The 56,427-nt window shown below is 66.6% G+C and carries 52 protein-coding genes (2 of these 52 running past the window's edge); 28 read left to right on the forward strand and 24 right to left on the reverse strand.

Annotated elements, in window-relative coordinates; all coding sequences use genetic code 11:
• Together CSC70_RS02770 and CSC70_RS02775 are read right to left on the reverse strand one after the other, a co-directional pair.
• Positions 1-232: the start of an META and DUF4377 domain-containing protein gene (locus tag CSC70_RS02770; RefSeq protein ID WP_162455094.1), read on the reverse strand. Its footprint begins 596 nt before the window's first position; 232 of the gene's 828 nt are visible here — the first part of the coding sequence; it begins with the start codon at positions 230-232; its stop codon lies off the left edge, out of view.
• Positions 233-301: 69 nt separating this feature from the next.
• Positions 302-1,108, reverse strand: coding sequence for an undecaprenyl-diphosphate phosphatase (locus CSC70_RS02775; protein ID WP_162455095.1), 807 nt, complete (start codon positions 1,106-1,108; stop codon positions 302-304).
• Between the two features lie 213 nt (positions 1,109-1,321).
• On the opposite strand from CSC70_RS02775, the gene glnA reads away from it, so the two are divergent.
• The 6 genes from glnA (at position 1,322) to CSC70_RS02805 (ending at position 7,934) form a co-directional block, all read left to right on the forward strand.
• A complete protein-coding gene (gene glnA, locus CSC70_RS02780; RefSeq protein ID WP_162455096.1) occupies positions 1,322-2,731 on the forward strand; it encodes a type I glutamate--ammonia ligase in 1,410 nt (469 codons plus the stop codon).
• A 169-nt stretch (positions 2,732-2,900) separates the two neighbouring features.
• Positions 2,901-3,239 carry a P-II family nitrogen regulator gene (locus CSC70_RS02785; protein WP_162455097.1) on the forward strand — a complete coding sequence of 113 codons (339 nt, stop codon included), beginning with the start codon at positions 2,901-2,903 and terminating at the stop codon, positions 3,237-3,239.
• A 176-nt stretch (positions 3,240-3,415) separates the two neighbouring features.
• Positions 3,416-4,723 carry an ammonium transporter gene (locus CSC70_RS02790; RefSeq protein ID WP_425501511.1) on the forward strand — a complete coding sequence of 436 codons (1,308 nt, stop codon included), beginning with the start codon at positions 3,416-3,418 and terminating at the stop codon, positions 4,721-4,723.
• Positions 4,724-4,759: 36 nt separating this feature from the next.
• Complete coding sequence (locus CSC70_RS02795) at positions 4,760-5,860, forward strand: two-component system sensor histidine kinase NtrB (RefSeq protein WP_425501504.1); 1,101 nt, start codon at positions 4,760-4,762, stop codon at positions 5,858-5,860.
• Complete coding sequence (ntrC, locus tag CSC70_RS02800; protein ID WP_162455100.1) at positions 5,850-7,256, forward strand: nitrogen regulation protein NR(I); 1,407 nt, start codon at positions 5,850-5,852, stop codon at positions 7,254-7,256. Before CSC70_RS02795 ends, ntrC begins: the two co-directional genes overlap by 11 nt.
• 81 nt (positions 7,257-7,337) lie before the next feature.
• Positions 7,338-7,934, forward strand: a complete 597-nt coding sequence (locus CSC70_RS02805) for a superoxide dismutase family protein (RefSeq protein ID WP_162455101.1) — start codon at positions 7,338-7,340, stop codon at positions 7,932-7,934.
• Here the strand turns inward: CSC70_RS02805 and CSC70_RS02810 are convergent.
• Complete coding sequence (locus CSC70_RS02810) at positions 7,918-8,796, reverse strand: hypothetical protein (RefSeq protein WP_162455102.1); 879 nt, start codon at positions 8,794-8,796, stop codon at positions 7,918-7,920. The two genes, CSC70_RS02805 and CSC70_RS02810, sit on opposite strands and share 17 nt — an antisense overlap.
• A 121-nt stretch (positions 8,797-8,917) precedes the next feature.
• On the opposite strand from CSC70_RS02810, the gene CSC70_RS02815 reads away from it, so the two are divergent.
• Positions 8,918-10,198 (forward strand): acetyl-CoA C-acetyltransferase, encoded by a 1,281-nt coding sequence (locus CSC70_RS02815; protein WP_162455103.1) that lies wholly within the window; start codon positions 8,918-8,920, stop codon positions 10,196-10,198.
• Positions 10,199-10,217: 19 nt separating this feature from the next.
• On the opposite strand, the gene CSC70_RS02820 is transcribed toward CSC70_RS02815, so the two are convergent.
• Positions 10,218-11,459, reverse strand: coding sequence for an MgtC/SapB family protein (locus CSC70_RS02820; protein WP_162455104.1), 1,242 nt, complete (start codon positions 11,457-11,459; stop codon positions 10,218-10,220).
• 28 nt (positions 11,460-11,487) lie between these two features.
• The gene (locus CSC70_RS02825; RefSeq protein ID WP_162455105.1) at positions 11,488-11,772 is read right to left on the reverse strand and encodes a DUF2782 domain-containing protein; all 285 of its coding nucleotides are present in this window, start codon (positions 11,770-11,772) and stop codon (positions 11,488-11,490) included.
• A gap of 100 nt (positions 11,773-11,872) precedes the next feature.
• Between CSC70_RS02825 and polA the strand changes: the two genes are divergently transcribed.
• Positions 11,873-14,629, forward strand: a complete 2,757-nt coding sequence (polA, locus tag CSC70_RS02830) for a DNA polymerase I (RefSeq protein WP_162455106.1) — start codon at positions 11,873-11,875, stop codon at positions 14,627-14,629.
• 303 nt (positions 14,630-14,932) lie between these two features.
• Here the strand turns inward: polA and hemF are convergent, their stop codons facing one another.
• Genes hemF through CSC70_RS02845 form a run of 3 tightly spaced genes read right to left on the reverse strand, consistent with a single transcriptional unit; the run spans position 14,933 to position 18,834 of the window.
• On the reverse strand, positions 14,933-15,844 hold the full coding sequence (hemF, locus tag CSC70_RS02835) for an oxygen-dependent coproporphyrinogen oxidase (RefSeq protein WP_162455107.1): 912 nt from the start codon (positions 15,842-15,844) through the stop codon (positions 14,933-14,935).
• A gap of 15 nt (positions 15,845-15,859) precedes the next feature.
• Positions 15,860-16,453 (reverse strand): hypothetical protein, encoded by a 594-nt coding sequence (locus tag CSC70_RS02840; protein ID WP_162455108.1) that lies wholly within the window; start codon positions 16,451-16,453, stop codon positions 15,860-15,862.
• A complete protein-coding gene (locus CSC70_RS02845) occupies positions 16,450-18,834 on the reverse strand; it encodes a S9 family peptidase (RefSeq protein WP_162455109.1) in 2,385 nt (794 codons plus the stop codon). The genes CSC70_RS02840 and CSC70_RS02845 overlap by 4 nt, the downstream gene beginning before the upstream one ends.
• A 152-nt stretch (positions 18,835-18,986) precedes the next feature.
• Here CSC70_RS02845 and CSC70_RS02850 point away from each other — a divergent pair, with 152 nt between their 5' ends.
• Together CSC70_RS02850 and CSC70_RS02855 are read left to right on the forward strand one after the other, a co-directional pair.
• Complete coding sequence (locus CSC70_RS02850) at positions 18,987-19,244, forward strand: YcgL domain-containing protein (protein ID WP_162455110.1); 258 nt, start codon at positions 18,987-18,989, stop codon at positions 19,242-19,244.
• Positions 19,237-22,551, forward strand: a complete 3,315-nt coding sequence (locus CSC70_RS02855; protein WP_162455111.1) for an ankyrin repeat domain-containing protein — start codon at positions 19,237-19,239, stop codon at positions 22,549-22,551. The genes CSC70_RS02850 and CSC70_RS02855 overlap by 8 nt, the downstream gene beginning before the upstream one ends.
• 1 nt (position 22,552) lies before the next feature.
• Here the strand turns inward: CSC70_RS02855 and CSC70_RS02860 are convergent, their stop codons facing one another.
• Positions 22,553-24,376, reverse strand: a complete 1,824-nt coding sequence (locus CSC70_RS02860) for a monovalent cation:proton antiporter-2 (CPA2) family protein (protein ID WP_162455112.1) — start codon at positions 24,374-24,376, stop codon at positions 22,553-22,555.
• Positions 24,377-24,586: 210 nt separating this feature from the next.
• Here CSC70_RS02860 and CSC70_RS02865 point away from each other — a divergent pair, with 210 nt between their 5' ends.
• Complete coding sequence (locus CSC70_RS02865) at positions 24,587-25,507, forward strand: hypothetical protein (protein ID WP_162455113.1); 921 nt, start codon at positions 24,587-24,589, stop codon at positions 25,505-25,507.
• Between the two features lie 23 nt (positions 25,508-25,530).
• Positions 25,531-25,998 (forward strand): hypothetical protein, encoded by a 468-nt coding sequence (locus tag CSC70_RS02870; protein ID WP_162455114.1) that lies wholly within the window; start codon positions 25,531-25,533, stop codon positions 25,996-25,998.
• Positions 25,999-26,081: 83 nt separating this feature from the next.
• On the opposite strand, the gene rho is transcribed toward CSC70_RS02870, so the two are convergent.
• Positions 26,082-27,761, reverse strand: a complete 1,680-nt coding sequence (rho, locus tag CSC70_RS02875; RefSeq protein WP_162455115.1) for a transcription termination factor Rho — start codon at positions 27,759-27,761, stop codon at positions 26,082-26,084.
• A gap of 265 nt (positions 27,762-28,026) precedes the next feature.
• A complete protein-coding gene (gene trxA, locus CSC70_RS02880; protein ID WP_162455116.1) occupies positions 28,027-28,359 on the reverse strand; it encodes a thioredoxin TrxA in 333 nt (110 codons plus the stop codon).
• A gap of 268 nt (positions 28,360-28,627) precedes the next feature.
• On the opposite strand from trxA, the gene rhlB reads away from it, so the two are divergent.
• The 5 genes from rhlB to ung all read left to right on the forward strand — a co-directional run bounded on the left by rhlB (position 28,628) and on the right by ung (position 33,568).
• Entirely contained in the window at positions 28,628-30,280 is a 1,653-nt protein-coding gene (rhlB, locus tag CSC70_RS02885; RefSeq protein WP_162455117.1) for an ATP-dependent RNA helicase RhlB, read from the forward strand.
• 62 nt (positions 30,281-30,342) lie between these two features.
• Positions 30,343-31,032: a cell division ATP-binding protein FtsE gene (ftsE, locus tag CSC70_RS02890; RefSeq protein ID WP_162455118.1), complete on the forward strand. Its 690-nt coding sequence runs from the start codon at positions 30,343-30,345 to the stop codon at positions 31,030-31,032.
• A complete protein-coding gene (gene ftsX, locus CSC70_RS02895; RefSeq protein WP_162455119.1) occupies positions 31,029-32,003 on the forward strand; it encodes a permease-like cell division protein FtsX in 975 nt (324 codons plus the stop codon). Before ftsE ends, ftsX begins: the two co-directional genes overlap by 4 nt.
• A gap of 3 nt (positions 32,004-32,006) precedes the next feature.
• A complete protein-coding gene (locus CSC70_RS02900) occupies positions 32,007-32,849 on the forward strand; it encodes a response regulator (RefSeq protein ID WP_162455120.1) in 843 nt (280 codons plus the stop codon).
• On the forward strand, positions 32,846-33,568 hold the full coding sequence (gene ung / locus CSC70_RS02905; RefSeq protein ID WP_162455121.1) for a uracil-DNA glycosylase: 723 nt from the start codon (positions 32,846-32,848) through the stop codon (positions 33,566-33,568). The genes CSC70_RS02900 and ung overlap by 4 nt, the downstream gene beginning before the upstream one ends.
• A 39-nt stretch (positions 33,569-33,607) precedes the next feature.
• Here the strand turns inward: ung and CSC70_RS02910 are convergent, their stop codons facing one another.
• Positions 33,608-34,141, reverse strand: coding sequence for a DUF2059 domain-containing protein (locus CSC70_RS02910; RefSeq protein WP_162455122.1), 534 nt, complete (start codon positions 34,139-34,141; stop codon positions 33,608-33,610).
• Positions 34,142-34,251: 110 nt separating this feature from the next.
• Here CSC70_RS02910 and arfB point away from each other — a divergent pair, with 110 nt between their 5' ends.
• The 3 genes from arfB to lepB all read left to right on the forward strand — a co-directional run bounded on the left by arfB (position 34,252) and on the right by lepB (position 36,012).
• Complete coding sequence (arfB, locus tag CSC70_RS02915) at positions 34,252-34,686, forward strand: alternative ribosome rescue aminoacyl-tRNA hydrolase ArfB (RefSeq protein WP_162455123.1); 435 nt, start codon at positions 34,252-34,254, stop codon at positions 34,684-34,686.
• Positions 34,687-34,747: 61 nt separating this feature from the next.
• On the forward strand, positions 34,748-35,308 hold the full coding sequence (locus tag CSC70_RS02920) for a lysophospholipid acyltransferase family protein (protein WP_162455336.1): 561 nt from the start codon (positions 34,748-34,750) through the stop codon (positions 35,306-35,308).
• 77 nt (positions 35,309-35,385) lie between these two features.
• Complete coding sequence (lepB, locus tag CSC70_RS02925) at positions 35,386-36,012, forward strand: signal peptidase I (protein WP_162455124.1); 627 nt, start codon at positions 35,386-35,388, stop codon at positions 36,010-36,012.
• A 25-nt stretch (positions 36,013-36,037) separates the two neighbouring features.
• On the opposite strand, the gene CSC70_RS02930 is transcribed toward lepB, so the two are convergent.
• Positions 36,038-37,006: a LysR family transcriptional regulator gene (locus CSC70_RS02930; RefSeq protein WP_162455125.1), complete on the reverse strand. Its 969-nt coding sequence runs from the start codon at positions 37,004-37,006 to the stop codon at positions 36,038-36,040.
• 109 nt (positions 37,007-37,115) lie between these two features.
• On the opposite strand from CSC70_RS02930, the gene aceB reads away from it, so the two are divergent.
• Together aceB and aceA are read left to right on the forward strand one after the other, a co-directional pair.
• Positions 37,116-38,747, forward strand: coding sequence for a malate synthase A (gene aceB, locus CSC70_RS02935; RefSeq protein ID WP_162455126.1), 1,632 nt, complete (start codon positions 37,116-37,118; stop codon positions 38,745-38,747).
• A gap of 61 nt (positions 38,748-38,808) precedes the next feature.
• On the forward strand, positions 38,809-40,140 hold the full coding sequence (gene aceA / locus CSC70_RS02940; protein ID WP_162455127.1) for an isocitrate lyase: 1,332 nt from the start codon (positions 38,809-38,811) through the stop codon (positions 40,138-40,140).
• Between the two features lie 78 nt (positions 40,141-40,218).
• Here the strand turns inward: aceA and CSC70_RS02945 are convergent, their stop codons facing one another.
• From CSC70_RS02945 to ubiK, 3 genes are all read right to left on the reverse strand, one after another.
• Positions 40,219-41,835: an anti-phage dCTP deaminase gene (locus tag CSC70_RS02945; protein ID WP_162455128.1), complete on the reverse strand. Its 1,617-nt coding sequence runs from the start codon at positions 41,833-41,835 to the stop codon at positions 40,219-40,221.
• A 563-nt stretch (positions 41,836-42,398) separates the two neighbouring features.
• Positions 42,399-43,913, reverse strand: a complete 1,515-nt coding sequence (locus CSC70_RS02950; protein WP_162455129.1) for a YifB family Mg chelatase-like AAA ATPase — start codon at positions 43,911-43,913, stop codon at positions 42,399-42,401.
• A gap of 11 nt (positions 43,914-43,924) precedes the next feature.
• Positions 43,925-44,185: a ubiquinone biosynthesis accessory factor UbiK gene (ubiK, locus tag CSC70_RS02955; RefSeq protein WP_162455130.1), complete on the reverse strand. Its 261-nt coding sequence runs from the start codon at positions 44,183-44,185 to the stop codon at positions 43,925-43,927.
• Positions 44,186-44,361: 176 nt separating this feature from the next.
• Here ubiK and CSC70_RS02960 point away from each other — a divergent pair, with 176 nt between their 5' ends.
• A complete protein-coding gene (locus CSC70_RS02960) occupies positions 44,362-44,700 on the forward strand; it encodes a P-II family nitrogen regulator (protein ID WP_162455131.1) in 339 nt (112 codons plus the stop codon).
• A gap of 3 nt (positions 44,701-44,703) precedes the next feature.
• Here the strand turns inward: CSC70_RS02960 and CSC70_RS02965 are convergent, their stop codons facing one another.
• A complete protein-coding gene (locus CSC70_RS02965; protein ID WP_162455132.1) occupies positions 44,704-45,369 on the reverse strand; it encodes an AarF/UbiB family protein in 666 nt (221 codons plus the stop codon).
• Between the two features lie 260 nt (positions 45,370-45,629).
• Here CSC70_RS02965 and ppk2 point away from each other — a divergent pair, with 260 nt between their 5' ends.
• Entirely contained in the window at positions 45,630-46,550 is a 921-nt protein-coding gene (ppk2, locus tag CSC70_RS02970; RefSeq protein WP_162455133.1) for a polyphosphate kinase 2, read from the forward strand.
• Between the two features lie 21 nt (positions 46,551-46,571).
• On the opposite strand, the gene speE is transcribed toward ppk2, so the two are convergent.
• Positions 46,572-47,426, reverse strand: a complete 855-nt coding sequence (gene speE, locus CSC70_RS02975) for a polyamine aminopropyltransferase (RefSeq protein WP_162455134.1) — start codon at positions 47,424-47,426, stop codon at positions 46,572-46,574.
• A gap of 104 nt (positions 47,427-47,530) precedes the next feature.
• Here speE and speA point away from each other — a divergent pair, with 104 nt between their 5' ends.
• On the forward strand, positions 47,531-49,417 hold the full coding sequence (gene speA, locus CSC70_RS02980) for an arginine decarboxylase (protein WP_162455135.1): 1,887 nt from the start codon (positions 47,531-47,533) through the stop codon (positions 49,415-49,417).
• Here the strand turns inward: speA and CSC70_RS02985 are convergent.
• The 6 genes from CSC70_RS02985 to radC form a co-directional block, all read right to left on the reverse strand.
• The gene (locus tag CSC70_RS02985) at positions 49,390-49,944 is read right to left on the reverse strand and encodes a DUF1643 domain-containing protein (protein ID WP_162455136.1); all 555 of its coding nucleotides are present in this window, start codon (positions 49,942-49,944) and stop codon (positions 49,390-49,392) included. The genes speA and CSC70_RS02985 overlap by 28 nt on opposite strands.
• 13 nt (positions 49,945-49,957) lie before the next feature.
• Complete coding sequence (locus CSC70_RS02990; protein WP_162455137.1) at positions 49,958-50,707, reverse strand: SDR family NAD(P)-dependent oxidoreductase; 750 nt, start codon at positions 50,705-50,707, stop codon at positions 49,958-49,960.
• A gap of 14 nt (positions 50,708-50,721) precedes the next feature.
• Positions 50,722-51,156 carry an EamA family transporter gene (locus CSC70_RS02995; protein WP_162455138.1) on the reverse strand — a complete coding sequence of 145 codons (435 nt, stop codon included), beginning with the start codon at positions 51,154-51,156 and terminating at the stop codon, positions 50,722-50,724.
• 89 nt (positions 51,157-51,245) lie between these two features.
• Positions 51,246-52,028 (reverse strand): SPOR domain-containing protein, encoded by a 783-nt coding sequence (locus CSC70_RS03000; RefSeq protein WP_162455139.1) that lies wholly within the window; start codon positions 52,026-52,028, stop codon positions 51,246-51,248.
• Between the two features lie 47 nt (positions 52,029-52,075).
• Entirely contained in the window at positions 52,076-53,764 is a 1,689-nt protein-coding gene (gene argS / locus CSC70_RS03005; protein WP_162455140.1) for an arginine--tRNA ligase, read from the reverse strand.
• Positions 53,765-53,833: 69 nt separating this feature from the next.
• The gene (radC, locus tag CSC70_RS03010; RefSeq protein WP_162455337.1) at positions 53,834-54,508 is read right to left on the reverse strand and encodes a RadC family protein; all 675 of its coding nucleotides are present in this window, start codon (positions 54,506-54,508) and stop codon (positions 53,834-53,836) included.
• A gap of 96 nt (positions 54,509-54,604) precedes the next feature.
• Here radC and coaBC point away from each other — a divergent pair, with 96 nt between their 5' ends.
• The 3 genes in view from coaBC to CSC70_RS03025 are tightly spaced (at most 19 nt apart) and all read left to right on the forward strand, a layout consistent with a single transcriptional unit that may run on beyond the window.
• On the forward strand, positions 54,605-55,819 hold the full coding sequence (coaBC, locus tag CSC70_RS03015) for a bifunctional phosphopantothenoylcysteine decarboxylase/phosphopantothenate--cysteine ligase CoaBC (RefSeq protein WP_162455141.1): 1,215 nt from the start codon (positions 54,605-54,607) through the stop codon (positions 55,817-55,819).
• Positions 55,816-56,280, forward strand: coding sequence for a dUTP diphosphatase (dut, locus tag CSC70_RS03020; RefSeq protein ID WP_162455142.1), 465 nt, complete (start codon positions 55,816-55,818; stop codon positions 56,278-56,280). The genes coaBC and dut overlap by 4 nt, the downstream gene beginning before the upstream one ends.
• Before the next feature lie 19 nt (positions 56,281-56,299).
• On the forward strand, positions 56,300-56,427 hold the start of the coding sequence (locus CSC70_RS03025; RefSeq protein WP_425501505.1) for a phosphomannomutase/phosphoglucomutase. Its footprint extends 2,215 nt past the window's final position; only the first 128 of its 2,343 coding nucleotides appear in the window; it begins with the start codon at positions 56,300-56,302; the stop codon falls past the right edge of the window.

The following is a 56,427-nucleotide window of genomic DNA, read 5'->3' on the forward strand; positions in this document are numbered from 1 at the left end:
GCGGGTCGGTGCGCACGAACAAGGTGTCGAGGGATTGACCGGAAGCATCGGAGGCTTCCGACAGTTGCCAGTGGAAGCCTTCCAGTTTCGGCATGGCCGCAGTGTCAGCAGGTTCCGGCGCAGATTCGGTATGCGCAGGGTCCGGAATTTGCGGGCAGCCGGTCAATGTCAGGGTCGTGCCAAGCAAGGCCAGACCGAACAGGGTCAGGCGGGATGGGGTGGATGTCTTCATCGTTGAACCTCGTGTCGTGCCGATTGGGAGTGGAACGTTGCAGGAGGCGAAGCGGGGTTGCGGAGCGGATCAGGCCCCGGCGGGAATCCACAGCAGCAGCAGGGCGCCGAAGGCCATGCGATAGATCGCGAACGGGGTGAAGCGGTGGCTCTGGATGTAGTGCAGCAGCCACTTCACCGACACGAAGGCGGTGACGGCGCTGGCGGCGAAGGCGACCGCAAACGATGCCCAGTCTTCCTCGGCCGCCTGTCCGCTGCCGACCACGTCGATCAGTTCGTAGGCGGTCGCCGCGAACATCGTCGGAATGCCGACCAGGAAGGCGAACTCCGTGGCCGCCGCGCGGCTGGTGGTGCCGGCCAGCAGGGCCACGAAGATGGTCGCGCCGGAACGCGACGTGCCGGGGAACACGCCGGCCACGACCTGGGCGATGCCGACCAGCAGGGCCACGGTCCAGGTGATGGTGGCGCGTTCGCCGAGGGCGGCGGCACGCTTGGCCGCGAAATGTTCGGCCGCCAGCATCCATATGCCGCCCAGCACCAGCGCCCAGGCGACCGGGGTGATTTCGTCGGGCAGCTCGAAGCCCAGCTTCTTGACGACCAGGCCGAGCACGGCGGTGACGCCGAAGGCGGCCGCCAGCTTCAGCGCGTAATCGCGGTTGCCCGGCTGGCCGAAGCCGGTCAGCAGCCGCCACAGCCGCTGCCGGTAGATCAGCACCACGGCGAGGATCGCCCCGGCCTGGATGCCGATGTTGAACAGGTCGCTGCGATGGCCCAGCCAGCGCTCGGCGATCAGCAGGTGACCGGTGCTGGAAATCGGCAGAAATTCGGTCAGGCCTTCGATGATGCCCAGCAACAGGGCGGAGAGCAGGTCGGTCATGGGGCGGGGCGTGCGGAGGGGCGCTCAGGATAGAGGAAAACCTGGTAGCACTATTTTGGTGAATCGCGATTTCGACAACGCACTATTATGGTACTTTCGGTAGTTGTAGCTGCAACTATTGGCAAGAAAATCAATATCTTGTGAGCATCTCGCAGTTGGCATGCCGCTTGCAATATCACGGTCACACTTTCCACACACCCGAGGGATTTCCCAATGTCTGCGGACACCGTTGAAAAGCTGATCAAGGACACCAAGGCCGAGTTCGTCGACCTGCGCTTCGTCGACATGCGTGGCGTGCAGCAGCACGTCACCTTTCCCGTCAGCATTGTCGAGCCATCGTTGTTCGAGGAAGGCAAGATGTTCGACGGCAGCTCGATTTCGGGCTGGAAGGGCATCAACGAGTCCGACATGGTGCTGATGCCGGACGCGGAGACCGCCTATCTGGATCCGTTCTATGCCGATCCGACCATCGTGCTGACCTGCGACGTGCTGGAGCCGGCGACCATGCAGGGCTACTCGCGCGATCCGCGCGGCATCGCCAAGCGCGCCGAGGCCTACCTGAAGTCCAGCGGCATCGCCGACATGGCGTTCTTCGGCCCGGAGCCGGAATTCTTCATCTTCGATTCGGTCCGCTTCGCCAACGAGATGGGTCATACCTTCTTCGAGATCGGCTCGGAAGAAGCGGCCTGGAACAGCGGCGCCAAGCTCGACGGCAGCAACAGCGGCTACCGGCCCGGGGTGAAGGGCGGCTACTTCCCGGTGCCGCCGACCGACTCGCTGCACGACCTGCGCGCGGAGATGGTCAAGACCCTGGAGCAGGTCGGCATCGAGGTCGAGGTGCACCACCACGAGGTTGCCACCGCCGGCCAGTGCGAGATTGGCACCAAGTTCAACTCGCTGGTGAAGAAGGCCGACGAGTTGCTGACCATGAAGTACATCATCAAGAACGTTGCCTACCGCAACGGCAAGACCGCCACCTTCATGCCCAAGCCGGTGGTCGGCGACAACGGCAGCGGCATGCACGTGCACCAGTCGCTGGCCAAGGACGGGACCAACCTGTTCAGCGGCGACGGCTACGGCGGGCTGAGCCAGATGGCGTTGTGGTACATCGGCGGCATTTTCAAGCATGCCAAGGCGATCAACGCCTTCGCCAACTCCGGCACCAACAGCTACAAGCGCCTGGTGCCGGGCTTCGAAGCGCCGGTGATGCTGGCCTATTCGGCGCGCAACCGTTCGGCCTCGTGCCGCATTCCATGGGTGTCCAACCCGAAGGCGCGCCGCATCGAGGTCCGTTTCCCGGATCCGCTGCAGACCGGCTACCTGACCTTCACCGCACTGATGATGGCTGGCCTGGACGGCATCAAGAACCAGATCGACCCGGGTGCGCCGTCGGACAAGGACCTGTACGACCTGCCGCCGGAAGAGGAGAAGCTGATCCCGCAGGTCTGCTCCAGCCTCGACCAGGCGCTGGCCGCGCTCGGCGCCGACCGCGAGTTCCTCAAGGCCGGCGGGGTGATGAGCGACGACTTCATCGACGGTTACATCGACCTGAAGATGCAGGAAGTCACCAAGTTCCGCGCCGCCACCCATCCGCTGGAATACCAGCTGTACTACGCCAACTGAGCAACGCGCGACGGCAGCCGGCAACGGCTGCCGTCATCGCATGCAGCACCACGGAACGCGCAACGCGCACTGCGGCTTCCTCCCCCAACGTCGGGCCGCGGTTCCGTTTTCAGTTCCGAGCCTGTCGCCGGTCGTCCGGACCGGTTCCATCCACCCACGGGGAATGCGCATGAAACTGATCACTGCCATCATCCGGCCGTTCAAGCTCGACGAGGTGCGGGAATCCTTGTCGCAGGCGGGCGTGTCGGGCATCACCGTCACCGAGGTCAAGGGCTTCGGTCGGCAGAAAGGCCATACCGAGTTGTATCGAGGCGCGGAGTACGTCGTCGATTTCCTGCCCAAGATCAAGATCGAAACCGTCGTGACCGACGAAAGCCTGGATGCGGTCGTGGAAGCGATCCAGCAAGCGGCCGGCACCGGCAAGATCGGCGACGGCAAGATCTTCGTCACCTCCATCGACCAGGTCATCCGCATCCGCACCGGCGAAGTCGGCGCGGACGCCCTGTGACCCCAACTCGGAGCCTGCATATGAAGACCGTTCTGTTCTCCGGGTGGAAGACCCGATTGCAAGTGATCTGCCTGGCCGCGCTGTGCAGCATGGCCTTGGGTACCAGTTTCGGCGCGATCGCGCAGGAAGCCGCCGCCGCACCGGCGGTCGAGGAAGTCGCCGCCGATGCCGCCGCGATGGTCGAAGAGGCCGCGCCGGCCGACGTGGCGGTGGTGGAAGAGGCGGTTGCCGAAGAGGCGCCGGCCGTCGAACCGACCGTCGACAAGGGCGACGTGGCGTGGATGCTGACGTCGACCCTGCTGGTGCTGCTGATGACGGTGCCGGGCCTGGCGCTGTTCTACGGCGGCATGGTGCGGTCGAAGAACGTGCTGTCGGTGCTGATCCAGGTCATCACCGTGTTCTCGCTGCTCGGCATCCTGTGGGTGGTGTACGGCTACAGCTACGCCTTCGAAGGTGGCAATGCGTTCATCGGTACGGCCGACAAGCTGTTCCTGAAGGGCGTGACCGGCGACAGCCTGGCCGCGACCTTCACCGACGGGGTGATGCTGCCGGAATACGTGTTCATCGTGTTCCAGCTGACCTTCGCCGGCATCACCGGCGCGCTGATCGTCGGCGCCTTCGCCGAGCGGGTGAAGTTCGCCGCGGTGCTGCTGTTCTCGGTGATCTGGTTCACCTTCGGCTACCTGCCGATCGCGCATATGGTCTGGGGCGGCGGCGGTTACCTGCTGGACAAGGGCGCGCTGGACTTCGCCGGCGGCACCGTGGTCCACATCAATGCGGGCGTGGCTGGTCTGGTCGGTTCGTACTTCGTCGGCAAGCGCTTGGGCTACGGCGTGTCGGCGCTGAAGCCGCACAACGTGACCCTGACCTTCGTCGGCGCTTCGCTGCTGTGGGTGGGCTGGTTCGGCTTCAACGCCGGCTCTAACCTGGAAGCCACCTCGGGCGCCGCGCTGGCGTTCCTGAACACCATGCTGGCGACCGCTGCGGCGATCCTGGCCTGGGCCCTGGTCGAGAAGATCGTCAAGGGCAAGGCGTCGGCGCTGGGTGTGGCCTCCGGTGCGGTCGCCGGTCTGGTCGGCATCACCCCGGCCTGCGGCTCGGTCGGCCCGTTCGGTGCGATCGCGGTCGGCGTCGCCGCCGGGGTGATCTGCGTCTGGGGCGTCAACGGGCTGAAGAAGCTGCTCGGTGCGGACGACAGCCTCGACGTGTTCGGCGTGCACGGCATCGGCGGCATCGTCGGCGCCCTGCTGACCGGCGTGTTCACCGCGCCCAGCCTGGGCGGCACCGGCGGCGAGGACTTCAGCATCGCCCACCAGGTCGGCATCCAGGCCCTGGGCGTGGGCGTGACCATCGTCTGGATCGGCATCGTCTCGGTGGTCGGCTTCCTGATCGCCAAGCTGGTGTTCGGCCTGCGGGTCAGCGAAGACGCCGAACGCGAGGGTCTGGACATCACCTCGCACGGCGAGTCGGCCTACGAGGCCTGAGGGACATCCGGCTCGCCGTTGCACTAAACTGGTGCAATGGCGAGTCCGGCCCCCTTCGACATGCAACAAGAGCCCGGCCCCGGCGTGCTGCATACGCCGGTGGCCTGGGCGAATCCCGAAGGTCTGATTGTCGGCGTCAACCCGGCGTTTGCCCGCTGGATGGGGATCGGTACCCGTCGCCTGCAGGGGCAACCGTTGGCGGCGCTGGAAGTGGAAGGCGAGGCCATGGCCCGGTTCCTGGCAAACAAGGACTCCGAACACGACGCGTTGCGCCTGCACCGGCTGACGCTGGCGGCACCCGGCGAGAAGCCGCGCTTCGCCGAAGCCTGGCTGTCGCGGCATGAACACGGCTGGCTGCTCGAGGCGCATCCGGTCGACGAGTTTCCGGTCATCGACCCCACCCTGACCCTGCCCAGCGCCTTCGCCGCCGCGTTGAAGGGGCTGGCGCACGAATTGCGCAATCCGCTGGCCGGGCTGAAGGGCGCGGCGCAGCTGCTGTCGCGGCGCGCACAGCAGCGCCACGACAACGAAGACGAACGCGAATTGATCGAACTGATCGAATCGGAAACCGACCGCCTCAGCGCGCTGCTGGACCAGTTGCTGTCGCCCAAGCCGCAGCGGCCGCATACCTGGATCAACATCCATCAGGTACTGGAGCGCGTGCTGCGCCTGGCCGAAGCCGAACACGGCTGGGCCATGCGCCTGCAACGCGACTACGACCCCAGCCTGCCGGAATTCTCCGGCGACGCCGACCGTCTGGTGCAGGCGGTGTGGAACCTGGTCCGCAACGCGCTGCAGGCCGGCGCCAGCCATGTGACCCTGCGCACCCGGGTCGAGCGCAACGTGCGCATCAACGAGCACCTGCACGCGATGGTCATGCGGGTGGAAATCGTCGATGACGGCGGCGGCGTGCCGGAGGAACTGGCCGAGCATCTGTTCCTGCCGCTGGTCAGCAGTCGTGCCGAAGGCAGCGGTCTGGGACTGGCGCTGGCGCAGCAGGTTGCGCGCGAGCACGGCGGGTCGCTGAGCTACCGCTCGCGCCCCGGGCATACCGTGTTCACCCTGCTGCTGCCCTTGCCGCTGAGCGAATCCGACGGCGGCGAATTCACCGAGGGAGGCGAAGCCCGTGTCCATTGAGACACAACGCATCTGGGTGGTCGACGACGACCGTTCGGTCCGCTTCGTTCTGGCCACCGCGTTGCGCGACGCGGGCTACGATGTCGACGGTTTCGACAGCGCCGACGCGGCGCTGATGGCACTGGAGGCGCGCGACGCGCCGGACCTGCTGTTCACCGACGTGCGCATGCCCGGCGACAGCGGCCTGGTGCTGCTGGACAAGCTGAAGCAGAGTCATCCGCGGCTGCCGGTGATCGTGATGTCGGCTTTCACCGACGTGGCCAGTACCGCCGGCGCCTTCCGTGGCGGCGCGCACGAATTCCTGTCCAAGCCGTTCGACCTGGACGATGCGGTCGCCCTGGCCGCGCGCAGCCTGCCGGACGAGGAGCAGGCGGGCCTGCCGGCGCTGCCGGACGAGGCGGCCGAAACCGAACTGATCGGCGACACCCCGGCGATGCAGGCGCTGTTCCGCGCCATCGGCCGGCTGGCGCAGGCGCCGCTGTCGGTGCTGATCACCGGCGAAACCGGCACCGGCAAGGAACTGGTCGCGCGCGCGCTGCACCGCGAATCGCCGCGCGCACGCAAACCCTTCGTGGCGTTGAACACCGCCGCCATTCCGGCCGAGCTGCTGGAAAGTGAATTGTTCGGTCACGAGGCCGGCGCGTTCACCGGAGCACAGAAGCGCCATGTCGGTCGTTTCGAACAGGCCGACGGCGGCACCCTGTTCCTCGACGAGATCGGCGACATGCCGCTGTCGCTGCAGACGCGCTTGCTGCGGGTACTGGCTGAGGGCGAATTTTTCCGTGTCGGTGGGCGCGAACTGATCCGGGTCGATGTCCGCGTGATCGCCGCGACCCATCAGGACCTGGATGCGCTGGTCGCGGCCGGCGGCTTCCGCGCCGATCTGCTGCACCGGCTCAACGTGGTGCGGCTGCAGTTGCCGCCCTTGCGCGAACGCCGCGCCGACGTGGCGCAGCTGGCGGGCAATTTCCTCGGCGTGGCCGCGCACCGGCTGGGCGCGCCGGCCAAGCGCTTCGCCCCGGCGGCGCTGGAAGCACTGGCCGGCTACGACTGGCCGGGCAATGTACGCGAACTGGAAAACGTCTGCTGGCGGCTGGCGGCATTGGCGCCGGGCGAGACCATCACCGCCGCCGATCTGCAGGATGCGATTTCGCCGGGTGCCGCCGCGTCAGCGACGTCGGGCGAATGGGACGTAGCGCTGGCGGCGTGGGCGAAGGAGCAGCTGACCGAGGGCGTGGAAGGCCTGCACGCGCAGGCGCGCAAGCGCTTCGACCAGGCCTTGCTGCAGGCCGCGTTGCAACACACCGGCGGCCGCCGCGCCGAAGCGGCGGAGAAGCTGGGCGTGGGTCGCAACACGGTGACCCGCAAGCTGGGCGCCAGCCGCAAGCGGCGCTGAACCGCGGCACGCTCGCTCGCGGATGCGGCAAGCGTGGCAAGGTTACACTGCGAAGCGACATCAGGGACATGGAGTTTCGACATGCGGCGCTCGCTGTTTCTTGCCTGCATCGCCGGCAGCGCGATCGGACTGTCTGCCTGCGGCAGTGCGCCGCCACCCAAGCCCGCCTTGCAGGTCCCCGACACCAGCACCGCCGCCGAGGCGGTGGCCAATCTGGCTTCGGCGTCGGCCAGCTTGGTCAGTGGGCGGGTGACTTTGGTGCCGGAAGCGGGCGGGGTGCATATCACCGGCGTGATCGGTGGATTGCAGCCGCGCGCCGCGCATGGCTTCCACGTGCACGAGATTGGCGACTGCAGTGCGGTGGATGCCAGCAGCGCCGGCCCGCATTTCAATCCGTTCGCCGCCGCGCACGGCCATTCGACCACGCCGATGGACGCGCATCACGCCGGCGACATGGACAACCTGATGGCCGACGAAGAGGGCGTGGCCCGGGTCGACGTGCATCTGCGAGGGGTGACCCTGGGCGGCGGCGCGGTCAACGACATCGCCGGCCGCGCGCTGATCGTGCATGCGCAGGCCGACGACTACCGCGGCCAACCGGCCGGCAACGCCGGCGCGCGGGTGGCCTGCGGTCTCATCAAGGTGACGAAACAGGCCGAACTCAGTCCTGCAGGATGACGCGCGGATCGTCGTTGGCCGCGCAATGCGCGAACACGACCGGAATGCCGTGCGCCTCCAGGATCGCGGCCAGCTGGCGCTGTCGCGCCTGGAAGATCTCGTAGGCCCGTTCCATCCGCGCCGCGTCGCCGCGGACGTGGCCGGCGTGCCGGCGTTGCCAGCAGGGCGGGTCCAGCAAGGCCATTCGCACCTCGCCGCCGGCATAGCGCAGCAAGGGTTCGGGCGGCGCATCCAGCCATTCTTCCGCCTCCGGTTCCAGCAGCGCGGTTTCGATCAGCGGCCACAGGTGCTGTAGGCCCTGCTGCTGGTACTGCATCGACATCAGCGCGGCCAGGTCGTGCACGGTCAGGTAGCGGGCGTGCTCGATGTGCGCACCGAAGGTTTCCTGCGCCAGCAGCGCGGTATCGGCCTGGGCCATGCCGCGGTCCAGCAATACCTCCTCGCAGCGTTCGCGCGCCACGGCCACGTCGGCGGCGCTGCCGCTGAGCAGGAACGGCAGCACCCGCAGGGCGCCGCCGGACAGTTCGGGATCGGCCTGGAACGGCAGCGGCACCTGGCCGTCGGCGTCGGCGCCGAACACGATCACCCGCGGCCCGTCGCCCGGTTGTCGCGGCGCGCGCTGGCGCAACTCATCCAGTCGACGGTGCAGCGGCCAGCCCGGCCGCAGCACTTCGGCCGGGTCGAAATGGGCGGCGGCGAACGTCAGTTCCAGGCCGCGGATGTCGTCGATCAACGCAATTAAGTCGCGCCCCAGCTTGCCGGCCAGTGCGCCGGCCGCTTGCTGCTGCAGCGCGGGCAGGGCCGGGACGGTTCCGGCGGTCAGCTCCAGCGCCATCACTCCTATGACATGAACGCCGGACATGGCGGAACTCCAGAATGCGGATCGCGTGATTGGCCCGCCCGGTCACGGGCGTTAAACTGCAACATTATGCCTGCCCATGCGACAGGCGATCCGTCGAGCAGCCATTCCGGTGAGGTCCTCCATGCCAGTCAGCCGTCCCGTTGCCATTCTCGGCGGCGTCCGCATCCCCTTTTGCCGCCAGAACACCGCCTACGCGGATGTCGGCAACCTGGGCATGTCGGTGCGCACGCTGGGGGCGCTGGTCGAACGGTTCGGCTTGCACGGGCAGCAACTGGGCGAAGTGGCGATGGGCGCGGTGATCAAGCACCCGAGCGACTGGAACCTCGGCCGCGAGGCCGCGCTGTCGTCCGGGCTGTCGCCATTGACCCCGGGCATCACCCTGCAACGCGCCTGCGGGACCAGCCTGGACACCCTCATCCACATCGGCAACAAGATCGCCCTGGGCCAGATCGACTCGGGCATCGGCGGCGGCTCGGACACCACCTCGGACGTGCCGATCGTCTACGGCAAACCGCTGCGCGCGCGCCTGCTGGCGGCCAACCGGGCCAAGAGCACCGTCGACAAGCTGAAGACACTGGTGAAAGGCTTCCGCTTCGCCGAGCTGAAGCCGGAGTTCCCCGGAGTGGCCGAGCCGCGCACCGGCAAGAGCATGGGCGAGCATTGCGAGGACATGGCCAAGGAATGGAACGTCTCCCGCGACTCGCAGGACGAGCTGGCCGTAGCCTCGCACCACAAGCTGGCCGCGGCCTACGAGCGCGGCTTCTTCGACGATCTGGTGGCGCCGTTCCGCGGGGTCAAGCGCGACAACATCCTGCGCGCGGACACCTCGCTGGAAAAGCTGGCCACGCTGAAGCCGGCCTTCGACCGCAGTTCCGGCCGCGGCACGCTGACCGCCGGCAATTCCACTCCGCTGACCGATGGTGCCTCGGCCGTGCTGCTGGCCAGCGACGACTGGGCACAGGCGCATGGACACGAACCGCTGGCCTGGCTGCGCGACGCCCAGGTGGCCGCGGTCGATTTCGTCCACGGCGAGGGCTTGCTGATGGCGCCGACCGTGGCGGTGGCGGAAATGCTCAAGCGCAACGGACTGACCCTGCAGGACTTCGACATCTACGAGATCCACGAAGCGTTCGCCGCGCAGGTGCTGTGCACGCTGCGCGCATGGGAAAGCGAGGACTACTGCCGCAACCGGCTGGGCCTGGACGCGCCGATGGGGCGGATCGACCCGGCGAAGATGAACCCCAACGGCTCCTCGCTGGCCACCGGCCATCCGTTCGCCGCCACCGGCGCGCGCATCATCGCCACCGTGGCCAAAGAGCTGCAGCAGCGCGGCGGCGGCCGCGCGCTGGTCTCCATCTGTACCGCCGGCGGCATGGGCGTGGTGGCGATCGTCGAACGCTGAACCGCCCGCCCGCCTTCGCTCATACCAGCAGGGCAGTTGCCGCGGCCGCCAACACCATCGCCAGCAGACCCACACCGACGCGCAGGCCGTAGGCCCGGCCGCCGCTGCGGAACGCCACCAGGGTTTTCGCCCCGCCGCTGGTCAGCAGCAGGCCGACCACGGCCCAGCGCGCCTGGGCCGCATCCAGCAAGCCGGTCTGGAACAGGTTGGCCACGCCAGCGGCGGCGGCGTGCAGTTCGGCCATCGCCGCCAGCAGGGTGGCGACCAGTGCGCCGCCTGCGCCCAGCCAGCGCCCGAGCAGGGTCGAGACGATGATCACCACGGTGATGGCGATGGCGAAGCCGATGGCATGGCCGAGATGGAACATCCGCGCCTCGGCGGTCGGTGGCATCTGCTCGATGACCGGTTCCCGGCGCAGCTCCAACACCGCCGTCAGCAGCAGTGTGGCACCGGCGGCCAGCAACTCCCAGCGCGCGACCTGCAGCAGCTGTGGCGACACCGCCAGCAGCACCGGCACGAACAGGCTCAGCGAGGAAAAATTCGCCAGCATCGTCGCGCCGACGGTGGGAGCCAGCAGTTCGGGCTGTTCGCGCGCCTGACGGCCGAAACCGGCGGTGGCGGCGGTCGAGGACACATAGCCGGAGAAGAAGCCGGCCACCAGCAGGCCCCAGCGGTTGCCGATCAGGCGCAGGGCGATGTGGCCGATCGCCCCGATCGCCATCACCAGCACCACCAGTTTCCATACCGTGGCCGGGTTCAGCAGGCCCCAGGGGTCGATAGTGCGGTCCGGCAGCAATGGCAGCACAATCAAGAGGAAGGCCAGCAGGATCAGCCCATCGGTCATCTCGCGGTTGCTGATCAGCTCGCGGCTGAGTCGGTGCAGCGGCGTCTTGGCGTAGACCAGGATCGCGCTGGCCACCGCCAGCATGCCGGTCAGCGCCGGTTGCCGCAGCGCCAGCCCGCCAAGCAGGAAGCCGAAGATCAGCGCCAGCTCGGAGGTCAGGCCGGGGTCGGTATTGCGGCTGCGGCGGTAGCCCAGCACCACCAGCAAGCCGATCAGGGCGAAGGCGGTCACGAACACCGGTAGCCCCAGCCACAGCGAAACCGCCCCGCTCAACGCAGCCAGCGTGTGCGAACGCAGGCCGGCGATGATGCTGGGGTCGGCGCGCTTGCGGCGCTCGTATACCAGTCCCAGCAGCAGGCCCGAACCCAGCGCGGTGGTCAGCGGCAGCAGCGAAGCGGCATCGAAGGCGGCGCTCATGGACGGACAGGGGCCCCGGCGGCCGGGGTTACCAGCCGAACAGCTTCCAGTAGGTCATCGGCATCTGCTTGTTTTCGTTGTCCAGCTTGCCGTCGCCGTTGCGGTCGTACAGGTAGTAGGCCGGTCCGCGCAGCGGGGTGATCTTGACCATCCGCAGCAGGCCGCCGACGCGGTATTCCTCGATCACGTCGCCGTTGTCGGCGGTGCGCACGGCAACATCGGCACCGGTCAGGTCCGGCACCGGATCGGGCGCAGTGGTGGCGCAGCCGGCCAGGGCCAGCAGCAGAGCGGAAAGCAGCAGTCGGACAGTCATGGCGGACGCTTCGCGGTCGAACGAATGCGGGAATTATGCGGCCTGCATCCGCGGCCGGGATGAACGGTGGCGGCATCGGGCCGCGGCGTAGAATGCCCGCATGCCCAGATTCGTACTGATCGACGGTTCCAGCTACCTGTTCCGCGCCTTCCATGCATTGCCGCCGCTGACCAATGCCGACGGCGAACCGACCGGCGCGTTGTTCGGCGTGGTCAACATGCTGCGGGCGACGCTGAAGGAGAAGCCCGAGTACGCGGCCTTTGTCGTCGATGCCTCGGGGCCGACCTTCCGCGACGAACTGTATCCGCAATACAAGGCGCAGCGGCCGCCGATGCCCGACGACCTGCGCGCGCAGGTCGAGCCGATGATGGCGATCGTCGAGGCGCTCGGCTTCCCGATCCTGCGCGTGCCCGGGGTCGAGGCCGACGACGTGATCGGCACGCTGGCGGTGCAGGGCGCCGCACAGGGCGTGGACGTGACCATTTCCACCGGCGACAAGGATTTTGCCCAGCTGGTGCGGCCGCACGTGGGCCTGGTCAACACCATGACCGGCAGCCGCATGGACAGCGACGCGGCGGTGATCGACAAGTTCGGCGTGCGCGCCGACCAGATCGTCGATTTCCTCGCGCTGATGGGCGATGCGGTCGACAACGTGCCCGGGGTCGAGAAGTGCGGGCCGAAGACCGCGGCCAAGTGGCTGGGACAATACGACAGCCTGGACGGCGTCATCGCCCATGCCGACGAGATCAAGGGCAAGATCGGCGACAACCTGCGCGCGGCGCTGCCGCGGCTGCCGCTGAACCGGCAGCTGGTCACGATCAAGACCGATGTGGAACTGGAGCAGGGGCCGACCGAACTGGTCCTGCGCGACAGGCACGTCGACGATCTGCGCGCGTTGTACGCGCGTTACGGCTTCAACCAGGCGTTGAAGGAACTCGACGGCGCCGCCGCCGTGCCGGAAGCGGCGGGCAAGCCGGCGCGAACGGCCGGTTTCGTCGCCCCGCCCCGCGACAACGACGCCGCGACCGCGGTGGACCCGGCGCTGTCCGCGCCCGGCAACTACCAGACGCTGCTGACGACCGAACAGCTGCAGGGCTGGATCGATACCCTGCAATGCGCCGGCGAGTTCGCCTTCGATTGCGAAACCGACAGCCTGGACCCGATGCAGGCCAACCTGGTCGGGCTGAGCTTCTGCGCCGAACCGGGCCGTGCGGCCTACCTGCCGCTGGCGCACGATTATCCGGGCGCGCCGGCGCAGCCTGATCGCGATGCCGCGCTGGCGGCGTTGCGACCGCTGCTGTCCGACCCGCACGCGCGCAAGATCGGCCAGCACGGCAAGTACGATTTGCATGTGCTGCGCCGGCACGGCATCGAGGTGGCCGGCTATGCCGACGACACCATGCTGGAAAGCTTCGTCCTTGATTCCAGCCAGCGCCACGACATGGACAGCCTGGCCCGGCGTGTGCTCGGTTACGACACGGTCAAGTACGAGGACGTGGCCGGCAAGGGCAGCAAGCAGATCCCGTTTTCGCAGGTGGCCATCGACGATGCCACCCGCTATGCCGCCGAGGACGCCGACGTCACCCTGCGCCTGCATCGCGCGCTGTCGTCGCAACTGGACGCCGCGCCGTCGCTGCGCAAGGTCTATCGCGACATCGAGATGCCGCTGGTGCCGGTGCTGGAGCGGATCGAGGCCAACGGCGTGCTGGTCGATGCCGCCGAACTGCGTCGACAGTCGGCCGATCTGGGCAAGCGCATGCTGGCCGCGCAGCAGCAGGCGACCGAACTGGCCGGACGCACTTTCAACCTGGATTCGCCAAAGCAGCTGCAGGCGATCCTGTTCGACGAACTCGGCCTGCCGGTGTTGGTCAAGACGCCCAAGGGCCAGCCCAGCACCAACGAGGAAGCGCTGGAGGCGATCGCCGACCAGCACGAGCTGCCGCGGGTGATCCTGGAGTACCGCGGTCTGGCCAAGCTGCGCAGCACCTATACCGACAAGCTGCCGGAGATGATCAACCCGCAGACCGGGCGCGTGCACACCAGCTACCACCAGGCCGGCGCGGCGACCGGACGGCTGGCCTCCAGCGATCCCAACCTGCAGAACATCCCGATCCGCACCGACGACGGCCGCCGCATCCGCCAGGCCTTCGTCGCGCCGCCGGGACGTAAGCTGCTGGCCTGCGACTATTCGCAGATCGAACTGCGGATCATGGCCCACCTGTCGCAGGATGCCGGCCTGTTGCGCGCGTTCGCCTCCGGCGCCGACATCCACAAGGCGACCGCGGCCGAAGTGTTCGGCCGCAAGCTGGAGGACGTCACCGCCGGCGAACGCCGCGCGGCCAAAGCGATCAACTTCGGCCTGATGTACGGCATGAGCGCGTTCGGCCTGGCCCGCAATTTGGGCATCGGCCGCGGTGAGGCGCAGGACTACATCGGGCTGTACTTCAGCCGCTATCCCGGCGTGCGCGATTTCATGGAACGCACGCGCCAGCAGGCGCGCGAACAGGGTTACGTGGAAACGGTGTTCGGCCGCCGCCTGTATCTGGAATACATCCACAAGGGCACCCAGGGCCAGCGCGCCGGCGCCGAACGCGCGGCGATCAACGCGCCGATGCAGGGCACGGCTGCCGACATCATCAAGCGGGCGATGGTCGCGGTGGACGCCTGGCTGGCCCCGCATCGCGAACGCGCGCTGATGATCCTGCAGGTCCACGACGAACTGGTGTTCGAGGCGGACAGCGCATTCGTCGATGAATTGCGACAAGAAGTCACAAAATTGATGTCCGCCGCGGCGCAACTCGACGTACCGCTGGTCGTCGACAGCGGGGTCGGCGACAACTGGGAGCAGGCGCACTGAATCTCGGCTAAATCCGCGACCTTTGACAAATCCGCAAGTTGCGGGGCGCGGCTGAGACCAAAATCAGAACCGGAGAGTTTAGTAATATGAATCTTCGCTAAATTGTCCCGGTTGTTAATGACTTTCTTCACGAACTTTCAATGGGCGGCTGTGGTCTCATAGCCCGTGACAGATGCAAGGTCTGTCGCGGATCTCTCCCAATCCCCTGGAGCGATCATCCGGAACGATGGCCCCTCCCCAGGCCGCGTTCCCTGGCCCCGCCGACCCTCCCCTGGTCTGCGGGGCTTTTTTATGGGCCGGCGCTCAGGCCAGTTCCGTCAGCCAGTCGCGCGGGCGCAGGTAGTCGGCCAGTCGCGCTTCGTCGCTGCCGGCCTGCGGCGCGTAGCCGTATTCCCAGCGCACCCGCGGCGGCAGGCTCATCAGGATCGATTCGGCGCGGCCGCCGCTCTGCAGGCCGAACAGGGTGCCGCGGTCGTAGACCAGGTTGAACTCGACGTAGCGACCGCGACGGTACAGCTGGAACTCGCGTTCGCGTTCGCCGTGGGGCGTGTCCTTGCGGCGCTCGACGATCGGCAGGTAGGCGTCGAGGAAACCGTCGCCGACCGCGCGCAGGTAGGCGAAGTCGCGTTCGAAGTCCCCGTGCAGGTCGTCGAAGAACAGTCCGCCGACGCCGCGGGTTTCGTTGCGATGCTTGAGGAAGAAATAGTCGTCGCACCAGCGCTTGTGCGCGTCGTAGCGTTGCTGGCCGCCGAACGGTTCGCACAGTTCGCGGGCGACGCGGTGCCAGTGCAGCACGTCCTCGTCGAACGGATAGAACGGGGTCAGGTCGAAACCGCCGCCGAACCACCAGGCCACGGTTTCGCCGTCGCGTTCGGCGCGGAAATGGCGCACGTTGGCATGGGTGGTCGGCACGCAGGGATTGCGCGGATGGAATACCAGCGACACCCCGACCGCGCGCCACGAGGCGCCGGCCAGCTCCGGCCGCTGCGCCGACGCCGACGGCGGCAAGCGGTTGCCGGAGACATCGGAGAAGCCGATCCCGGCCTGCTCGAACACCGCGCCCTCGCGCAGCACGCGGGTGCGTCCGCCGCCGCCTTCTTCGCGGCTCCAGTTGTCCTCGCGGAAGCACGCGCCGCCATCGGCTGCCTCGATGGCGGCGCAGATGCGGTCCTGCAGGTCGGTGAGGTAGGCGCGGACGGAATCGAAATCGTTCATGTTGCGGGCCGGAAATCAGTTCGGGCGGGAGGAAAACTCGGCGCGGATCGCCGGCGTGCACAGCTTCCAGACCAGCCAGGCGTGCAGGACGACGAAGACCAGGACCACCAGCGCGCTCATCCACATGACGATGGACAGGAAGCCTTCCAGCTCCGCCGGCACGGCTTGTCCGGGCGAGAGCATGCCGGCCTGCATGGTCAGCATGCCTTCGACCAGCTTCGGCATCAGCCAGACCCAGCTCAGCTGGTACAGCGTGCCCAGCACCAGCAAGGCGATGAAGGCCTTGCGTCCCCATTCGCGCCGTTTCAGCAGCGCCCACGACACCCACAGCAGCAACGACGACACGGCCAGGGAGACCAGGCCGATCATCAGGTTGTGTTCGTAGAACCAGCGCAGGGTCGCCGGCAGTTCCATCGCGCCGCTCGGATCCATCATCCGCGCGTAGAAGTCCGCGGGCAGGAACAGGCCGCTGACGGTCTGCGACACGCCCGACACCAGACCGAGCAGGGCGGCGGCGATGGCGAACCAGGCCAGCACGGTGACGAAACCGCTGCCGGTCGCCGCGGGCCTGGGTGCCGATTGCGGCAACGGCGGCGGTGCGGCGCTCACTTCAGGTTGTCCTCGAACAGCTTCAGCACCCGCTTGTACTCGTCCAGCCAGGAATCGGCGCGCATGAAGCCGTGCCGCTCCAGCGGATACGAAGCCAGTTCCCAGTTGTCCTTGTGCAGTTCGATCAACTTCTGTGTCAGCACCACCGAGTCGCGGTAGAACACGTTGTTGTCCATCATGCCGTGGGCGATCAGCAGGTGGTCCTGCAGGCCGTCGGCGTATTCGATCGGCGAAGAGGTCTTGTAGGCCTCCGGGTCCAGTTCGGGCGTGTTGAGGATGTTGCTGGTATAGCCGTGGTTGTACTGGGTCCAGTCCACCACCGGGCGCAGCGCGGCACCGGCCTTGAAGCTGCCGGGCGAACGGAACAGCGCCATGAAGGTCATGAAGCCGCCGTAGCTGCCGCCGTAGATGCCGGCACGGTCGCGGTCGCCCTGCTTGTGCTCGGCCAGCCAGTCCAGCCCGTCCAGGTAGTCCTCCAGCTCCGGGTGGCCCATGTTGCGGTAGATCGCCGTGCGCCAGTCGCGGCCGTAGCCGGCGCTGCCGCGGTAGTCCAGGTCGAGCACGATGTAGCCCTTCTGCACCAGCAGGTTGTGGAACATCTGCTCGCGGAAATAGTTGGGGTAACGCCGATGCACGTTCTGCAGGTAACCGGCGCCATGCACGAACATCACGATCGGGTAGCGCTTGCCGGATTCCATCTGCGCCGGGCCGTAGTACTTGCCGGCGATGCTGCCGGCGCCATGCTTCGACGGCACCTGCACGAACTCCGGCTCGATCCATTGCCGCGCCTTGAACGCCGGCGTGCGGGTATCGGTCAATTGATGCGCCGGGCCGCCGTCCAGCGGCACCACCGACAGCTGGGTTGGAAGGTAGCTGCGCGAATGCGCGACCAGCAGGCGGGTGCCGTCGGGCGACAGTTCGAAGCCTTCCACGCCACCATCCAGCGCGGTGATTTCCTCGACATTGCCGCCGTCGGCGCCGACCCGGCAGACCTCGTAGCGGCCCGGCGAGGCGCGGTTGCACAGGAACAGGAAAGCGCTGCCGTCGGCGCTCAGTTGCGGCGACGAGGCCTCCCACTTGCCGGCCGTCAACGCGCGTGGCTTGCCGCTGCCGGACTGCAGGTACAGCTGCGACCAGCCGGATTCCTCGGACAGCAGCCACAGCGTGCGGCCGTCGGGCATCCAGCCGAAACTGTTGAAGTCCCAGTTGATCCAGCCCGGATCGTGCAGGCGGTGGCGCGGCTGCAGCTTGCCGGCCGCCAGGTCCACGCTGGCGATCCAGCGGTCCTTGTTGTCGATCGCGCGGATCAGCACGGCTGCGCTGTCGCCATCGGCGCTCCAGTGGATGGCCGGGCCGCTGCGGTCGTCGTCGGTCTCGATGCGTACCGGGCGGTTGCCCTTCAGCGGATCTTTTCCGGCCTGCTTGCGCAGCGCGGCCAGTGGGTCGTTGCCGATGCCGGGCAGCGGGTCGAGCGCCAATTCGCGCAGGCTGCCCTGCTGCAGGTCGGCCAGCCACAGCCGTTGCGCCGTCGGCGGATTGCGGCCGACCCGGGTACGCACGTTCTCGAATTCCTCGTAACCCGATTCGGTGACGTAGACCGGCATCTTGCCGGCCTGGCCCTTGTCGGCTTTCTTCGGTTGCGTCACTACCAGCAGCCAGCGACCGTCGGGCGACAGCGAGCTGCCGTCAATCTCGACGTCCTCGCCCAGATAGACCGGTGCCGGCGCGCGGCTGGGGTCGGCCAGGCGTCGGGCGTCCAGCTGCTCGCGCGCGGCTTCGCGCCGCGCGCGGTCGCGGGCCAGCGTTTCCACCGTGCGCAGCTGCTGCTCGCGCAGCGCATCCGCGGTTGGTTCGGCATCGGGACTCTTCTGCGCTTTCGGCACGGCGGCCTGGCGGATGCCGTCGGTGGGGCTCCAGCGGTACCAGGCCTGCCCGGATCGCCAGATCAGGCCGCCGTCACGACCGAATTGCGGCTGCGATTCGGGTTCCTCGCTGCGGGTCAGCTGGGTCAGCGCGCCGCTGCGCAGGTCGCGGACGAAGATGTCGCCGTTGCGGACGAAGGCCATGCGCTGACGTTGCCGGTCGTAGACCGGGTCGGCGGCATCCAGGCCGGCGCGTGCGGCATCGGCGATCGCGGTGGGCGCGGACGTCGGCGCGGCGTCGATGGCCTGTTCGAAGGTGTCGCGGATCAGGCTGCCGTCACGTTGCAGCTCGTATTGCACGTGCCGGCTGTCCCAGCCCCACCAGGCGCGCTGCACCGGCGAGCCGATCCAGTCCGGATCGGCCATGACCTGTTCGATGGTCAGCGGTGCGTCCTGCGCATGGATCGCAGGCGGGAACAACAGGCCAATCAGCAGCAGCGGCAGTAACGGGCGGCGCATGGGGATTCCCGGTGTAGAAGTGCGAGCAGGGTACCAGCGCCGTGTCCATGCGGGCACGCACAATGACGTTCGCGCACCGGTACTCATCGGGCGCAGTTCCCCATTCAGGGGTTTTCCCGCACAATTTCCCCCGATTCCGCCGCACCAGCGACATGCAAGCCTACGTCTACAAAAGCCGGCACAAGGCAGATACCTATGTATATCTGGCGGTTCGCGACGATTTCGCCGTGCTTCCCGATCCCTTGCGCACGCAGCTGGGGTCGCTGGACTTCGTGCTGGAAACCGCGCTGACGCCGGAGCGCCGGCTGGCGCGCGAGAATGCGGCGGTCGTGCGGCAGAACCTCGGCGCACGCGGTTTCCATATCCAGTTCCCGCCGCGCCTGTTGCCAGGGGAACCACCGCATGGCTGATGCGTCGCCGCAGGGACGTGGCATCGCCGTGCTGACGCTGGTGGCCGGCGTGGCGCTGGCCGCCGCGGCCGCGATCAACGACTGGGCCGCGATGATCGGTGTCTGGCTGGCGCAACCGGCGCTGGCGCTGGCGGTGTCGTGGCTGCGCGGAACGCGACCGCAGCGGCGTCTGGCGGACGCAGGTCCGTTGCTGCTGCTGTGGGGCGCTGGGCTCGCGGGATCGGCCCTGCTGCTGGTCTGGCCGATGTCGGCCCGGACCGGAAACTTGAGTCTGGGCGTGGTGCTGGCGCTGAGCGCGATGGCAGGCCTGGCGGTGATCGCGCTGTGGCGGTCGTGGCCGCTGTGGCATGCGATGGAGCGGGAAGGCGGTTCGCTGTCGGCGCACTGGCGCGCGCTGGGCCAGCGCGACCTGCATGCCTGGCGCGGACTGGGTGCTGCGCTGTGGCTGGCCCTGATCGTGGCCGGCGCCCTGCTGCTGGCCTGGCCCGGGGTGTTGGCGCCGCCGCTGCGCGGGTGGGTGGCCGGCCTCTACGCGCTGGCGCTGCCGCTGCTGCATCTGGGCTTGCAGCGGATTCCGGCTGCCGATGCCTTGCCGATCGTCGAGATGAAACCGGCCGTGCGCAAGGCCGAAGCACCGCCACCTACCACGGAAGCGAACGCGTCTGCCGCAAGCGAGGACATCGATCTGCAGGCGGCGCTGTTCGAAGCCGCCCGTGGCGGCCGGGTCGAACGCGCGCTGGAGCTGCTCGAAGCCGGCGCCGATCCGCATGCCTTGCCGCCCGCTTCCGCCCGCGACCAGCGTAGCCTGGGCGTGCTGGCGGCGGTGCTGCCCGACCTGCGCCTGTTGCGTGCGCTGATCGCCCGTGGCGTCGATCTCAATCTGGCCCATGCCAGCGTGACCCCGTTGCTGGCGGCCACCCGCGACAGCTGGCATGGCCGCCCCGACGCGGTCACCACCCTGCTGGCCAACGGCGCCGATCCGCGCGCCGCCGACAGCGAAGGCAACACGCCGCTGCACCATGCCGCCCGCAGTTCCGACCCCGGCGTGGCCGCGCTGCTGCGCGATGCGGCGGCCGAAGTCGATGCGCTCAACCACGAAGGCCTGACTCCGCTCGGGGTGGCCTGCATGGTCGGCAACTGGCGGCTGGCGAAATTCCTGCTGGAGCGCGGCGCTTCGCCGCAGCCGGCGGACGGGCGCCCGGTGCTGCTGGCGGCCGCGGCCACCGAGGAAGACGACCCGGCCGGCGTGCAATTGCTGCTCAAGCACAAGGCCCGCGCCGATGCCCGCGATGCCGCTGGCCGCAGCGCCCTGCACGAAGCGGCCTGGGCCGGGCACGTGGACATCATCGACACCCTGCTGGCGGCTGGCGCGGACGTGCAGGGCTGCGACGCGGCCGGTCGCACGCCGTGGCTGGAGGCCGCGCGCGGCAACCGCGCCGCCGCCGCCGAAGCCCTGGTCAAGGCCGGTGCCCGTGCCGACGATATCGACACGAACGGTCGCAATGCGCTGATGCTGGCCTGTGCCGGCGAATCCGAGACCGGCGTGGTCGCGCCGGCGCTGGTGCGCTACCTGCTGGAACACGGCGTCGATCCGGACCAGGCCGACCGCGAGGGTCGCCGTGCCGTCGACGTGGCCGCCGAAGCGGGGCGCTGGACGATCGTTTCGGCGCTGGATCCCGACTATCCGCTGCCGGCGGCGGTCGCCGACGATGAAGCTTCGCAAGCGCCGGCCGACCGCGCGCCGATCGCCTTGCTGCGCGAGGCGCTGGAGGCCGGCCGCGACGAAGAACTGCCGCGCTGGGCCGCGCTGTGTTCGCGCGAAGAACTGGGCCAGCTGCTGCACGAAACCGGGATCGCGATTTCGCCGGCGCGACTCGAACGCGTGCTGGCGCTGGGCGCCGATGCCGAATCGCGCGATGCTCATGGCGATGGCCTGGCGTTCGCCCTGATGGTGCAGGGCCTGCCGGCGTTGCCGGCCTTGCGGCGATTGCTGCAGCGGGGCGCCAGCCCGGCCGGCGCCGGGGGATTGTCGCGCTGGCTGGCGACGCTGGCCCACCGGGGCGAAGGCGGCGTGGAGGCGGAAACGCTGGCGCTGGAGATGCTGGAACGCGGCGCCGATCCGTTCGCGAAATCGGCGGCGGGCGATCCGCCGCTGTCGCTGTCGGTACGTCTGGGAATGGAGCGGCTGCTCGAGCGCGTGCTCGACATCGGCGTCAACCGCGAGGCGCGCGACAGTCGCGGCATGACCGCGCTGCACCTGGCCGTGGCGCTGGGCAATGCGGACCTGGTCCGGCGGCTGATCCTGCGCGGCGCTTCGCCCGAGGCGCGCGCTGCCGATGGACAGACCCCGCTCGGAGTGGCGTTGTCCAGCGGCCGTCGCGACCTGGCCGACTGGCTGGACTGGCGTGGCTGGGCGTTGCCGAAGCGCGCCCTGCGCGCCGCCGATCTGCCGGCGGCGGCAATGAGCGGCGACGTCGATGCGGTGCGCCGGTTGCTGGAACTGGGCTTCGCGGTCGATGCGGTCGATGCGCAGGGCTGTACGGCATTGCTGCGCGCGGCCGGCGGCGGCCACCGCGCGATCGTCGACTTCCTGCTCGCGCGCGGCGCCGATTCGCAGCATGCGGCCAACACCGGCGCCACCCCGTTGTCGGCCGCGGTCAGCATGCATCAGCTCGAAATCGTCGACATCCTGCTGACCGCCGGTGCGCAGATCGAACATCGCCTGCCCAACGGTGTGACCGTGCTGATGCTGGCCGCCGCGCTCGGATTTCCGGACGTGGCCGCGCGCCTGCTCAACGCCGGCGCCGATCCGCACGCCAGCGACGTGCAGGGACTGACCCCGCTGCATTGCGCGGCGATGTTCGGTTTCCTCGCCCGCGACCGGGCGCGGCTGGTCGCGCTGTTCGATACCTTGCTGCTGGCCGGCTCCGAACCCGAGCGCGTCGCCGCCGGCGCGGTGACGCCGTTGCTGCTGCTGCTCGGCGCGCGCGCCGAGCCGGGCACCGCCTGTCACGAGGAAGTGTTGATGGCGGCGCTGGAGCGCCTGCTCGACGAAGGCGTGTCGCTAGATGCGCAGGACCCGCGCGGTTTCGGTTCGCTGCATCTGGCGGCGCTGCACGGCCTGCCACAGGTGGCCGCGCGCCTGCTGCGCGCTGGCGCCGATCCCGACCTGCGCGATGCGCTGAACCGCAGTCCGCGCGAAATCGCGGTGATGCGCGGCTTCGTCGACATCGCCGGACTGTTCGCCCCGGCCAGCCTGGCCTCGGGAGCGTCGATGGCCCGCTTTCTGCGCGAACCCAAGGTCTGATTCAGGTTGCGGAACGCGGGTCCTGCGCCGGTGCGTCGTCGCCCTCGCCGGCTTCGTCGGCATCGGCTTCGAACAGCTTTTCCAGATCACCCAGCGCATTGCGCGCGGTCTGCACCACGGCGGCTTCGTCGTCGTAGACCAGATGCTGCGCGCGCAGCAGCTTCTCGTCGTGTTCGCGGAAGCGACGCACCTGCTGGCGGGCGGCGAACGGCGTGCGGCCCAGCGCGATCAGCGCCTGTTCGGCCATTTCCAGGCTGGAGCCGAGCAGTTCGCGGAACACTTCCGCGTTCATGTCCATCAGTCGCCAGGCATGCTGGCGGTTGCGCGCGCGCGCAAGCACCCGCGCTTGCGGGAACATGCGCCGGATCAGCCGGGTCACCCGCAGGTTGGTGTCGGTGTCGTCGGTGGCGACGATGAACAGCTTGACGTGCATGGCACCGGCCGCGCGCAGCAGGTCCGGGCGCGCCGGGTCGCCGTAATAGATGCGGATATTGCCGAAGCGGCGCAGGCTGTCGACCGTTTCCGGACTGTGTTCCAGCGCCACGAACGGGATCCGTTGCGAGGTCAGCACGCGGGCGACGATCTGGCCGAAGCGGCCCATGCCGGCGATCAGCACCTGCGGATGCTGGTCGGGAATCTCGTCGAAGTCGCGCCGTGGCGGTTCTGGCTTGCGCCACTGCGACAGCAGGCGGTCCATGCCGATCAGCAGCAGCGGGGTCAGCGCCATCGACACGCCGACGATGGCGACCAGGCGGTCGTGGGTGGGGCCATCGATCAGTTCGACCTTGAGCGCTTCGCTGAACACCACGAAGGCGAATTCACCGCCCAGCCACAGCACGCCGCCCAGCAGCAACGCGCTGCGCCACGGCAGGCGGCCCGGTCCGATCCCGATCAGGTACAGGATCGGCAGCTTGATCGCCAGCAGCGCCAACACGCCGAAGCTGATGATATGCGGCTCCGCGGCGACCCGGTCCAGGTCGATGTCCATGCCGACGGCGATGAAGAACAGCCCCAGCAGCAGACCCTTGAACGGCTCGATTTGCGATTCCAGCTCGTGGCGGAATTCCGAATCGGACAGCAGCACACCGGCAAGGAACGCGCCCAAGCCGGCGCTCAGGCCCGCCAGCTGCATGAACCAGGCAATGCCCAGCACTACCAGCAAGGCGGTGGCGGTGAAGACTTCCGGCAGGCGGGTGCGGGCGATGGTGCGGAACAGTTGGCGCAACACTGGTCGGCCGGCGATGACGACAATGGCGACGGCGCCGAGCGCCTTGAACACCATCGCCGCGGTCAGGGTCTCGTTCTTGGCCCCGCCCAGCAGCGGGATGGCGGCCAGCAGCGGGATGGCGACCAGGTCCTGGAACAGCAGGATGCCGAAGCCGCTGCGGCCGTGGTCGGTGGCGATCTCGCCGCGCTCGGACAACAGCTGCAGGCTGACCGCGGTCGAGGACAGCGCCAGCCCCAGGCCGATCACCAGTGCCGCCTTCCAGTGCATGTTGCCGAAGAACAGGAACAGACCGCCCAGCAGCAGCGAGGTCAGCCCGACCTGCAGCCCGCCCAGGCCGAACACGGTGCGGCGCATGACCCGCAGCCGCGAGGGCGACAGTTCCAGGCCGATCACGAACAGCATCATCACCACGCCGATTTCGGCCGCGCTGAGGATGCGGTCGGCGTCCTGCACCAGTCCCAGCCCGTCCGGTCCCAGCGCCACCCCGGCGACGAGGTAGGCCAGCACCGCGCCCAGGCCGAAGCGTTTGAACACCGGCACCGCGATCACCGCAGCCAGCAGGAATACCAGTGCCAGTTCCAGACCACTACCGTGCATGCGCACCTCCTGCGGGCATTATGCGGCTTGTCACCGCGGGGGACGTCACCGCAGTTGAAACGCAGCAGACCCTGCGTTAGCTTAATGCTAAGCCAATCGTTGGAAGTGGATAAAATGATTGCTGAAAGCAGCAGAAAAGGGTAAGTCCAGCTCTGATTAGGACGTAATGCTTTGGGGGGGGTATCGTTAGACTCACGGAAGGGGAGAATTATGAATGTCAATAAGAGAATAAGCGTAATACATATATTCCTATTGGCGACTGCCTTGATTCTTTTGTCATTTGTAATTTTTGCCTATTTTGAAAATGGAAAGCCAGAGTATCTTAATAAAGATGGATTAGATGGGGAGAGGGGTGAAAATTCAAGCCTCAACCCAATCCATATAGATAAGGTCGATCATTCTCTTGAGTTTAGAGTAAAAACCAATGACCGGGAGTTAAATTTGCTTGATGAAATGAAGAGGTTATCCTCTTCAGAGCATCGAGATGACCCAAGATCACAATGGAAAATTTCTAAGATAATTGACTATTGTCGCGCCTATGTTTCAAACCCCGCAGGATTTTCCTCGGATACAGATAAGCTTATTGAGACTGCTCGTCAAGATTATGTGTCATCGCTAAAGTTGGCGAGAGATCGAGTCGCTGGTAGATGTAGAGAATTAAGTGAGAATTACCCTGCTGAGGATTTTACTTACTTGTCTTCTATGGTGCTGAAGACTAGAGCCGCAAAACAAGGGGATTTAGCAGCACAAGCGTCATTGCTTTCAAGCCAAGCCCCAATATCTACGGACAGTCAATATATAAAAAATCTAATTGACGACGTCATTAATTCGAAAGACCCGGATGCATATCTGGAATTATCTGACGCAATGGGGTTTCAGTCTGTAGGAAAACCAGAGGCGTATGGAAAATTTTCTGGCGGAGAGGAATATACCTATGCGTGGCAACTGGCGGCATGTAGACTTGGATTGGATTGCAGTAAAACTGGGGATTTGATGACAAAGTACTGCGTCAATGGCGGTATATGCATGCCGTATTCTAATTTCGAAGAGATGTTATTTAGAGGGTTGCTTCCAGAGGCAGAGAGAAAGAACGTAAATAGAATTTCCGCAGACATTATAAATAACAATTAACACAAGAGGATGCTTGTGAAAATATGATTAAGCTCTCAAGGAAATATATATTTATCTTTGTGTTTATGTGTTCTACGGCTGTTGCTGCGACGCTTGTATTTGATGCGTCTTCTGCAATGTATAGAAATTTAGCAAATGTTGACGGAACAAATATCCGTACAAATGAGTACATTCGACTGGCTGCAATAACCAACATGATTGGCGCTTATCGCAGTCTCCATGGGGCGTTCTCGTTGCCGAGAGGAACAACAATAAAAGTTGTTTGGCAAGATCGATCATCAGAACAATTTTTGACCACAAGTCAATATTCTGATGTGCAGGCAGTTATGATTCCAGGGACTCAGCAGGCCGCATCAGGTGGGGGTGGTGGGGTTGTATCTTCACCTGGTAATCCACCATTTGGAATGAATGATCCATTTGCTGGCTGTTATACGAATACTGTGAAAGCTTGCACAAGCGCAGGAGGCGGCCACAAGTTTGTGAGAGTATGACATTTTTAGAATGTCCTATGGCGTAATAACGCAAGACGCCCCGCATCGCGGGGCGTCCTGTTTCGTGCGGATGAAGCGAGGGCTCAGCGCTTCATCGAGGCAAAGAACTCGTCGTTGGACTTGGTGTTCTTCATCTTGTCGAGCATGAACTCCATCGCCGCGATCTCGTCCATCGGGTGCAGCAGCTTGCGCAGGATCCAGATCTTCTGCAGCAGTTCCGGCTCGATCAGCAGGTCCTCGCGGCGGGTGCCGGAGCGGTTGATGTCGATGGCCGGGTACACACGCTTCTCGGTGATGCGACGGTTCAGGTGCACTTCGCTGTTGCCGGTGCCCTTGAACTCTTCGTAGATCACCTCGTCCATCTTGCTGCCGGTCTCGACCAGCGCGGTGGCGATGATGGTCAGGCTGCCGCCTTCCTCGACGTTGCGCGCGGCGCCGAAGAAGCGCTTGGGCCGGTGCAGGGCGTTGGCGTCCACGCCGCCGGTCAGCACCTTGCCGGAGCTGGGCACGACGTTGTTGTAGGCGCGGGCCAGGCGGGTGATCGAGTCGAGCATGATCACCACGTCCTTCTTGTGCTCGACCAGGCGCTTGGCGCGCTCGATGACCATCTCGGCCACCTGCACGTGGCGCGCGGCCGGTTCGTCGAAGGTCGAGCTGATGACCTCGCCGCGCACGGTGCGCTGCATTTCGGTCACTTCTTCCGGACGCTCGTCGATCAGCAGCACGATCAGATGCACGTCCGGGTGGTTGGTGGTGATGGCGGTGGCGACCTGCTGCATCATGATCGTCTTGCCGGCCTTGGGCGGCGACACGATCAGCGCGCGCTGGCCCTTGCCCTGCGGCGCCATCAGGTCGAGGATGCGGCCGGCGATGTCTTCCGAGGAACCGTTGCCGCGTTCCAGCACGAAGCGCTTGCGCGGGAACAGCGGGGTCAGGTTCTCGAACAGCACCTTGCCCTTGCTGGCTTCCAGCGGTTCGCCGTTGATGGTGTCGATGGTGGCCAGGGCGAAGTAGCGCTCGCCGTCCTTCGGCCAGCGGATACGGCCTGCCAGGTGATCGCCGGTGCGCAGGTTGAAGCGGCGGATCTGGCTGGGCGAGATGTAGACGTCGTCCGGGCCGGCCAGGTAGCTGGCCTCGGCCGCGCGCAGGAAGCCGAAGCCGTCCGGCAGGATTTCCAGCACGCCGTCGGCGGCCACGCCTTCGCCGTGGCGGGTCAGTACCTTGAGCAGGGCGAAGATCACGTCCTGCTTGCGCGCGCGGGCCACGCCTTCGCTGATGCTCAGCTGTTCGGCGATGTCCAGGAGCTTGTGCGCCGGCATCCGCTTGAGGTCGCTGAGCGAATACTGCGGGAAGCCTTCCGGCACGCTGGGCAGTGATCGCGGCACGAAGTTCTCGTTCTCGCCACCGTCCTGCGGCAGGCCGTTGTTCTGGCGGTCGCGGTTGCGGTCGCGGCGGTTGCGGAAACGGTCGCGGCGGTTGTTGTTGTTGAAGCGGTTGCCGTCGCGGGCTTCGCGCGGCTCGCCCTCCTGGCGCTGGCCATCGCCGCCCGGCTCGCTGCCGCCTTGCGCGGCTGGTGCGGACGCGGATTCGGCTGGCGGCGCACTGGCGGCCGGCGCGCTGTCGGCGGAAGGTGCCGGCGGCGGCGCGGATTCCTGGGGGGCGGAGGCGGCGGCCTCGGAAGCGGCCTTGGCAGCCTTGCTGACACGCGGCTTGCGCACGCGCTTTTCGGCGGTTTCGCCGGTTTCGGGGGTGTTATCGGACAAGTGAGTGATTCCTCGCGATGTTGGCGAGAGCCCGGCAGAACGCGGGGCTTGGAGGTGGAAAGAAGTGGATTCCCGGAAGAGACGCGGCGCGCGGTTCCAGCGCCGGATGCAATGACGTTATCACTAGTGACGCCCCGCCAGCAAGCGGGGCGGCGGCCTGGCGTTCAGCAAGTTCCGGCCCGGCGGGGCCGGTGTGCCGGGGATCGGGGCTGGGCGCGCTGCGCGCCCGGCCCGCGGGCTTCCGGCCCTGTGGCCGGAGCCGGAATCAGGCGACGATGGCCTTGTCGATCATCTGGGTCAGCTGGCCCTTGCCGACGGCGCCGACCTGGGTGGCCTGGACCTGGCCGTCCTTGAACAGCAGCAGCAGCGGGATGTTGCGCACGTGGTACTTGATGGCGGTGGCGCGATTCTCGTCCACATTCAGCTTGACCACTTTCAGCCGGCCGTCATAGGTCTCGGCCAGTTCGTCCAGCACCGGGGCGATCATCTTGCACGGACCGCACCACTCGGCCCAGAAATCCACCAGTACGGGTTCGTCCGACTGGAGCACGGCGGCGTCGAAATCGGCATCGCCGACATGGCTGACTTTCTCACTCACTTGGGGTCTCCTGGAAAGGAAATGGGCCGACCCGCGCGGCGGACGGCCCCTTTGGCGTTAAACTGTGACGTTCCGCGGCCCCGTCCAGGGGCGGCATCCGGCGGATCGGCAAGGCGGGAAATCCCGCGGGAATCGGTCCGTGGCATTGCGCAATCCGGCATGGGCGTCCAGTGTGCGACGCGCTTGTCGGCGATGCAAGCGCGTGTTCGCAACGCTGCGTGCGCCTGACACAAGGTCGCGCGTTTGGCCCTGCAAGTTGAAGTGACACATGAGCGACAAACCCTTAACCGACATTACCTTTGATTCTTTCGAGCTCCATCCGAGCCTGCTGGCGGGACTGGAAGCAGCCGGCTTCACCCGCTGCACGCCGATCCAGGCGATGACCCTGCCGGTTGCTTTGGACGGGCGCGACGTCGCCGGCCAGGCGCAGACCGGAACCGGCAAGACGCTGGCCTTCCTGGTGGCGGTGATGAACCGCCTGCTGACTCGTCCGGCACTGGCCGAACGCAAGCCCGAAGACCCGCGCGCGCTGATCCTGGCGCCGACCCGCGAACTGGCGATCCAGATCCACAAGGACGCGGTGAAGTTCGGCTCCGACCTCGGTCTGCGCTTCGCCCTGGTCTATGGCGGCGTCGACTACGACAAGCAGCGCGAGCTGCTGCAGCAAGGCGTGGACGTCATCATCGCCACCCCCGGCCGCCTGATCGACTACGTCAAGCAGCACAAGGTGGTATCGCTGCATGCCTGCGAAATGTGCGTGCTGGACGAAGCCGACCGCATGTTCGACCTCGGCTTCATCAAGGACATCCGCTTCCTGCTGCGGCGGATGCCAATCCGAACCGAACGCCAGACCCTGCTGTTCAGCGCCACCCTCAGCCACCGCGTGCTGGAGCTGGCCTACGAGCACATGAACGAGCCGCAGAAGCTGGTCGTCGAAACCGAGTCGATCACCGCCGCACGAGTACGTCAGCGGCTGTATTTCCCGGCCGACGAGGAAAAGATTCCGTTGCTGCTGGGTCTGCTGTCGCGCAGCGAGGGTGCGCGGACGATGGTGTTCGTCAACACCAAGGCCTTCGTGGAGCGGGTGGCGCGCGCGCTGGAGCGGGCCGGTTACCGGGTCGGCGTGCTGTCCGGCGACGTGCCGCAGAAGAAGCGCGAGACCCTGTTGCGCAAGTTCCAGGCCGGCCAGCTGGAACTGCTGGTCGCCACCGACGTGGCCGCGCGCGGGTTGCACATCGACGGCATCAGCCACGTCTACAACTTCGACCTGCCGTTCGATGCGGAAGACTACGTGCATCGCATCGGCCGCACCGCGCGGCTGGGCGCCGAGGGCGACGCGATCAGCTTCGCCTGCGAGCGCTATGCGATGGGCCTGCCGGACATCGAGGCCTACATCGAGCAGAAGATCCCGGTCGAACCGGTCACCAGCGAACTGCTCACCGCGCTGCCGCGTCCCGAGCGTGCGCGGCCAGCCGACGAGGATGGCGAAACCGAGAGCGTCGGCGAGATCTTCCGCGAGGCGCGCGAACAGCGGGCGGCCGACGAACAGCGCCGCGGCGGCGGTCGCGGCAAGCCGGGCGAGCGTTCCCGTCGTGGCGATGGCGAGCGCAAGCCGCGCCCACGCCGCAAGCCGCGACCGGAAGGTGAAGCGCCGGCCGACAAGGCGCCGGTCCCGGCATCGCCTGCCGCGAGCCAGACCGCTGAAGGCGAGCGCAAGCCGCGTCGTCGCCGTCGTCGCCGTCCGGCCCAGGGCGAGGCGTCATCGGCGCCGGCGCAGGTTAAGGTACCGCCCAAGGGACAGCCGCAGAATTCCGGCCAGCCGAAGGCCGTTCCGACCAAGCCGGCTGCGGTCGCGGCATCGGGGGGCGAGTCCTTCCTGACCCGCCTCGGTCGTCGGCTGAAGTCGCTGGTGGGTGGCTGAGGTCGCGGGCCCACGCGCCGCCGCGCGTTCCGCCCGGCGGCTTCCTGCTTCATAATCGACGCATGAGTGCCGTCCTGCGTTTCGAAAACGTCAGCAAGCAGTATCCCGGCGGCCATGCCGCGCTGGAGGACGTCAATTTCGAAGTGGCGCAGGGCGAGATGCTGTTCGTGACCGGCCATTCCGGCGCCGGCAAGAGCACCCTGCTGAAGTTGATCCACCTGAGCGAGCGCCCCAGCCGCGGGGCGGTGGTGTTCGGCGGCAGGAATCTGCGCCAGGTGCGCGGTCGCCGCATTCCGCTGCACCGGCGCCAGGTTGGCGTGGTCTATCAGGACCACCGCCTGCTGACCGATCGCAGCGTGGAAGAGAACGTCGGCCTGCCGCTCATCCTGCGCGGCGAACGCCGCGGCGAGATCGACAAACGCGTGCGCGAAGTGCTGGCGCGGCTGGGCCTGGGCCATCGCGGCCGAGCGTTGCCGGCGCAGTTGTCGGCCGGCGAACAGCAGCGGGTGGGTATTGCCCGTGCCATCATCGGCGAACCGGCGCTGCTGGTGGCCGACGAACCCACCGGCAACCTGGACCCGACGCTGGCGACGGAGATCATGTCGCTGTTCGCCTCCATGCCCGAGCGCGGGACCAGCGTGCTGGTGGTCAGCCACGATCTGCCGCTGATCAAGCGGATGCGCAAGCGCGTGCTGGTGCTGGATCACGGACGGCTGATGGACGACATCTCCCCCGCGGACCTGGCCGAATGAACGCAGCGACGGCGACGGAAAACCAAACGGATCGCCGCAACGCGCGCGCGGATGCTTCGCGTTCGCGGCTGGGGGTGTGGCTGGACCAGCATCTGTTCGCCTTCGTTTCCAGCCTCGGGCGCGCCGTCCGCCGGCCGTGGGCGACCCTGCTGACGGTGGGGGTGATGGCGATCGCGCTGGCTCTGCCGCTGGGCTTGGCGCTGGCGCTGGCCAACCTGCAGCACTTCACCGGCAGCGTGCAGGAATCGCGGCGGATCGACCTGTTCCTGAAGGCGGATATCGGCATCGACCGCGCCCGTGCGTTGGTGGAGGAATTGCGAGCGCGCGGCGACGTGGCGTCGGTCGAACTGCGCACGCCGGAGCAAGGGCTGGCCGAATTCCGCGAGGCCAGCGGACTGGGCGAGGCGCTGGATGCGCTGGACGGCAATCCGCTGCCCAGCCGTCTGCTGGTGGTGCCGGCGCAGGACGACGCGCAACTCGCGGCGGCCTTGCAGAACCTGCCCGAGGCCGACCTGGTGCAGCACGATGCGGTATGGCGGCAGCGGTTGCAGGGTTGGTTGCGCTTCGGTGCGCGCCTGACCTGGGTGCTGGCCGCCGTGTTCGGTCTCGGCGCCTTGCTGGTGGTCGGCAATACGGTGCGGCTGGATATCCAGTCGCGGCGCGAGGAAATCGGCGTGCTGCAACTGCTCGGTGCCAGTGACGCCTTCATCCGCCGCCCCTTCGTCTATCTGGGCGCTTGGTACGGACTGGCGGCGGGCGCGCTCGCGCTGGGCCTGGTTGCGGCGGCCGGTTACGCCCTGCGCGGACCGCTGGCCGCGCTGGCCGACAGCTATGGCAGCCATTTCAGCCTTGGCGGAATGGATCCGTTGCGGGCCGGCGCGATCCTGTTGGCGGCCACGATCATCGGCTGGCTGGGGGCGTGGCTGGTGACCGGCCACTTCCTGCGGCAGACGCGGCCGGTCGGGACCTGAGTCATGTCCACCAACGAACTGCGCCACCTGATCAGCGAACGTCCCCGGGTCATGGTCGTGGACGGGTCCAAGCTGGTGCGCAAGCTGATCGCCGACGTGCTGGAGCGCGAGCTGCCCGGCGTCGAGGTGGTCGGCTGCGCCAGCGTGGCCGAAGCCACCAAGGCCCTGGCCGAGGGCGAAGTGCATCTGGTGACCACCGCGCTGACCCTGCGCGACGGCGACGGCATGGAGGTGGCCAAGCGGGTCCGCGAGACCGCCGGTCAGGCTTACGTGCCGGTGATCGTGGTGTCCGGCGACGCGCAGCAGCATCTGGAAGAGCGCCGTTTCACCGAATACGTCACCGACTATTTCGACAAGGCGCTGGGGCACGAGGCGCTGGCCGCGTTTATCCGTGGCTATGTCCAGCCCGAACCGGTGGACGACGCCACCGTGCTGTACGTCGAGGACAGCAAGGTGGTGGCCGAGGCGACCAAGCGCATGCTGCTGCGGCACAACCTGCGCGTGGTGCATGTGCTGAAGGCGGAGGATGCCTTCGCCCTGCTCACTGCCGAATCGCTGGGTCTGTCCACCCACCGTTTCGATCTGGTGCTGACCGACGTGACGCTGAAAGGCGAGTTGAGCGGGGTGGATGTGGTGCAGCGCATCCGGGTCGATTTCGCCTACGGTAAGCGCCGCCTGCCGATCCTGGTGATGACTGGTGACAGTAATCGCGACAATCAGGCCGAACTGCTGCATGCCGGCGCCAACGATCTGGTGATCAAGCCGATCGAGGAACGCCTGCTGGTCACCAAAATCCTGTTCCAGCTGCGTCTGGCGCGGATGGGCGGGGACCGCGACGGGGCATGAGTGGGGCGGACGACAGCGCGGGCGGGCGGATCCAGCTGGAGCCTTCGTGGAAGTCGCGCATCGGCGATTACCTCTTGCAGCCGCAGATGCGCGAGTTGTCCGCCTTCCTGCGCCAGCGCAAGGCCGCGGGGGTACGCGTTTTCCCGCCGGGGCCGCAGATCTTCGCCGCCTTCGACGCCACCCCGTTCGATGCGGTCAAGGTGGTGATCCTGGGACAGGATCCGTACCACGGTTACGGCCAGGCGCACGGGCTGTGCTTTTCGGTATTGCCGGGGGTGCCGGTGCCGCCTTCGCTGGTCAACATCTACAAGGAAATCCACAGCGACCTGGGTATTGCGCCACCGGATCATGGTTGCCTGCTGCCGTGGGCCAGGCAGGGCGCGCTGCTGCTGAACGCAGTGCTGACGGTGGAGGAAGGCCGTGCCGGCTCGCACCAGGGCAAGGGCTGGGAGGGCTTCACCGACCACGCCATCGAGGTGTTGGCGGCCGAGCGAGAGCATCTGGTGTTCCTGCTGTGGGGTAGCTATGCGCAGGCCAAGGGCAAGGTCATCGACAGCCGCCGCCATCGCGTGCTGCGGGCGCCGCATCCTTCGCCGTTGTCGGCGCACCGCGGGTTCTTCGGGTGCGGGCACTTTTCTGCGGCCAACCGTTATCTGTCCGAACACGGGCAGACGCCAATCGACTGGCGGTTGCCGCCCGCGGCGGAGCTGTCGCTGTAATCCTGGGTAGCCGGAGAGCCGGATCGATCGATCCGATCGCTATTTGGTCTTCTTCACCGGGGTGTCGGTCGATGCGTCGGTCTTGTCGTCGGACAGCTGCTTCAGTTCGTCGTCCAGTTCCTGCAGCATCGGCGTGATCGACTGCTGCACTGCGGACATCAGGTTCTGCATCAGTGCCGGAGTCTTGTCCAGCAGGTTCCGCCCGGCCCGGCTCTCGTAGAACTTGGTGATGGCGCGCACGTCCTGGCTGCTGAAGGTCTGCTTGTACACCTCCATGTAGACCGGGCGCATGCGCTCCCACTCCAGCGCCTTGTGCACCACTTCGCTGGTCTTGGTCTGGATGCGGTCCAGTTCGGCCTGCTGCGTCTCGCTCAACTCCTTCCCTGCAGTGAGCTGGGCGAACTGCTGGCGTTGCATGTCCTCGATCTGCGGCAGGATGGCTTTGAGCATGTCTTCCGAGCGCGAGGCCTTCAGCAGGCGGTCGATCTCGGCATCGCTCGGCGGGGTGGCCAGCGCCGAAGCGGTGGCGAACAGGCAGGACAGCAGCAGCAGACGCAGCAAGGAATGGAGCATGCGGCAGGGTTTCCGGAATGTGAGCCGGCAGCATCTTGCCGAGCCGCAGGTAAATGCGCGGTTAAGGCCGGCGCATCGCACCTGTCACGGGCTATGCCTACAATGCCGACATGGGGAGCGGAGTGCTGCAGATCACGCCCACGCTGGCGATACCGGACGACGAACTGGTCGAGCGTTTCGTGCGCGCCAGCGGCGCGGGGGGACAGAACGTCAACAAGGTGTCCACGGCGGTGGAATTGCGCTTCGACGTGGCCGCTTCGCCTTCGCTGCCGGAGCCGCTGCGCGCGCGTCTGCTGTCGCGCCGCGATCGCCGCCTGACCGACGACGGCGTGCTGGTGATCGACGCGCAGCGCTTCCGCACCCAGGACCGCAACCGGCAGGATGCGCGCGAGCGGCTGGCGGCTTTCGTGGCCGCTAGCTTGTCGGTGCCCAAGCCGCGCATCGCCACCCGTCCATCGCGGGCGGCCAAGGCGCGGCGGCTGGATGCCAAGCGCGAACGCAGCCAGATCAAGCGCGGTCGGTCGCGCGATATCGCCTGGGAGTGACGGCTTGAACCCATCCGAACCGCATCCGCACGCCGACCTGCTGCCGGTCATTCCGGATGGCATGCCCAAGGTCAGGCCGAACCGCTTCACCCGCTGGCTGGGGCGCACATTCCTGCGCGCGGGCGGTTGGCGGGTGGTCGGCACCTTGCCGGATATTCCCAAGCTGGTGCTGATCGTGGCCCCGCATTCGTCCAACTGGGACGGCATCTGGGGCATGGCGGCCAAGATCGCGCTCGGGTTCCGCGTGCGCGTGCTGGGCAAGGCGCAACTGTTCTGGTGGCCGCTGGGACCGCTGCTGCGCAAGCTGGGCGCGGTGCCGGTCGACCGCAGTTCGCCGCAGGGTACGGTCGAGCAGGCGGTGCAGCTGATCCGCGACTCCGACCGCATGTGGTTCGCGCTGACGCCGGAAGGCACCCGCAAGCGGGTGGAGAAGTGGAAAAGTGGCTTCTGGAAGATCGCCAAGGCCGCCGACGTGCCGATCCTGATGGCATACTTCCACTACCCGGACAAGATCATCGGCATCGGTGAGGTATTCCATCCGGGCGACGACATGGACGCGGACATGCGCGCGATCCGCGAGTGGTACCGGCCGTGGGTCGGCAAGAACCGCGGCACATACTGACGCATGACTTCCGGATGATGGCGAGGCCCGGACTTGGGGCTAGATTGCCTGCGTCACCCATCCGAGCGGGGCTTGCCATGCACGAGACGACTGCAATGCCGCGCCATCGGCGGCGGCTGGCATGGTTGCGCAGGGAATTGCTGCCGATCGCGGTGATGCTGCTGTTGCTGGGCGCGGCACGCTCGTCGTTCGCCAACCATTACATCGTTCCCAGCGGTTCGATGCAGGACACGCTGATGCCCGGTGATCGGGTGGTGGTGAACATGAGCGCGTATGGCGTGCGCTTGCCTTTTACCGGCGTCGAACTGCTCGACCGTGCGCATCCGCGCGCCGGCGACGTGGCCGTGTTCGACTCGCCGGCGGACGGCACCCGGCTGATCAAGCGGATCGTGGCCGCGGGCGGGGATCGCATCGAGGTGCGCGACGGCCATGTACGGCTCAATGGCCGCGAGCTGCGGCTTGGCCCGCACGACGATGTCGAACGCTTCGGCGGGCATCTGGCCCGGATCAACCTGGATGCCGGTGGCGGCCCCGACGTGCCCGCCCTCACCGTGCCCGAAGGCATGCTGCTGGTGATGGGCGACCATCGCGGCAACAGCTTCGATGGCCGCTATTTCGGCCTGGTCCGGGCCGACGACGTGTACGGCAAGGCGGTGGCGGTGTATTTCCGCCGCGGCGAGGGTTTTGTCTGGCAGCGACTGTGAGCCAGCGTACCAACGCAGCGGTGGATCAGCGTTCCGAATGCCCGGTGTCGTCGTAGCCGCGCGGCGCGAACAGGTCCGGACGGATCAGCTCGACGAAGGCGCGCGCCTGCGGTGACAGGAACTTGCCCTTGCGCACCACCACGCCGTAGCTGCGCGAGGGGAAATAGGCGCTGAGCGGGCGCACGGCCAAGCGTTTGTGATCGGCCTCGCCGAGGCAGATCGCGGTGACGATGGAGATGCCCATTCCCATCGCCACGTACTGCTTGATCACTTCCCAGCCGCCGACTTCCAGCGCCACCGTGTACGGTACGCGGTTCTTCTGGAACACCAGATCGACCAGGCGATAGGTGATCTGCCGCTTCGGCGGCAGGATCAGCGGGTACGGCGACAGGTCTTCCAGCACCAGTTCCGGCTTGGCGGCCAGCGGATGGCCGCGCGGCGCGATCAGGAACGGCTCGAACGTGTAGACCGGTTCGTAGCTGAGGTCGCTGGGCACGTCCAGCATCGACCCCACCGCCAGGTCGACCGCATCCGAGCGCAGCAGGTCGGTGCCGTCGGCGCTGATCGCCGGGTGCAGGGTCAGGTGCACGTCCGGATGGCGGCTGCGGAATTCCTCGACGATCTTCGGCAGCAGGTAGAGGATGGTGGAACTGTTGGCGGCGATGTTCAGCTCGCCGGGATTCAGGCCGCTGACTCGGTCGCGGAACTCGGCCGCCAGCCCGTCCAGGCTTTCGACCAGCGGCTGGGCCATGTCGTACAGGATCTGCCCCTGTGCAGTCGGGGTGATCCGGCGGCCGCTACGTTCGAACAGGCCCACCCCCAGCTCGCGTTCCAGCGCCTGCAATTGCAGGGTGATGGCCGGCTGGCTGACGAAAAGCGCCTCGGCCGCCCGCGAAACCGAGCCCAGCCGGACCGTCTGGCAGAAGGCGCGCAGCGGCTTCAACCGGTCGGATTTGTAGGAAAAACGCGGAGTTGGCGGATTCTGTCCCGGCACCGTCTCAATTGATATTAGTTAAACTTATAAATTGCATTGCAAAATCTAAGTTGTCAAATACATGCTGCAAGCGCACATTTCACGCCCTGCCAGAAGCCAGGAGCTCGTCATGTCCGCCCACGCCCATGCGCTGTCGCCCCATCCCGCCGCCGCCAGCCGGCCCACGCCCGGCATTGCCCTGACCGCCGAGGCTGAAGGTCAGGAAGCCCTGCTGCCGCCGGACGCGCTGGCGCTGCTGGTGTCGCTGCACCGGGCCATCGAGCCCGAACGGCAGGCGCGGCTGTCGGCCCGCTGCGAGCGCCAGGCGTTCTTCGACGCCGGCGGCCTGCCGGACTTCCGCGAGGACACGCGCGAGATTCGCGAAGGCGACTGGTCGGTGGCGCCGCTGCCGGCCGCGCTGCGCGACCGCCGGGTCGAGATCACCGGCCCGGTCGATCCGAAGATGGTGATCAACGCGCTGAACTCCGGCGCCAAGGTCTACATGGCCGACTTCGAGGATTCGACCTCGCCGACCTGGGCCAATCTGATGACCGGGCAGCAGGCGCTGATCGGAGCCGTGCGCGGCGATCTCGAATTCCTTGCGGACAACGGCAAGCGTTACGCGCTACGCCCGTACAACGAGCAGGCGGTGCTGATCGTGCGGCCGCGCGGTTGGCACCTGGACGAGAAGCACGTGCTGGTCGACGGCCAGCCGATGTCCGGCGCGTTGTTCGACGCGGCACTGTTCGCCTTCCACAATGCCCGCGCGCTGATGGACAAGGGCCGCGGCCCGTACTTCTACCTGCCCAAGTTGCAGAGCATGGAAGAGGCGGCGCTGTGGGAAGCCGCGCTGTCGCACATCGAGGCCGCGCTGGGCCTGCCGCAGGGGCAGATGAAGGTCACCGTGCTGATCGAGACGCTGCCGGCGGTGTTCGAGATGCACGAGATCCTGCACGCGCTGCGCGGACGCATCGTCGGCCTGAACTGCGGTCGCTGGGACTACATCTTTTCCTACATCAAGACCTTCCGCGCGCACCGCGACAAGGTGCTGCCCGAGCGCGGCCAGGTCACCATGACCCAGCCGTTCCTGAAGGCCTATTCGGAGCTGCTGATCCAGACCTGCCACAAGCGCGGCGCGCATGCGATGGGCGGCATGGCCGCGCAGATTCCGATCAGCAACGACGAGGCCGCCAACGAACAGGCGCTGGCGCGGGTGCGTGCCGACAAGCTGCGCGAAGTCACTGCCGGCCATGACGGCACCTGGGTCGCGCATCCGGCGCTGATCCCGGTGGCGCAGGCGATCTTCGACGAGCACATGCCCGGCCCGAACCAGCACGACAAGCTGCGCGAGGACGTGTCGGTCGGCCGCGACCAGCTGATCGCGCCGTCGATGGGCAGCATCACCCGCGCCGGTTTCGAAGGCAACGTGGAAGTCTGCGTGCGCTACCTGGCCGCCTGGCTGGACGGCAACGGCTGCGTGCCGATCCACTGGCTGATGGAGGACGCGGCCACCGCCGAAATTTCGCGTACCCAGATCTGGCAGTGGCTGCACACGCCGGGCATGCACCTGGCCGACGGCACCGCCATCGATTCCAAGCTGCTCGACGCCACCCTGCGCGGCCTGCCCGCGCGGCTGGGCGACACTGCTGCGCTACCCGGCGGCAATCGCGTCGGCGAAGCCATCGCCCTGCTCGACGAACTGAGCCGCAGCGACGAGCTGGCCGAATTCCTGACCCTGCCGGCGTACCAGCGCATCGACTGACCGGCGCCCGTTTCCACAATCCCCTATACGCACGACCCTCGATCCCCATCGGAGAAGGACCATGAGCAAGCAACAGGACCAGATCAACGCCCTGCAGAAGGACTGGGACACCAATCCGCGCTGGAAGGGCGTCAAGCGCGACTACAGCGCCGCCGACGTGGTGCGCCTGCGCGGCAGCCTGCAGCCCGAATACACCCTGGCCAAGCGCGGCGCCGAGAAACTGTGGAAGCTGGTCAACGGCGAAGCCAAGAAAGGCTATGTGAACTCGTTCGGCGCGATCACCGCCGGTCAGGCCATGCAGCAGGCCAAGGCCGGGCTGGAAGCGGTGTACCTGTCCGGCTGGCAGGTGGCCGCCGACGGCAACACCTCCGAGACCATGTACCCCGACCAGTCGCTGTACGCGTACAACTCGGTGCCGACCATGGTGCGGCGGATCAACAACACCTTCCAGCGCGCCGACGAGATCCAGTGGAAGGCGATCTGCGACGGCAAGGTCAAGGAAGCCGATGCGGTCGATTTCTTCCTGCCGATCGTCGCCGACGGCGAAGCCGGCTTCGGCGGCGTGCTGAACGCCTACGAGCTGATGAAGAACATGATCGCCGCCGGTGCCGCCGGCGTGCATTTCGAGGACCAGCTGGCCGCGGTCAAGAAGTGCGGCCACATGGGCGGCAAGGTGCTGGTGCCGACCCAGGAAGCGGTACAGAAGCTGACCGCCGCGCGCCTGGCCGCCGACGTGATGGGCGTGCCGACCATCGTGCTGGCGCGCACCGACGCCGAGGCCGCCAACCTGCTGACCTCGGACTTCGACGACAACGATCGTCCGTTCGTCACCGGCGAGCGCACCGGCGAAGGTTTCTACCGGGTCCGCAACGGCCTGGAGCAGTCGATCAGCCGCGGTGTGGCTTATGCCGCCTACGCCGATCTGGTGTGGTGCGAGACCGGCACCCCCGACCTGGGTTTCGCCCGCGAGTTCGCCCAGGCCGTGCATGCCGCGCATCCGGGCAAGCTGTTGAGCTACAACTGCTCGCCCAGCTTCAACTGGAAGAAGAACCTGGACGACAAGACCATCGCCAAGTTCCAGGACGAGCTGTCGGCGATGGGCTACAAGTATCAGTTCATCACCCTGGCCGGCATCCACATCAACTGGTACAACACCTTCAAGTTCGCCCACGACTATGCGCGCGGCGAAGGCATGCGGCATTACGTCGAGCAGGTGCAGGAGCCGGAGTTCGCCGCGCGCGAGCAGGGCTACACCTTCGTTTCGCACCAGCAGGAAGTCGGCGCTGGCTACTTCGACGACGTGACCACGGTGATCCAGGGCGGCGCCTCCAGCGTCACCGCGCTGACCGGTTCCACCGAGGAAGCGCAGTTCCACGGCGAGAAGGCCGCGTAAGCGCAAGCTTTCGCGTCAGCAGGCAACAAAAGAAGGGGCGGCCGTCGATGACGGTCGCCCCTTTTACGCTGGGGGGCTTCAGCTGTTTTTCCTTGCCTGAATCGCATCTTCGATGCGTTTGACTATTCGCGATTCAAGCTGAATGTAGTTATCGATGAATTCAATGGATTTTTTCTTGGCGCTTGAGGGTGTAACTCGTATAGCTTTTCCTTGACTGTCCTTTCGGCCGTCAAGTGAGTAGAAAAGGTCACGAAATCTGTTCGGAGAAACGCCTTCGAAGTTTAAGAAAGCAACTTTTCCATCAGCCCTCGATTCCCCCCATGCGACCTGTTCGTCAGGGTCATGGGCTATGTCGTCGTCGTGCAGCTCAATAGCCAAGCTTTTCGCGTACGGCTCGATGAAATAGACACTTGATATTCCCGCTGCAACTATGTGTCTTGCGCAGTTGTGGCACGGGTAGGTTGTCGTAAAGAGTATCGCGCCCTTAACACTATTTCCGCCCTCTCGTGAAACTGAAATAAGAGCATCCATTTCGGCGTGGACGGCTCGTGAGAACTCGATTAGATCTTTCAGGCGAGTGCTTGATCGGATGGATTTTGCTATGTCCGATGCTTTGTTGGAGTCGACGCCATGCTTCAATATTTCTGATTTAATTTCATCGCATAGAAAGTCTTTATGCTGGTCATTAAAGCAGTGACCACCTTCCTTGTGCACGCAGCGATTATCGCCGTTGCCATATTCGTAGAGGCCGCCTCCCCGTCTTGGTACATCATTGCAGCCAGTGGAAAGTAATGAGCCTGTTGTGGAGACTATTGCTGCACCTACTTGTCTGGATAGGCATGCGGAACGCATGGCAGCACTGAATGCAGCATACATTCCGCGCTCGGGAATCGTTGGAGTGATGCCTGGTTCGTCATGTAGCAGGTCAATGAATCGCTTCAGTTGCTCAGAAAGGTCTCGGCTATTCCCGCTAGTATTTCTGAGGAAGAAATCTGCAGACTTCAGAGTTTTCTCGAGTTGCTGCCCTCTGTTGCTTCGGCCGTCTTTATTTGATTCTGCGCGGTCTCGATCCATTAATTTAACCGCTTCAGGTTCAGTCATGCGCTTGGCCATCAGGTTGCGCTTTCGCCTTTCGTACCCTGATAGGGTGCCGACTAGGAAAAAGAGGTTCCCATATACGTCTCTAAGAAGCTGAACTTCTTTTGGGTTCTTTAGTTGGTCGATAACGTACGCTACCCGCTTCGGGGTAACGTGCTCAGGATCTACTTCTTTGGCTTCGTCAGCTGTCTGTGCTGAATTAAGTCGATCTAATGCGATAGCTTGCAAAGCTATCTGCGCACCTAGATCTTCACCCAAAACCTCCCGAAGATCATTTCCTAAGTCTTGGAAAGAAGAAATGCGACTATATTCGCCTATAGTTGCATCAGTTTGATTTGGCACTTTCAGTTCGTGTGCAAGCTCTGAGAAGTGTTCAGTTACTTTGATGTGAACAACTCGATATCCACGATTTTCGAGCTGTTGCTGCAACTCTTTGCGGACAAGGTCGATTCCACAACCTACCGGGCCACTAAGTGCCATAACGAGTTCCGGGGAGAGGCGTCCACTCAGATCCCCTCGCGCGTCGCCTTTCTGAGAGCCGACATCACTCGTTGTATTTCTCGCAGGGGTGGCGGCCTGCAGTTGAGCTGCGTTCACATTCATAACTCCCCGGTTCAGGAGAGTGAATATAGAACAGCTGGGACCTCAATCGGGCAGTCGGGCTGCGAATTCCAACAATCGGCGCTTTGCGTCTGCGCTTTGCGAGTTGACCGGTCCCGGTTTGCTGGGGAACTGGACGATCGTCGCCGTGGCTAATTCCCGCTGGGTGAGACTTAGCTCAAGCTGAGAATTAGAGGAGAGTTCTTGCGCTGGTCGAGATCGACTGTCTAGCTTTTTGCGCATGTGTGGCTCCGAAAAGCAAGCGGGTGAGATCGCAAACGTCATTTTTGCGTTAGGAGCTTTTGGCGTTCAAGTTCAGTGTTCAATAAAGAGGTGAAGTAGTCAAACTGCGACATCAAACCTAATTCATATAAAATAGCACATAAGGTTTTGATATACAAATGAATTTATTGGAATATCAAATGCTCGGAATGAGCGCCTGACTTATAGCTTTGATGTGTGGAGCATTAGCGGCCTGCTAAAGAAGGGGGAGGGGCTGAACAGGATCTGCTGACGGCCGGTATGGGTCGATGGTGAGGGTGGGCAATGTTTGCGCGTGCTCATGCCGCCCGCTGCGACGGGCCGCGGTCCAGCCGGCGGTAGCCCAGCGCTTCGGTCAGGTGCGCGCTGGCGATGTTGGTAGCGCCATCCAGGTCGGCGATGGTGCGCGCCACCCGCAGGATGCGGTGCATCGAGCGAGCCGACAGTTGCAGGCGCTCGATCGCGCGTTCCAACAGGGCCTGGTCGCGTTCGCCCAGGCGGCAGTCGCGCATGGTCTCGGCCTGGCCGAGTTGCGCGTTGGCCTTGCCGGCGCGTTGCAGTTGCATGACGCGTGCACGTTCGACCCGGGCGCGGATGCGGGCGCTGTCCTCTCCGTTGGGCGCGTCCGGACGTAGTTCCTGTGGTGGCAGTCGCGGCACGTCCACATGCAGGTCGATGCGGTCGAGCAGCGGTCCGGAAATCTTCGCCCGGTAGCGCCGGACCTGTTCCGGGTTGCAGCGGCAGCGTCCGCCGGGATCGCCGGCCCAGCCGCAGGGGCAGGGGTTCATCGCTGCGACCAGCTGGAAACGGGCCGGAAATTCGGCGCTGCGCGCGGCCCGCGACACGGTCACGGTGCCCGATTCCAGTGGCTCGCGCAGCACCTCCAGTGCACGTCGGTCCCATTCGGGCAATTCGTCCAGGAACAGCACGCCGTTGTGCGCCAGCGAGATCTCGCCGGGGCGCGGATCGGCGCCGCCGCCGACCAGTGCGACCGCGCTGGCGGTGTGGTGGGGCGCACGATACGGGCGTTGCCGCCAGCGCGCCGGGTCCAGTCCGCGACCGCTGACCGAGGCGATGGCCGCGGTTTCCAGCGCTTCTTCCTCGCTGGCTGGCGGCAGCAATCCTGGCAATCGCGAGGCCAGCAGGGTCTTGCCGCAGCCCGGAGTGCCGACCAGCAGCAGATGATGGTTGCCGGCGGCGGCCACTTCCAGTGCGCGGCGCGCATGTGCCTGCCCGCGCACGTCGGCCATGTCCGGAATCGTGATCGCCTGTGGTGGTGGCGCGCAGGCCTCGGGCAGCACTTTGGTGCCGTTCAATGCGGCGCAGACTTCCAGCAGGGTGCGTGCGGTCTGCGCCTGCACGTCGCGGGCCAGTGCGGCTTCGGCACCGCTGCCGGTGGGGACCACCAGCCGGCGACCGGCACGTGCGGCGGCCAGTGCGGCCGGCAGTACACCGTCGATGGCGCGCAGTTCGCCGGTCAGCCCCAGCTCGCCGAGGAATTCGCAATCGGCCAGCGCGTCGCGGTCGATCTGTCCGCTGGCGGCGAGAATGCCCAAGGCGATCGGCAGGTCGAAGCGGCCGCCGTCCTTGGGCAGATCGGCTGGTGCCAGGTTGACGGTGATGCGCCGGGCCGGGAATTCGAATTGCGCGCACAGGATGGCCGCGCGCACGCGGTCGCGCGATTCGCGCACCGCTGCTTCCGGCAGGCCGACGATATGGGTGGCCGGCAGTCCACCGGACAGGTGCACTTCCACCCGGACCGGAGGCGCGGCCACGCCCGCGCGTGCACGGCTGTGCACCAGAGCCAGGCTCATGGCGGCAGCGCTCAGGCGTCGGTGGAATCGGCGCGCCCAGCTTCCAGCGCGGCGATGCTGCGTTCCAGCGCTTCCAGTTTCTCGCGGGTGCGCAGCAGTACCGCGCGCTGCACCTCGAACTCCTCACGAGTCACCAGGTCCAGCCGCGACAGTCCGGATTGCAGCGCGCCGCGGAAGGCCTGCTGCAGTTCCTCGCGCGATTCGCGCAGGCCCGGCGGGACCAGGTCGCTGAGGCGGCGGGCAAGTTCGTCGATGTGGTTGAGGTCGATCATGATGGGGTTCCTCCGGCAGTTGCCGGCAGCATCGTCTGCCCGGGCATTGACCCGCCATCGGCCGATGCGGCGGCGTGCTGTCGGAAAAGTCCGAACGGCAGGCGATCATTGAAACCGAGCTGCCGGCATTCGCGCAACCGCGTTATGCTCGGCATGGCATTCAGGGAGGCGTTGGCATGAAGATGGTCGTGGCGGTGATCAAGCCGTTCAAGCTGGACGAGGTGCGCGAGGCGCTGGCCGGGGTCGGCATCACCGGCATCACCGCCACCGAGGTCAAGGGCTTCGGCCGGCAGAAGGGCCATACCGAGCTCTACCGCGGCGCCGAGTACGTGGTCGATTTCCTGCCCAAGGTGAAGCTGGAGATCGCGGTCGGCGACGATCAGGTGGACACGGTGACCGAGACGATCGCCAAGGCGGCCAATACCGGCAAGATCGGCGACGGCAAGCTGTTCGTTTACGAACTGGAGCGGGTCATCCGCATCCGTACTGGCGAACTGGACACCGATGCGCTGTAGCGGTCAGCGCTTGCTCCAGCGATAGAAGCGTTTCCAGCTGTCGCGGATGCGGCGTACCCACGGCCGCGGTGCCAGCACCCGGGCGCGCGGTCCGGCCGGCGTTTCGCCACCGAGGCGTTGGCGGATGCGCAGCACGTTGGCCAGGTCGGCGCGGCGCAGTTCGCGCAGCAGTGGCAGGCGCAGCATCCAGCGCGGCAGCCGGATCGCCGAGGCATAGTCCAACAGGAACAGGGTGCCGCCGCTGCCGACGACCAGGTTGGACGCGTGCAGGTCGTTGTGCAGCATGCCGCCGGCATGCAGTTCGGCGACCAGGCGGCCCAGCTGGCGGAACAGCGCCTGGCTCATCAGCGCGGCATCTTCGCCGAGGCGGGCGCCTTCGATGAATTCCATGCCCAGCAACAGTCCGCCGGCGGTGCCCAGCAGGGCCGGGGCGTGGCGCCAGCCCGACAGCTGCCGCAGCATCTTGGCTTCACGCCAGACCAGCAGACGGGCGGCCAGCGACAGCGGAGTGCCGCGGTAGCGGCGGTAGTCCTTGACCACCACCGGCCGCCCTTCGTGGGGCGTCATGTAGACATCCGGCTCCAGCAACCGCTCTCCGCGCTTGAGCAGGGTGGCTGCGGCAGGCAGCCGGCGATGGGCTGAATTGCGGGGAAGAGGCAGTGAAGTCATGGGTCCTGGGCCGGTCGCCACGGGGCCGGACCGGCAATTACTGAACTTTACAGCTTTGCAATATTAACAGGACTCCCACATTTCTCCGACGGACTTTCGACGCCGTTCAGACGTCATTTCGACATTTCAGCGTTCCATTCATGCCTGCCTTGCCGGCCAGGACGGGCTGGGCCGTTTGTGATCGGGACTGGAACCGGACCGTCATTTTTCCGTCATCCACGCTGGCCAAGATGGGAATCCTTTCCCGCTGAGGCCGAGCGATGAACCGCGATCTTCCCGGCGGCATGCCGGATTACGCCCGTCTGTTGCAGGAGGAAATCCGCGACAACCTGGACGAGGAACTGGAACTGGAGCTGGACGACGCGCGCCTGGACGCGCTGCTCGAGGCCCCGGACGAGGCCGGAGAAGACCTGCCGCGCGGGCTCTATTTCCGTGAACTGCTGCGGCTGCAGGGCGAACTGGTCAAGCTGCAGGACTGGGTGGTGCACCGCAAGCTGAAGGTGGTGGTGCTGTTCGAAGGGCGCGACGCGGCGGGCAAGGGCGGTGCGATCAAGCGCATCACCCAGCGGCTGAACCCGCGCATCTGCCGGGTGGCCGCACTTCCCGCGCCGAGCGAACGCGAGCGCAGCCAATGGTATTTCCAGCGCTACGTGCCGCATCTGCCGGCCGGCGGCGAGATCGTGCTGTTCGACCGCAGCTGGTACAACCGCGCCGGGGTCGAGCGGGTGATGGGCTTCTGCACCGACGACGAACTGGAGGAGTTCTACCGCAGCGTGCCGGAGTTCGAGAAGATGCTGGTGCGTTCGGGCACGATCCTGGTCAAGTACTGGTTCTCGATCAGCGACGACGAGCAGCACAACCGCTTCCAGATGCGCATCCACGACCCGCTGAAGCAGTGGAAGCTGTCGCCGATGGATCTGGAGTCGCGGCGACGCTGGGAGGCCTACACCAAGGCCAAGGAGGAGATGCTGGAGCGCAGCCACATCTTCGAGGCACCGTGGTGGCTGGTGGAAGGCAACGACAAGAAGCGCGCGCGCCTGAACTGCATCCATCACCTGCTCGCGCAGGTGCCGTACGGCGAGATCGAGCACGATTCGATCGCCTTGCCGGCGCGCGAACACAACCCGGACTACATCCGTCACCCGGTGCCGGAGTCGATGTACGTGCCTTCGGTGTACTGACGCGGGTTGCCGCCGTCGCGGCTATTCCCCCAGCGCGCGCGCCACGAACGGCGGCGCGACCCGCACGCCGTCGTGCAGGTGGGCGCTGTAGTAGGCGGTCTCGAACGGTTTGGCTTCGGCATCGGCGCGACGGAAGTCGAAACCGAAACCGTCGGCCTTGCTGGCCAGGGTCACGCTCCACCAGCCGGTCGGATAGCACGGCTGCGGAAACGGCAGGGTCCTGAATGCACGGAAGCCGGCCTTGCCCATCTCCGCGCGCATGTCCTTGATCAGGTCCAGCAGCGCCAGCGGCGACTCGGACTGCTGCACCAGCAGGCCGTCGTCCTTCAGCGCGCGGAAGCAGCTCTCGAAGAAGGCCTGGTTGAACAGGCCCTCGGCCGGTCCGATCGGGTCGGTGGAATCGACGATCACCACATCGACGCTGCCCGGTGCGCAGTTGGCCATGTAGGCCACGCCGTCGTCGAACAGCAGCTCGGCGCGCGGATCGCCATTGGATTCGCACAGCTCCGGGAAGTGCTTCTCGGACATGCGGGTGACCTGCTCGTCGATGTCGCACTGGGTGGCGCTTTCCACCCCCGGGTGCTTGAGCACCTCGCGCAGGGTGCCGCAGTCGCCGCCGCCGATGATCACCACCCGCTTCGGCGCCGGATGGGTGAACAGCACCGGGTGGCTGATCATCTCGTGGTAGAAGAAGTTGTCGCGCGTGGTCAGCATCATCGCGCCGTCGATCACCATCAGCTTGCCCCAGTCGGTGCTCTGGTAGATCTCGATCTTCTGGAACGGCGACTGCACCTCGTCCAGCTTGGCGGTGGTGCGGAAGCCGATGGCCGAGCCGGTCGGCTGGAAATGTTCGATGTACCAGGTGTCTTGGGTCATGGGAGTGCGCAAGCGGGGCGAGGGTGCCGGAAGCGGCGCATTGTAGCGGCCGCATGTGTCCGCTGCCTGTAGAATGCGCCGGCCGCTTTCGCCCGGAAACCGCCATGTCCTGGTCTCCCGACCACGCCCGCAGAACCTATTCGATCTCCCACTGGGCCGACGGCTTCTACGACGTCGATGCGCGCGGGCGGATCGTGGTGCGGCCGCAGGGCGAGGCCGGTCCGGTCGTGGCCCTGCCCGAGGTGGTCGATGCCGCGCGCGCGGCCGGCGCACGATTGCCGTTGCTGGTGCGCTTCCCCGACATCCTCGGCCAGCGCTTGGGCAAGCTGCAGGCCGCGTTCGCGCAGGCGCAGGCCGACTGGGACTACGCCGGCGGCTATACCGCGGTGTACCCGATCAAGGTCAACCAGCACTTCGGCGTGGCCGGCACCCTGGCCAGCCATGTCGGCGAGGGCTTCGGCCTGGAAGCGGGCAGCAAGCCCGAGCTGATGGCGGTGCTGGCGTTGTCGCGACCGGGTGGACTGGTCGTCTGCAACGGCTACAAGGACCGCGAATACATCCGTCTGGCGCTGATCGGCCGCAAGCTGGGCCTGCAGACCTTCATCGTCATCGAGAAGCCGTCCGAACTGAAGCTGGTGATCGAGGAGTCGCGTGTGCTGGGCGTGCACCCCGGTCTGGGCGTGCGCATGCGGCTGGCCTCGCTGGGGGCCGGCAAGTGGCAGAACAGCGGCGGCGACAAGGCCAAGTTCGGGCTGTCGCCGCGGCAGGTGCTGGACCTGTGGAACACGCTGGGCGAACACGGCCTGCAGGATGCACTGAACCTGCTGCACTTCCACATGGGTAGCCAGATCAGCAACGTGCGCGACATTGCCAGCGGCATGCGCGAGGCCACCCGCTATTTCGTCGAGCTGTCGAAGCTGGGCGCGAAGATCGGCCACGTCGATGTCGGCGGTGGCCTGGGCGTGGACTACGAGGGCACCCGTTCGCGCAGCGACTGCTCGATCAACTACGGCCTGAACCAGTACGCCGGCAACATCGTGCAGCCGCTGGCCGAAGCCTGCGAGCAGTACGGGCTGGCGCCGCCGCGGATCGTCACCGAGTGCGGTCGTGCGATGACCGCTCATCATGCGGTGCTGGTGGCCAATGTGTCCGAGGTCGAGCCGGCGCCGGAAGGGCGGGTGCCGCCGCTGTCCGACGACGAGCCGGCGGCGGTGCGCCACCTGCGCGAAATCGCCGAAGAGGTCGATTCGCGACCGGCGGTGGAACTGTTCCAGGAAGCGCAGCACTTCCACGCCGAGGGCCTGAGCGCCTATGCGCTGGGGCAGATCGACCTGCGCCAGCGCGCCCGGCTGGACGATTTGTTCTACCTGATCGCGCATGCGGTACGTGCGCGCCTGACCGGCGAGGAAAAAAGCCATCGCCCGGTGCTGGACGAGCTCAACGACCGGCTGGTGGACAAGTACTTCGTCAACTTCAGCGTGTTCGAATCGATCCCCGACGTGTGGGCGATCGACCAGGTGTTCCCGATCGTGCCGATCGAGCGCCTGGACGAAGCGCCGACCCGGCGCGGCATCCTGGCCGACGTGACCTGCGATTCCGACGGTCAGGTCGACACCTACGTGGAGAACGAAGGCCTGGACAGCTCGCTGCCGCTGCATCCGTTGCGGCCCGGCGAAAGCTACCGACTCGGGTTCTTCCTGGTCGGCGCGTACCAGGAAGTCCTCGGCGACATCCACAACCTGTTCGGCGACACCGATGCGGTGGAAGTGAAGGTCGACGGCGACGGCTACATGCTCAGCCAGCAACGCCGTGGCGACACCACCGACGTGATGCTGGACTACGTGGGCTACAAACTGGATGACCTGCGCGCGGCCTATGCGTGCCGGGTCGGCGACGCCGGTCTGCCGCAGACCGAAGCGGACGCCCTGTCTGCCGCGCTGGAAGCCGGTTTGACCGGCTACACCTATCTGAGCGACGAGCCGCTGGGCTGATTCAAAAACCGGACGAGGTAGCGGTCGATCGCGAAGTCGCCGAAATTCCACGCGTATCTCAGGCGGGACGGATGGCGCGGATGTCCCTCTGCCGTGAGTGGGCCGAAGTGCTGCCAGCGGGCGCCGGAACCGTCCAGCCGTTGTGAAAGCTCGTGCGCCGCTTGCAGAAAGTAGCCGCGCGTCCGGATACCACTTCCCCAGGCCGCCCACAGAACAGGCATTTCCGTCGAAGAGACGATTTCGACGATACGGCGCAGGTTCTCCGCCCAGACCTTGCGTTCGACCGCGTCCGGCAAGGTGCTGCAATCGGTGGCGCGGACCGGGTAGAGATTCAGCATCGCGAAGCCGTCGAACCCGTGGCGCAGCGCTACCTGCTCGACTTTCGCAACCGTGGTATCGGATTTTTCCCGTGTCGCGGTGCTCGGGTTCAACCCGATCGTGAACAACAGGCGGTCGCCGCCGCGACCGAGCAGGTAACGGCAGCGGTCGGCGCGGTCGCAGGCATACAGGTCGTAGCGCGCCGTCAAGCCGGACACGCGCTCAGTCGCGCGCCACCTGGAAACCGGCGAAGCTCTGCGTCACCGGCATGATCTCCAGCCGGTTGATGTTCAGGTGCGGCGGCAGGGTGGCGACGTGGAAGATCTGCTCGGCGATGTCCTCGGCGGTCATCGGGTTCGCGCCGGAATACAGTTTGTCCGAGGCGGCCTGGTCGCCGTGGGTGCGAACCAGGGTGAACTCGGTTTCGGCCATGCCCGGCTCGATACTGGTCACGCGCACGCCGGTGCCGTGCAGGTCGCTGCGCAAGCCCAGCGAGAACTGGCTGACGAAGGCCTTGGTGCCGCCGTAGACGTTGCCGCCCGGATACGGATAGGTGGCCGCGACCGAACTGATGTTGATGATGACGCCCTTGCGTGCGATCAGCGACGGCAGCAGGCGGTGGGTCAGGGTCGCCAGCGCAGTGACGTTGGTGTCGATCATCGTGCGCCAGTCGTCCAGGCTGGCCTGCTGTGCCGGCCGCGTGCCCTGGGCCAGGCCGGCGTTGTTGACCAGCACGTCGATGCCGGCGAAGGCTTCCGGCAGGGAATTCAGCGCCGCGTTCATCGCGGTGGCGTCGCGGATGTCGAACGCTGCGGCATGTGCGTGTTCGGCGCCCAGCTCATCGACCAGCGCCTGCAGCCGCTCCGCGCGGCGGCCGGTGACGACGACCTTCCAGCCGGCGGCAACGAAGCGGCGGGCGGCAGCGACGCCGAAGCCGGACGTGGCACCGGTGATGAGGGCGGTCTTGTTCATGCAGGCGACGTGGATCAGCGTTTGAAGGCCAGCGTGATGATACCGGCACTGACCAGGGCAATGCCCAGCCATTCGCGCAGGTTCAGTCGTTCGTGCAGGAAAGCGAAGGCGAACACCGCCACCAGGACCAGACTGAGCTTGTCCACGGCCGCCACCGGCGATGTGTTGCCGGCCTGCAGCGCGCGGAAATAGCAGATCCAGGACGCACCCGTGGCCAGCGCCGATGCCAACAGCCATCCCCAGGTGGCAGGCGAGAGCGTTGACGGGCTTTGCCACTTGTCGGTGACGCTTACGAACATCATCAGCACCAGCAGAATGAACGCGGTGCGTATCAGGGTGGCGAAGTCCGAATCCACGCCCTGCAAGCCGACCTTGGCGAAGATGGCCGTCAACGCTGCGAACACGGCGGACGACAGCGCCCAGAAGAACCAGTGGGATTGGGTGGCCATGGTCAGGGTTCCTCAGGGCTGCATGCAATGCTGCGAGCGAGGGTCATCGAGTCCGGGCGCCGGTGCGAACGACTGGCGACACCGGCGGGCTATTGCGCCTTGATCGCCATCGCCGGCAGGCCGCCGTTGGCGAGTTTCTGCTTGGCCTCGGCCAGTTCGCTGGCGCTGCCGTAGGGGCCCATGCGCACGCGGTAGACCGTCTTGCCGTTGATCTGCGCTGGTTCGACGCGGGCATTGAGTCCGAGCAGGGCGACCTTGGCCTTGGTCGCTTCGGCATCGGCCGTCGCGCCGAAGGCGCCGGCCTGCAGGATGTAGCGCGCGCTGGTGTCGGCGCTGGCGACCGTGGTCGGCGCAGGCGCGGGAGTTTCGGTCGATTGCGCGGGTGTCGCCTGCGTCGGCGTTGCCGGGGTGGTGGCGGTGGTTTCGTCCAGCGGCTTGGGCGGCGCGGGTTCGGCCGCCGAGGCCGGCGCTTCGGCGGCGTTGCCCTGGGTCAGCGCCTGCAGCGCGCGCTGCTGTTCGGCGCGGTTGCGCTCGGCTTCGGCACTGGCGGCCAGCTCGGCGTCGGACATCCGTACTTCCTTGCCCGGAAGCAGGTCGTAGAACTCGTACTGGGTCGGCTGCGGCGCATCCGGCTCGGCATTCGTGGCCGGAACCTCCGGCGCCACGTCGGTATCGGCGTCGGCCACCGGCGCCGGTTGCGCGTCCGGGTTGGGCTGCGGGCGGAAGAAACCGTCGCCGTCTTTCTTGATCAGGCCGGGGACCAGGAAAAACACTGCCAGGCCCAGCACCAGTCCGATCACCAGCCACAGCCAGCCGGGGGTCTTGTTGCCGGAGTTGCGCTTGGCCTGGGTCTTGTTGCGTCGTGCCGCCATCTGTCGATTCTCCATTCGCGCGCGGTCCATGCGCGCCGTGCGGGTGCCTACATCTTTTCCGGTGCGCTCACGCCGAGCAGGTCGAGGCCGTTTTCCAGCGCCTGCCGCACCGCCAGCGCCAGCGCCAGCCGTGCGTCGCGCAGCGCGGCGTCTTCGACCAGTACCGGGGTGGCCGCGTACCACGTGTGGAAAGCATAGGCCAGTTCGCGCAGGTATTGCGCCACCAGGTGCGGTTCCAGCAGGTCGCCGGCCGCTTCCACCGTTTCCGGGTAGCGCGACAGTTCCACCATCAGCGCCAGCGAAGCATCGTCGTCCAGCGCCGACAGCTGGGCGATGCCGTGGTCGGCATCGTGCCGGTAGCCCTTCTCGGCCGCCTGCCGCAGCAGGCTGCAGACGCGTGCGTGCGCGTATTGCACGTAGAACACCGGATTGTCGTTGCTCTGCTGGCGCGCCAGGTCGATGTCGAACACCAGCTGCGAATCGGGCTTGCGCGCGATCAGGAACCAGCGGGTGGCGTCGCGCCCGGCCTCGTCGATCAGGTCGCGCAGGGTGAAGTAGCTGCCGGCGCGCTTGGACAGCTTCACTTCCTCGCCGCCGCGCATCACTGTGACCATCTGGTGCAGCACGTATTCCGGGTAGTCCTTGGGAATGCCCAGATCCAGCGCCTGCAGGCCGGCCTTCACCCGCGCCAGCGAGCCGTGGTGGTCGGCGCCCAGCTCGGTGATCGCGCGCCGGTAGCCGCGCTGCCACTTGGACAGGTGATAGGCCACGTCCGGCACGAAGTAGGTGTAGCTGCCGTCGGACTTGCGCATCACCCGGTCCTTGTCGTCGCCGAAGTCGGTGCTGCGCAGCCACAGTGCGCCGCCTTCCTCGTAGGTGCGACCGTTGGCGTTCAGCCGCGACACGGTTTCCTCGACCTTGTCGTCGCGGTACAGCGAGCTTTCCAGAAAGTACACGTCGAAATTCACGCCGAACGCTTCCAGGTCGCCGTTCTGTTCGCGCCGCAGCCAGGCCACGGCGAAGCGGCGAATCGCGTCCAGGTCCTCGATGTCGCCGCTGCCGGTGACGACCTGGCCTTCGATCTCGACCGAGTCGCCGCGCAGATAGGCATCGGCCACGTCCTGGATGTAGTCGCCGTTGTAGGCCGCTTCCGGCCAGTCGGCGTCGCCGGGCTTCAGCCCGTGCAGGCGCGCATGGGTGGAGCGGGCCAAGTTCTCGATCTGCACGCCGGCATCGTTGTAGTAGAACTCGCGCGTGACGCTCCAGCCGTTGGCGGCCAGCACCCGCGAAATGCAATCGCCGATCGCGGCCGCGCGGCCGTGGCCGACGTGCAGCGGGCCGGTGGGATTGGCCGACACGTATTCCACGCCGGCTACCTTGCCTTCGCCGCGGCCGTTGCGGCCGTAGTCGCGGCCCTGGCGCAGGGCGGTGGCGACTTCGCGCTGATAGGCGGCGGCGGTCAGGTGGAAGTTGATGAAACCGGGGCCGGCGATCTCGACCCTGGCGATGTCGGCGCTGGCCGGCAGCGCGTCCAGCAGCAGCTGCGCCAGCGCGCGCGGATTGCTGCGCGCCGGCTTGGCCAGCAGCAGGGCGGCGTTGGTGGCGAAGTCGCCGTGCTCGCGGGTCTTGGGGCGTTCGACCACGAAGTCGGGTGTGGCGACATCGGCCGGCAGGCTGCCGGCGGCACGCAGGGCGTCGATGCCCTGGTCGATCAGGGCGCGCAATGGCTGTTTCACGGGACGGTGGGATCGGCTGGTTTCCGGCCGGCTATTCTAGCTTTTCGCGCCGTCCCACGAATTCGGCGCTCACACCCAGCCGCGCGCGGCCAGCGAGACCGGCGGGCCGTCGCCGACGACGAAGTGGTCGAGCAGGCGGATATCGACCAGGCCCAGTGCTTGTTTCAGGCGGGCCGTGATCGCGCGGTCGGCGGACGACGGTTCCGGATTGCCGGACGGATGGTTGTGGCCGACGATCACCGCCGCGGCGTTGTGCGCCAGCGCGCGCCGCACCACTTCGCGTGGATGCACCTCGGCGCCGTCGATGGTGCCGCGGAACAGTTCCTCGAAGCCCAGTGCGCGGTGGCGGCTGTCCAGATACAGGGCGGCGAAGCTCTCGTGCGGCAACGGTCGCAGGCGCTGGGCGAAATAGCGGCCGGCCGAAGCCGGGTCGGTCAGGGTGCTGCCGCGTTGCAGCTCGGCGGCCAGTTGGCGCTGGCCCAGTTCCAGTGCCGCGGCCAGTGCGCAGGCCCGCGCCGGGCCCAGTCCCGGCAGTTCGGCCAGCCCGGCGGCGTCGCGTTCCAGCAGTCGGCGCAGCGGGCCGTGCGCCAGCAGCAGATCGCGCGCGGTCTGCACCGCGTCGCGGCCGCGCAGGCCCGAGCCGAGGAAGATCGCCAACAGTTCGGCGTCGGACAGGGCGCCGGCGCCGCGTTGCAGCAGCTTTTCGCGGGGACGTTCTTCGGCGGGCCAGTCGCGGATGTGCATGTGGCCAGCGTGCATCAGGCCATGCGCGAACGGCATCAGGCCGTTCACGGCGATCGGGTAAGCTAAAAGGCGGTCTGCAGGTAGGAAATCCCCGACGTGGCGCAAATTCTGGCGGGTCAACACATCCTGCTGTGCGTGGGCGGCGGCATTGCCGCCTACAAGGCGCTGGAACTGGTGCGACGCCTGCGCGAGGCCGGGGCGCAGGTGCAGGTGGCGATGACCGCCGGTGCGCAGCAGTTCGTCACCCCGCTGAGCTTCCAGGCGTTGTCCGGCCAGCCGACCCGCACCAGTCTGTGGGACCACGCCGCCGAACAGGCCATGGGCCACCTGGAACTGGCGCGCTGGGCCGACCGGGTGGTGGTCGCCCCGGCCACTGCCGACCTGCTGGCGCGGCTGGCGGGCGGGCATGCCGACGATCTGGTGTCCACGCTGTGCCTGGCGACCGACGCGCCGCTGACCGTGTGCCCGGCGATGAACCACCGCATGTGGCTGAACCCGGCCACCCAGACCAATGTCGAAACTCTGCGCCAGCGCGGAGTGCAGGTCGTCGGCCCGGAAGACGGCCCGCTGGCCGAAGGCGAATCCGGGCCCGGCCGGCTCAGCGAGCCGGAGCACATCGTGGCCGCGCTGGCCGGCACGGCGCTGCCGGCCAGGCCTTCCCTGCCGTTGCACGGGCTGAAGGTGGTGGTCAGCGCCGGCCCGACCTACGAGGATCTGGACCCGGTGCGCTATCTGGGCAACCGCAGCAGCGGCAAGATGGGTTTCGCCATCGCCGACGGCGCGGCCCGGCGCGGCGGCGAAGTGGTATTGGTGGCCGGGCCGGTGCATCTGCCGACTCCGGCCGGGGTGGCCCGCGTCGACGTGCGTTCGGCCGCGCAGATGCGCGAGGCGGTGTTCGCTGCGTTCCCGGCCGACATTTATATTGGCGCGGCGGCGGTGGCCGACTACACGCCGCGGCAGCCGGCGGCCAACAAGATCAAGAAGTCCAGCGAATCGCTGGGGCTGGACTTGGTGCGCACGCCCGACATCCTGTCCGAAGTGGCCGCCCGCACCGAGGGTCGGCTGAAACTGGTGGTCGGCTTCGCCGCCGAAACCGAGAACGTCGCCGGCTACGCGCGCGGCAAGCTGCAGGCCAAGCGGCTGGACATGATCGTGGCCAACCGGGTCGGCATCGAGGGGGGCGGCTTCGAAAGCGATTCCAATGCGATGACCGCCTACTGGCCAGACGGCGAGCGCGCTTTCGCCTCGGCACCGAAGACGCAACTGGCCGACGAACTGATCGACCTGATCGTGGAGCGACTGCAGGCATGAGCCGGACCCGTCCGATGGAAGTGAAACTGCTGGACCCGCGCTTCGGCGACGAATGGCCGTTGCCGGCCTACGCCACCGAGGCCAGCGCCGGCATGGACCTGCGCGCCGCGCTGGAGGCCGAGCTGGTGCTGGCGCCGGGCGACGCCGCCCTGGTCCCCAGCGGCATCGCCATTCATCTTGGCGACCCGGGCCTGTGCGCGGTGATCCTGCCGCGCTCGGGGCTGGGTCATCGCCACGGCATCGTGCTCGGCAACGGCACCGGCCTGATCGACGCCGATTACCAGGGCCCGCTGCTGATCAGCGTGTGGAACCGCGGGCGCGAGGCCTTCACCATCCAGCCCGGCGACCGCATCGCGCAACTGGTCGTGCTGCCGGTCACGCGGGTAAGCTTGCAGGTCGTGGATACTTTCGCGGACAGCGCGCGTGGTGAAGGGGGCTTCGGCCACACGGGCATCCGCTAGGGGACAGTCGGGAACGTCTATGGCCGAAAAGAATCCGGGGATGGTGGGTGGGTTGCCGATTGACACCGTCAGGCGGCTGTTGCCGTACCTGGCCGCATTGTGCGGCGTGCTGATGCTGTGGTTCGGCCTGTCCGGTGTGCAGCAGTG

The sequence above is a fragment of the Pseudoxanthomonas kalamensis DSM 18571 genome, assembly GCF_010211745.1.
GTDB lineage: Bacteria > Pseudomonadota > Gammaproteobacteria > Xanthomonadales > Xanthomonadaceae > Pseudoxanthomonas_A > Pseudoxanthomonas_A kalamensis.

Excerpts from the sequence above, each read along its gene's own strand:
- CSC70_RS02950 (WP_162455129.1), bottom strand. The coding sequence starts at position 43,913 with ATGAGCCTGGCTCTGGTGCACAGCCGTGCACGCGCGGGCGTGGCCGCG.
- CSC70_RS02790 (WP_425501511.1), top strand. The coding sequence starts at position 3,416 with ATGGTCGAAGAGGCCGCGCCGGCCGACGTGGCGGTGGTGGAAGAGGCG.
- aceA (WP_162455127.1), top strand. The coding sequence starts at position 38,809 with ATGAGCAAGCAACAGGACCAGATCAACGCCCTGCAGAAGGACTGGGAC.
- CSC70_RS02845 (WP_162455109.1), bottom strand. The coding sequence starts at position 18,834 with ATGCGCCGCCCGTTACTGCCGCTGCTGCTGATTGGCCTGTTGTTCCCG.
- speE (WP_162455134.1), bottom strand. The coding sequence starts at position 47,426 with ATGACCCAAGACACCTGGTACATCGAACATTTCCAGCCGACCGGCTCG.
- aceB (WP_162455126.1), top strand. The coding sequence starts at position 37,116 with ATGTCCGCCCACGCCCATGCGCTGTCGCCCCATCCCGCCGCCGCCAGC.
- CSC70_RS02850 (WP_162455110.1), top strand. The coding sequence starts at position 18,987 with ATGCAAGCCTACGTCTACAAAAGCCGGCACAAGGCAGATACCTATGTA.
- CSC70_RS02990 (WP_162455137.1), bottom strand. The coding sequence starts at position 50,707 with ATGAACAAGACCGCCCTCATCACCGGTGCCACGTCCGGCTTCGGCGTC.
- CSC70_RS02965 (WP_162455132.1), bottom strand. The coding sequence starts at position 45,369 with ATGACTTCACTGCCTCTTCCCCGCAATTCAGCCCATCGCCGGCTGCCT.
- CSC70_RS02785 (WP_162455097.1), top strand. The coding sequence starts at position 2,901 with ATGAAACTGATCACTGCCATCATCCGGCCGTTCAAGCTCGACGAGGTG.
- CSC70_RS02820 (WP_162455104.1), bottom strand. The coding sequence starts at position 11,459 with ATGAGCGCCGCCTTCGATGCCGCTTCGCTGCTGCCGCTGACCACCGCG.
- CSC70_RS02900 (WP_162455120.1), top strand. The coding sequence starts at position 32,007 with ATGTCCACCAACGAACTGCGCCACCTGATCAGCGAACGTCCCCGGGTC.
- CSC70_RS02810 (WP_162455102.1), bottom strand. The coding sequence starts at position 8,796 with ATGTCCGGCGTTCATGTCATAGGAGTGATGGCGCTGGAGCTGACCGCC.
- CSC70_RS02865 (WP_162455113.1), top strand. The coding sequence starts at position 24,587 with ATGAATGTCAATAAGAGAATAAGCGTAATACATATATTCCTATTGGCG.
- ftsE (WP_162455118.1), top strand. The coding sequence starts at position 30,343 with ATGAGTGCCGTCCTGCGTTTCGAAAACGTCAGCAAGCAGTATCCCGGC.
- ubiK (WP_162455130.1), bottom strand. The coding sequence starts at position 44,185 with ATGATCGACCTCAACCACATCGACGAACTTGCCCGCCGCCTCAGCGAC.
- CSC70_RS02795 (WP_425501504.1), top strand. The coding sequence starts at position 4,760 with ATGGCGAGTCCGGCCCCCTTCGACATGCAACAAGAGCCCGGCCCCGGC.
- CSC70_RS02815 (WP_162455103.1), top strand. The coding sequence starts at position 8,918 with ATGCCAGTCAGCCGTCCCGTTGCCATTCTCGGCGGCGTCCGCATCCCC.
- CSC70_RS03000 (WP_162455139.1), bottom strand. The coding sequence starts at position 52,028 with ATGGCGGCACGACGCAACAAGACCCAGGCCAAGCGCAACTCCGGCAAC.
- CSC70_RS02960 (WP_162455131.1), top strand. The coding sequence starts at position 44,362 with ATGAAGATGGTCGTGGCGGTGATCAAGCCGTTCAAGCTGGACGAGGTG.
- CSC70_RS02910 (WP_162455122.1), bottom strand. The coding sequence starts at position 34,141 with ATGCTCCATTCCTTGCTGCGTCTGCTGCTGCTGTCCTGCCTGTTCGCC.
- CSC70_RS02805 (WP_162455101.1), top strand. The coding sequence starts at position 7,338 with ATGCGGCGCTCGCTGTTTCTTGCCTGCATCGCCGGCAGCGCGATCGGA.
- CSC70_RS02775 (WP_162455095.1), bottom strand. The coding sequence starts at position 1,108 with ATGACCGACCTGCTCTCCGCCCTGTTGCTGGGCATCATCGAAGGCCTG.
- ppk2 (WP_162455133.1), top strand. The coding sequence starts at position 45,630 with ATGAACCGCGATCTTCCCGGCGGCATGCCGGATTACGCCCGTCTGTTG.
- ftsX (WP_162455119.1), top strand. The coding sequence starts at position 31,029 with ATGAACGCAGCGACGGCGACGGAAAACCAAACGGATCGCCGCAACGCG.
- hemF (WP_162455107.1), bottom strand. The coding sequence starts at position 15,844 with ATGAACGATTTCGATTCCGTCCGCGCCTACCTCACCGACCTGCAGGAC.
- glnA (WP_162455096.1), top strand. The coding sequence starts at position 1,322 with ATGTCTGCGGACACCGTTGAAAAGCTGATCAAGGACACCAAGGCCGAG.
- CSC70_RS02860 (WP_162455112.1), bottom strand. The coding sequence starts at position 24,376 with ATGCACGGTAGTGGTCTGGAACTGGCACTGGTATTCCTGCTGGCTGCG.
- lepB (WP_162455124.1), top strand. The coding sequence starts at position 35,386 with ATGCACGAGACGACTGCAATGCCGCGCCATCGGCGGCGGCTGGCATGG.
- CSC70_RS02995 (WP_162455138.1), bottom strand. The coding sequence starts at position 51,156 with ATGGCCACCCAATCCCACTGGTTCTTCTGGGCGCTGTCGTCCGCCGTG.
- CSC70_RS02825 (WP_162455105.1), bottom strand. The coding sequence starts at position 11,772 with ATGACTGTCCGACTGCTGCTTTCCGCTCTGCTGCTGGCCCTGGCCGGC.
- speA (WP_162455135.1), top strand. The coding sequence starts at position 47,531 with ATGTCCTGGTCTCCCGACCACGCCCGCAGAACCTATTCGATCTCCCAC.
- CSC70_RS02855 (WP_162455111.1), top strand. The coding sequence starts at position 19,237 with ATGGCTGATGCGTCGCCGCAGGGACGTGGCATCGCCGTGCTGACGCTG.
- CSC70_RS02870 (WP_162455114.1), top strand. The coding sequence starts at position 25,531 with ATGATTAAGCTCTCAAGGAAATATATATTTATCTTTGTGTTTATGTGT.
- arfB (WP_162455123.1), top strand. The coding sequence starts at position 34,252 with ATGGGGAGCGGAGTGCTGCAGATCACGCCCACGCTGGCGATACCGGAC.
- ung (WP_162455121.1), top strand. The coding sequence starts at position 32,846 with ATGAGTGGGGCGGACGACAGCGCGGGCGGGCGGATCCAGCTGGAGCCT.
- polA (WP_162455106.1), top strand. The coding sequence starts at position 11,873 with ATGCCCAGATTCGTACTGATCGACGGTTCCAGCTACCTGTTCCGCGCC.
- rhlB (WP_162455117.1), top strand. The coding sequence starts at position 28,628 with ATGAGCGACAAACCCTTAACCGACATTACCTTTGATTCTTTCGAGCTC.
- radC (WP_162455337.1), bottom strand. The coding sequence starts at position 54,508 with ATGCACATCCGCGACTGGCCCGCCGAAGAACGTCCCCGCGAAAAGCTG.
- CSC70_RS02920 (WP_162455336.1), top strand. The coding sequence starts at position 34,748 with ATGCCCAAGGTCAGGCCGAACCGCTTCACCCGCTGGCTGGGGCGCACA.
- dut (WP_162455142.1), top strand. The coding sequence starts at position 55,816 with ATGAGCCGGACCCGTCCGATGGAAGTGAAACTGCTGGACCCGCGCTTC.